We start from the raw sequence: 43280 nt of genomic DNA on the forward strand, positions 1-43280 counted from the left end.
GTCGAGATCGACTCCCTGCCGAACCTCGTGACCAACACGAGCGGCCGGCCCACCGCGACCCCGGCCTGTGACGTCATGAAGGCCAACGGCAACTACGTGAAAGGCGTCGGCTACGCGCTCAACAAGCTCGGCGACGCGGCGAACGTCTACAACTACATCGACGCGGGACACCACGGCTGGCTCGGCTGGGACGACAACTTCGGGGCCACGGCCGACGTCTTCCACCAGGCCGCGACCACCGAGGGCGCGACCGTCGCCGACGTCCACGGCTTCATCACCAACACGGCCAACTACAGCGCCCTGAAGGAGGACAACTTCCGCATCGACGACGCGGTGAACGGGACGTCCGTACGCCAGTCGAAGTGGGTCGACTGGAACCGCTACACGGACGAGCTGTCCTTCGCCCAGGCCTTCCGCAACCAGCTGGTCTCCGTCGGCTTCAACTCCGACATCGGCATGCTGATCGACACCTCGCGCAACGGCTGGGGCGGCACGAAGCGGCCGGCCGGCCCGGGTGCCACCACCAGCGTGGACACCTATGTGGACGGCGGCCGCTACGACCGGCGGATCCACCTGGGCAACTGGTGCAACCAGTCCGGAGCCGGGCTCGGCGAGCGGCCGAAGGCGGCCCCGGAGGCCGGCATCGACGCGTACGTCTGGATGAAGCCCCCGGGGGAGTCGGACGGGTCCAGCAAGGAGATCCCGAACGACGAGGGCAAGGGATTCGACCGGATGTGCGACCCGACCTACACGGGTAACGCCCGCAACAACAACAACATGTCCGGGGCGCTGGGCGACGCCCCGGTGTCGGGAAAGTGGTTCTCCGCCCAGTTCCAGGAGCTCATGAAGAACGCCTACCCGGCGCTCTAGGCTCCCCGTCGGCGGGGTCCGGGCGCCCCCTCGCCCGGGCCCTGCCCACGACTGCGCAACCTGTCGACCAGAGCGCGTCCGCGGGCCACCGGCGCGGACGCGCCCGCGCGTGCGGCGGAGCCGGCCGGAGTCTTCCCCTTGCTACCGCTACGGGTCCCGGTTCCGCTCCTGGGCGCGGCCTTCGTCTTGGTTCCCGCGCCGGCCGCGCCGAGGGACTTCTTCGTCCCCGCGGCCGGGGCCGTCTTCGGCTTCGCCTTGCTTCCGGACGCGGCCGCCGCGTCCGGCTTCGCCGTGCCCTTGTCCTGCGCAGCCTTCTTCCCGGCCCCCGTCTTGTCCGCCTGAGCGGCGGGCGGTGCGGCGAGCGCGTGGTAGTGGTGGCTGACCCGCCGCCCCAGCAGCAGGTATCCGATGAGCGCGCCGCTGGTGTTGAGGATGACGTCGTCGATGTCGAAGGCCCGTCCCGCGACGAGCGAGCCCTGCACGAGCTCGATGACCGCGATGACCAGCACGGTCAGCACCGTCATCCGCAGCATCCGCAGACGGCGCGGTACCAGGATCGGCAGCAGGACACCGAACGGTGCGCCCAGCAGGAGGTTTCCGCCCGCCTGCTTGCAGGCGGCGAGGAAGGTGTAGTCCTCCGCGTACTGCCGGAGGGAACGCCCCGGCCTGAGATTGGACGTCACCAGGTCCTCGGACGCCGGCGACGGCGTGAGCGTCACCTTCGCCAGAACGACGGAGAACGCCACCAGGGACACGAATGCCGCGGCCAGAACGGCCGCACGCAGCACCATTCGTCCCATACTTCTACGTCGTGCACTACCATCCGCCTCTGCTGTCATGGCGGACGGATGCCCCCAACCTCGTCGGCCACACCCAGGAACCGGTGGGACGATGGGCCCATGAGCGCATCGAAGAAGGACGAGCTGCTGGCGGAGGCCGTCGGGCTGCACGAGCAGGGGCACACCGAGCAGGCCAGGGAGCGTCTCCTCCCCCTCACGGCGGCGTTCCCGGAGGCCGCGGACGTCGCCTACCAGACCGCCCGGGTCCACGATGTGCTCGGCCTGGAGGCGGAGGCGGTCCCGTACTACGAGCGGAGTCTCCAGAAGGACGGGCTCGGCGAGGAGGACCGGCGGGGCGCGCTCCTGGGGCTCGGCAGCACCTACCGCGTCCTGGGCAGGTTCGGACAGGCGGTCGAGACGCTCCGGCGCGGGGTGTCGGAGTTCCCGGACGACGGCGCGCTGCGGACCTTCCTGGCCATGGCGCTGTTCAACACCGGGGAGCACCACGAGGCCATGCAGCTCCTGCTCCGGCTGGTCGCGACGACGAGCGACAGTCCGGACGTGCGGCAGTACCGGCCCGCCATCGAGCTCTACGCGGCGGATCTCACGCGGACCATGTGAGAGCGGGCCCGTCGAGCGCCGCGCCACGGGGCCGTGCGGTCGCCCGGACAGAAAAGGAGCCCCGGCCGGATCGGGGGAATCCAGCCGGGGCGGCTTGTGTGCGGAGGCGAAGGCGGGCCGTTCTCCGGCCGCTCCCCCACGTATAGATGAACGATAAACCACCGCTCGCCGTTCCCGGCGACCGCACCCCCGCGCTGTGACCCGCACCACGACGGCGCAGGCCGGGGGTGCCGGCGTGTGTACGGGGCCGCTGGCGGCCGGCCGTCAGCGGGCCTCGCGGAACACCACGTGACGCCCCGCGGCCGGGTCGAACTTCCGCAGCTCCAGCCGGTCGGGGTCGCTGCGCCGGCTCTTGCGGGTCACATAGGTGTGGCCGGTTCCGGCCGTGGACCGGAGCAGGACGACGGGCCTGGTCTCACTGCGCGCCATCGGGGGCCTCCAGACGAGAGTACCGACCTCGCCCCCTGGATGGGAACGGGTGTCGTTTTCATTTCTGTCCGGCTCAACACGCACAGGTGCGCCCCCATTCCCCCGACGGGGTCACACGCTCCGCCTCCCCTGCACCCCGGACCGAACGGCCGAGCGACGCACGCGCGGCCGTCGCGTCGCACGCGCTTTCGCCTGGCAGGAACGGCGCCACGGACGGGAGGCACACCGCGCGTCCGCACCACCCCGTGTACGCCCTGATCCTGGCCGGTACGGGCCGCACGGGGCCGCGTGCGCGGGCGTGCGCCGAGCCGCTCACGCCGGTGGACTTGCGTCAACTCATGGCCAGGAGCAAGGGTGTTCGGCGGACCCCCGCCCAACCCAGCCGATGGCATATGCCAGAAGCAAGAACCTCCCGAGTGTTGCCAAACCCCTTACGGGCCCCTCACGGCTGTGCGACAGTCGTGTTCGGTCCACCCCCACGAACCGGCCGTTCCGCCTGTATCGGAGTACCAGATGCCGTCCCATCTGTTTGCGGACCGCCCCGCCCCACAACCGCCCGAGCGGGACACCGTCGACGCCCTCATCGACCGGACCCGGCTGCTGCGCGGCGACGTGGACGCCGTGCGGCGCGATGCCTCCGTGATCGACGACGACGATCCCCGGCTGCGCTGGCAGCGGGCGCTCTACGAGCTCGCCGTGCATCAGCTGGACGACCTCGGCGACCATCTGGGACAGCTCCGGGACGGCATCTGCGGCGCCCCCCTCGCCGAGCCGGCGGAGGGAGCGACCGTCCGGCCACCGGCCGAGACCCCGGCGGGATCATTCCTGAGCAGGGTGGGCAGCGCGGAGTGGAATCTGCTCACGGACGAGGTCAGCTGGTCGGAGGAGCTCTACCAGATCTTCGGCAGGGCGCCCGGGACCGAGGCACTGTCCCTGGACGAACTGCCGTCGGCCCTGCTCGCGGAGGACCAGCCCCTCCTGACCTCGATGGTGACCGCCTGCCTGGTGGACGGCCGGCCGATAGACGGCGAGTTCCGGATCCTGCTGCCCGACGGCAGGATGCGGACGCTGCACATGAGAGGCGAACCCGTCCTCGACACCGACGGCTGCACCGCGTCGATGTGGGCGGTCCTGCGCGACGTCAGCCGCCTGCGGCGCGGTCAGCACCTGGTGGGCAGGAGCCGGGACTCCCTGCGGCACCGGGAGCAGCTGGCCCGGGCCGAACACCGGATGGCGGTGGAGCTCCAGGAGGCCGTACTGCCGCCGTGGCGGGGCTCGTTGCCGATACCCGGCCGGGGGGTGAGCGGGCTGGACGTCGCAGCCCACTACCTGCCGTCGGGGTCGAGCGAGCTCATCGGCGGCGACTGGTACGACGCGCTGCCGCTCCCGGACGGCAGGACACTGCTCACCGTCGGGGACCTCACCGGCCACGGGATCCCGGCCACCTCGGCCATGGCGATGCTGCTCGGCGCGCTGCGCGGCATGGCCGTCGCCGGGGTCGACCCGGGCCCGCTCATGGGCCACCTCAACCAGCTGATCGAGTGTTCGGCACAGCCCGCTCTGGGCAGCGCCGTGTGCTGCCGCTTCGATCCCGGCAGCGGCACGCTCGTGTGGGCGCAGGCAGGACACCCTCCACCGCTGCTCTTCCGCGGCGGAGTGGGATGTCCTCTGCCCGCACCGGACGGGGTCCTGCTCGGAGCCACCTCCGGAGTCGTCTACGAGCAGGACCGGATGGACCTGCTGCCGGGCGATGTGCTCGTGCTCCACACCGACGGACTCACGCATCGCGACGGCCGGAACACCGGCCCCGACGCGCTCCTCGAACTCGCGCCCCGGTTCGCGCAGGCCCGCACGGCGCAGGAGTGCGTACGCATCGTGGTCGAGGAGCTGGGGACGGACGAACGACCCGACGACGCCTGCGTGTTGGTGGCCCGCGTCGAGGCCTGACCGGCACCGCGGCCCGCACCCGGTCGGACCCGCCCCCACGCGGATGCCGGACGCTCCCAGGTCCCCGGATGCCCGGACAACGGCAGCACGGTCTCCCCGGAACGCACACCCCCCTCGTGCCGGACCCGCCGGCGCTCGCGGATCAGATCGCGGCCCCCTTGGCCTTCTTCCCGGACACCTCCGGCGGGAGTACGCGTTCGATCTCCTGACGCAGGTCCTCGATCGTGCCGAAGCCCGCGAACTGCCCGGTGAGCCGGTACATCTCGCGCAACCGGTCCCAGGTCCGGTGCGAGGAGGTCTCCCCCATCGACATCAGGGCGAGGCGCGCGTAGCGGTCGGCCTGCTCGGGGTCGTTGGCGATGAAGCACGCGGAGGCGAGCGAGATGTAGTCGAACAGCTTGGAGCGCTGGCGGTCGTTCACCCGCAGATCGAGCGCCTGCTTGGCGTGCCGCTGAGCGGTGGAGGCCGCGCCCGGATCGTGTTCGGCCAGCGTGCGGAAGGCCAGGGCCTGCATCCCGTGCAGGTCCGCTTCGTCGAACATCTGCATCCAGCTCGGCGGCGGGACGTCGCCCTTGTCCGACACGAAGAGCTCCTCGGCCTCGCCGAGGGTGCGCTTCATGGCCTGCCCCTGTCCCATCGAGGCCTGTGCCCAGGCCTCGATGGTGTGCAGCATGGCGCGGGTGCGGGGCAGGGTCTCCTCCCCCGAACCGGACCTGGCGAGCTTCATCAGGTCCAGGGCCTCGTCCGGCCGGCCCAGGTGGACCATCTGGCGAGCGGCGCGGGAGAGCGCCTCGCCGGCGCGCGGACGGTCGCCCCCCTCACGTGCCGCGTGTGCGGCGATCACGAAGTACTTCTGGGCGGTGGGTTCCAGGCCGACGTCGTGGGACATCCAGCCGGCGAGGACGGCGAGGTTGGCGGCGACGCCCCAGAGGCGGCGCTGCAGGTGTTCCGGGTGGCGGTAGGCGAGCATGCCGCCCACCTCGTTGAGCTGGCCCACGACGGCCTTGCGCTGGAGTCCGCCGCCCCTGGAGGCGTCCCAGGCCCGGAACACCTCGACCGAGCGTTCGAGGGCCTCGATCTCCTCGGAGCCGATCGGCGCGGCCTCGTACAGGTCGAAGCCGGCGTTGTCGGCGTACAGGGGGTCGGGGGCTCGGGGGGCGCGGGCCGCCGGAGCGGGCCCGGTGTGCAGCCAGTCGTGCAGGGCGCCGGTGAGGGCTGAGCCGGCGGCGAGCGCGGCGCCCGCGCCCACCAAGCCGCGTCGGTTGAGCATGAGGTCCATTCCCGTGAATTCGGTGAGGACCGCTGCCGTCCGTTCGGGCGCCCACGGCAAGCCGTCGGGATTCTCCTGCGTCCCGGCCTTTCGCCGCTTCCCCACACGCCCGCGCCGGCCGAACCCGAGGTCCTCGATGGTCACGACACGGCCGAGTCGCTCGGTGAACAGAGCCGCCAGCACTTCCGGCACGGGATCGCGGGGGGACTCCCCCATGTCGATCCAGCGCCGGACCCGCGAGGTGTCGGTGGCGAGTTGGGGGTGGCCCATGGCCGCCGCCTGCCTGTTCACCATTCTCGCGAGTTCGCCCTTGGACCAGCCGGCCAGGCCGAACAGGTCGGACAGACGGGTGTTGGGTTCTCCGGTCACGTCAAGCCCCCAGGTTCTCGGCTGACTTGACCCTAGCCCCACAGCGGATGCCGGGTGAATATTCGCCAGGGTTCGCCAGGGGTCGCTAGATGTTGTGCCACCCGCAGGCCGGTGTCAGGTAGGAAAGCGCCACCCCGCCCGGCAGCCCCAGGTACTCCCCAGGGTGCCGGACGGCCGCCGGCCGGGGCGGCGCACGCAACTTGTCGGCGCACGAAGGGATCTGTCTCGCCCATGTACACAGCATCGTCCTCCGTGTCCGCCCCGCCCCGGCCGCTTCGTCCCCTCGGGGCGGGCGGCGGGCCGTATCTCGACCCCCGCGCCGCCGCACCGGCGTCCGGCTCGGGTCGGACCCGGCGGGCGGCGGGGCCGGGCTCCCAACCGCTCAGCGGCAGACTGGACCTGTCCGGTGCCCAGGGCGCGCAGCTCCGTATGGTCATCGCCTCGGTGCACCGGATCTGTCCCGAGTTCAATCCGGTGCAGGTGCTGCGCCGCAGCGGACGTTCGGTCCTCATCGTGGGCACCACGGGCCGCGCGACCGCGGTGGCGAAGTGTTTACTCGATCACTCCCCCGCATGGACGGAGCGGTTCCGGCACGAAATAGCTGCCTACCGCGCCTTCGTCAGGCACCGCCCGCCGGTCCGGGTGCCCCGGCTCATCGCCGCCGACCCGGAGAACTGCACCCTGGTCATCGAGCGGATGCCCGGCCGCGTCGCGGCGCTGACGAGGCATCCGGCGGAGGCCCCGCCCCGCGCGGACCTGCGCGCCGTCCTCGGAGCCATCAGCCAGGTCAACGCCTGGCGGCCGCCGGCCGGCCTGTTCGACGCACCGCTGGACTACGCCGCACGGATCGCCCGGTACCACGAGTTGGGGCTCTTCACCGACCGCGATCTGGGCGATCTGCAGAAGCTGGTGCACGGCCTGGCTCACGCGGGCGGGCGTCAGGGCATGGGCCAGTTCTGCCACGGGGACGCCCTGCTCTCGAACATCCTGCTGCCGCCCACCGGGCCGGTGCTGGTCGACTGGGAGCACGCGGGGTGGTATCTGCCCGGGTACGACCTGGCGACGCTCTGGACCGTGCTCGGTGACGCACCGGCGGCACGCCGTCAGATCAGCCAGCTGGCCCAGGCGTCGGGGGCCGCGGCCCGGGACGCCTTCCTGGTCAACCTCATGATCGTGCTGACGCGGGAGATCCGTACGTACGAGACGGCCGTCCAGCGCGCCATGCGGGAGGGCGCTCCGGCCGGCAGCGGTCAGACCCGGCCGGGCGTGCCGTCCTCCGGTGAGGAGCAGCGGCTGCTCCTGCGCAGGCTGCACGACGACTGCGCGATGGCGCGGCGGGCGGTGCGCGCGGCGGTCGGCACACGCTGACCACGCCGGGCGTCCTTCCCGCCGAACGGGGGAGCGCGCTGCGGGACCGGTGCCGACACACGGGTCCCGCAGTGCGCCGTTCACGGCGTCAGCGCCCGCTCAGGAGCCGGAGCGGACCACGTCCACGTCGGAGGCCCGGACGAAACCGATGCGGTGACCGATCTGGACCGTCACGTACTTCTGGCCTCCACGGAAGTAGGTGTGGTCGTACGGCTTCGACGCGTCGATCGTCGGGGCGTAGAAGTAACCGGTGGGTGCCTCTCCGCCGCCCGGGAAGGCCTGTCCCGCCTTGATGGTGTAGAGGAGCGGGGTCCCCACGGTCGGCTTGACGAAGTCCGCGGGGTATTCGGCCTTCTCCGGATAGGCGACGCCGTACACCGGCACCTCGGCCTTGCCCGCCTTGGGCCGTACGACGCGTCCGCTGGTCGGGGTGGTGACCCCGGCTCCCGCCGGGGTGCTGAACCACGCCTTCTGCCCGTACCACCAGATCGCGGTCCAGCCCGGCGCCCGGTCGGCGACGACCGCCTGCTGGGTGGCGCTGATCTTGCTGCCCCAGTCCGCCGCGCAGTTCGTCCCCGGCGAACCGTCCGGGTGCACCCCCGGGTCGGAGAAGAGCGGTGCGTCGGCGGACGGTTCCGTGTGCAGCGGGACGGCGCTGCTGCCCTGCCGGGGCAGGGCGGAGTTCTTCTCGCAGTCGCGGAACTCCTGCTGGTTCTTCGTGAAGTCCGGGCTGACGGTGACCAGTTCGCTGCTCTTCGGGGCGCTGGGCTCGGTGGGCCTGCCGAGGAGCGCCATGAAGCGGTTCCAGTCCCAGTAGGGTCCCGGGTCCCAGTGCATGTTCTTGGTTCCGTCGGCGCTGGTGGGCGGCACACCGTCGTGGCCCAGGATGTGCTGGCGGTCGAGCGGGATGTCGTACTTCGCCGCCAGGTGCCGGACGAGCCGTGCGGTGGAGCGGTACATCTCGGGCGTGTACCAGGTGGCGCCCTCCGTCGCGACGCCCTCCTGCTCGATGCCGATGGAGTGGGTGTTGAGGTACCAGTTGCCGGCCTGCCAGGCGACGTCCTTGTTCTTCACCATCTGCGTGACGTGGCCGTCGGCCGAGCGGACCACGTAGTGGGCGGAGGTCTGCCTGGCCGGGTCCTGGAAGATGTTCAGGGTGGTGGCGTAGTCCTCCTCCGTGTCGTGCAGGACGATGAACTTGATGCCGCTGCTGCCGGGCCGGTCCGCCGTGTCGTAGTTGCCGTACGACTCCTTGTCCTCCGGCTCGCCCGTCTGCTGGTAGGCCGCGGGGACCCAGTCGCAGGCCAGGTTCCGCGGGCACTCCGGCCTTACGGTGTCCGCGCCGGCCGCCGCCGGGGAGAGGAGCGCCACGCTCAGCGCTCCCGTCGTGGTCAGTGCGAGCGCGAGTCTGATCCGCTGCTTCGACGTCATGACAACCTTTCCTGGGCCCGGGGCGGCGGAGCGTTCGCCGGTCGGCGCCCCGGACGTTCTTCGGTCGGCCGACACTCTGTGACGGGAGGTGCTGATGAGTCAAGAGTGAAGTCTGTACCGGACCTGAGCTTGTGTGACTATTTCGCTTCACGCGTGCCCCGGATGGCCGAGGGGTAGTGCTGGCGCCGACAGGACCGGTCCTCCCGGACCGCACGGAGTTCTCGGAAAGGCCCCACGCACATGGCACAGCCCTTCTCGCTGCCGGACTTCTACGTGCCGTACCCGGCGCGCCTCAACCCTCATCTGGATGCGGCCCGGAGCCACACCCGCGAGTGGGCGCGCGGGATGGGGATGCTGGAGGGGTCGGGAATCTGGGAGGAGAAGGATCTCGAGTCCCACGACTACGCGCTGCTCTGCGCGTACACGCATCCCGACTGCTCGGCCGAGGCCCTGTCCCTGGTCACGGACTGGTATGTGTGGGTCTTCTTCTTCGACGACCATTTCCTGGAGCTGTTCAAGCGGAATCCGGACCGGGCCGGCGGGAAGAGCTATCTGGACCGGTTGCCGGCCTTCATGCCGATGGAGCGGGGCGCGGCGATGCCGGAACCCACGAATCCGGTGGAGGCGGGGCTGGCGGATCTGTGGACGCGGACCGTGCCGGCGATGTCGGACGCCTGGCGGGCCCGGTTCGCGGAGTCGACGGAGAACCTCCTCAACGAGTCCCTGTGGGAGCTCTCCAACATCGACGAGGGCCGGATCGCCAATCCCGTCGAGTACATCGAGATGCGGCGCAAGGTGGGCGGCGCCCCCTGGTCGGCGGGCCTGGTGGAGTACGCGGCGGGCGCGGAGGTCCCCGCCCCGCTCGCGGACTCCCGGCCGCTGAGGGTGCTGCGGGACGCGTTCTCCGACGCGGTGCACCTGCGCAACGACCTGTTCTCGTACCAGCGTGAGGTCGAGGAGGAGGGCGAGAACAGCAACGGCGTGCTCGTCCTGGAGCGCTTCCTGCACTGCTCGACCCAGGAGGCGGCGGACGCCGTCAACGACCTGCTGACCTCGCGCCTCCACCAGTTCGAGAACACGGCTCTCAGCGAACTGCCGCCGCTGTGCGCGGAGAAGGGGATCGGCCCCGACGGGACGGCCGCCGTCCTGGCGTACGTGAAGGGGCTGCAGGACTGGCAGTCCGGCGGGCACGAGTGGCACATGCGCTCCAGCCGCTACATGAACGACGGCGGGGCGGCGGCCACCGGGGCGCTGTCCGGCTTCGGGACGGCCGCCGCGTCCGTCCGCTTCACCCCCCGCTCGGAGTCGGCACGTCTGCGCAGCCACACCCACATCCCGTACCGGCACGTCGGCCCTTCGCTGCTGCCCGACTTCGAGATGCCGTTCCCGGCCGCGCTGAGCCCGCATCTGGCGGGCGCGCGGGTGCGTATCGTGGAGTGGTCACGGCGGATGGGGCTGCTGGAGGCGCAGCCCGGGGTGCCGGATTCGCACATCTGGGACGAGGAGCGGCTGATCGCGACGGACCTGCCGCTGTGCGCGGCGGGCCTGCAGCCCGACGCGACTCCGCAGGAGCTGGACCTGTCGTCGGCCTGGCTGACCTGGGGGACGTACGGCGACGACTGGTTCCCGGTGGTGCACGGCAGGACGCGCGATCTGGCGGGGGCGCGGCTGGCCGACGAGCGGCTGTCGCTGTTCATGCCGCTCGACGGGGGGCCGGGGCCGGAGCCGGTGAACGCGCTGGAGCGCGGGCTGGCCGATCTCTGGCGGCGCACGGCGGGGCCGATGGACGAGGCCGCGCGGCGGACGTTCAGGGACGCGGTGGAGTCGATGACGGCGAGCTGGCTGTGGGAGCTGGCGAACCAGGCGCAGAACCGGATCCCCGACCCGGTGGACTACATGGAGATGCGCCGGGCCACCTTCGGTTCGGACCTCACGATGAGCCTGTGCCGGCTGGGTCACGGCAGGAAGGTCCCGGAGGAGGTGTACCGCAGTGGTCCGATGCGGTCCCTGGAGAACGCGGCGGCCGACTACGCCTGTCTGCTCAACGATCTGTTCTCGTACCAGAAGGAGATCGAGTACGAGGGCGAGGTCCACAACGGGGTCCTGGTCGTGCAGAACTTCTTCGGGGTGGACTACCCGACGGGCGTGGCGATCGTGCACGACCTCATGAAGGGCCGGATGGAGCAGTTCCAGCACGTGGCCGAGCACGAACTCCCGGTGCTGTACGACGATTTCGGCCTGGACGCCGAGGCCAGGGAGACCCTGGCGGGCTATGTGACGGAGCTCCGGAACTGGCTGGCGGGGATCCTGGTCTGGCACCGGGGCTGCCGGCGCTACCGCGAGGAGGACCTCAGGCGGGGGACGGGCACCCCGTGGCACCTCGGCGGGCCCACGGGGCTCGGGACGTCGACGGCCCGGGTGACGCGGCTGCTCGTCGAGCAGGGACGTTTCAGCCCTGCTGGAACAGCTCGGCGGGCAGGGGCTTGAGCAGGGCGTACAGGTCGTCGGTGATCGGCCGGTCCCAGCTGGCGATGGTGACCAGCACACCGTCGCTCCGGTCGAACTGGACGCAGGAGATCCGGCTCTCGGAGAGCTTGACGCGACGCACGATCAGCAGGCTGTCGCCCTGCATGACGGGCACGTCCTCCGTGCCCGTCACCTCGACCGGCTCGTCGTTCTCCAGGGCGAGGAGCAGCTGGGCGACCTCGAAGGGGACCTGGCCCTCCTCGTTCTCGCGGGCCGGTGATCCCTCCGGAAGATTCCCGATGATCATCGCGGGGCCGCGTCCGCCGAAGAGGTCGTAGCGCAGGAACACGCCCTGGCAGCTCCCGTCGGGAGCGGGGAGCAGACCGGCGCCGAGGTTGCCGGGCCAGTCCCCCGGGTCCATGGCCAGGACGTCGAAGTCCGGGCCCGCGGGTGTGGCGGCGCTACGGCGGCGGAGGAAGGACATGGGGCCATGTTACGTGTCCCGGCTCACGTGGCGGAGCCGGGCACCGCTCCCCGGACCCCGCGGCCGGCGCTCCCCCGGATCCGCGGCCGGTGCTCCCGGCGCACCGGCCGCCCCGGTCGTACGCGCGTACGGGAGGAAGGGGGCCGCGGGAGTCGCGGCAGCCGCGCGGCTCCCGCACGCCCCGGGGGCGGCACCCGTGCGCGTAAGCCATTCAGGCACGCCATGTGTCCGTACGCGCACCCTGCGTGGCACCGGTGGTTGATCGCCCATAGCTTTCGGCCCATGAGGAAAAAACACATGAGATGCCTGGGGGGTATCACCCTCTCCACGGTCACGGCCCTGGGCCTCGCGGCCGTCCCCTCCGCCGCCGCCGGACCCGGTGACCGCGTGGTGCGCCCGGGCGATTCCATCCAGAGCGCGGTCGACGCCGCCCGCCCGGGTGACACCGTCGTCGTCCTCCCCGGCACCTACCGCGAGAGCGTCCTGATCACCAAGCCGGGCCTGACCCTGCTGGGCACCCGTGGCCGCACGATCCTCGTACCGCCGGCGGCCGACGGCGCGAAGGCCGCCAACGCGTGCGCCGCCGGCGGGAACGGCATCTGCGTCATCGGGACCGAGGGGCACACCGTCGACGACGTCAGCATCCGCTCGCTGACCGTCTCCGGCTTCGACAAGAGCGGCATCTGGGCCTCCTGGACCGACGGACTGAGCGTCCGGAAGGTCACCGCCCGGAACAACGGCACCTGGGGCATCGCGCAGGAGCGTTCGACCCTCGGCGACTTCCGGCGCAACACCGCCACCGGCAACGGGGACGCGGGGATCTTCATCGCCAACTCGGTCAGCGAGGAGGGCGGGGCGACCGACACCGGAGGCACGCTCGTCCTGGACAACACGGTGAGCGGCAACCGCATCGGCGTCACCGCACGCCGGGTGCGCAACCTCGTCATCGACGGAAACCTGCTGACCGGCAACTGCAGCGGGGTCTTCGTCGTGGGCGACGAGTCCAAGCCCGCGGCGGGCGCGATGACGATCAGCGGCAACCGGATCCTGAAGAACAACAAGTTCTGTCCGGCGACCCCGCGGCTGTCGGCGATCCAGGGTTCCGGCATCGTCCTGACCGGCAGCGAGGCCACGGACGTGCGAGCCAACGTCATCCGGAACAACGTCGGCTCGACCCCGCTCTCCGGCGGCGTCCTGCTGTTCAAGAGCTTCGTGGGCGCGCTGAACACCGACAACACGATCAGCCGCAACGTCGTCCAGGGCAACAAGCCGGCCGACCTCGCCGACCGCGACACCTCGGGCACCGGCAACACCTTCGTGAGCAACACCTGCGGGACGTCCGTCCCCGCCGGGATGTGTGCCGGATGACGGCTCACCGCCGCACAAGGAGAAACGAGACGGTATGACCACCGTGAGTCCCACCCCCGACACCACCCCGCTCGGCACGCCCCAGGCCGGCGCCCACCAGGACCCGCCGCCCTCCATGCGGCTGCGCGAGCTCGCGTTCGGAGCGGCCGTCGCCGGGGCCGTGCGCGCGGCGGCCCGGCTGGGCGTGGCCGACGCGCTGGGCGAGACGCCGGCATCGGCCGCGGAGCTGGCCCTGGTCGTGGACGCCGACCCCGCGTCCCTGCGGCGGCTGCTGCGCGCCCTGTGCTGCTACGGGATCTTCAGCGAGACGACGGACGGCGCGTTCGTCCACACGGACATGTCCCGGCTGCTGCGCGAGGACGACCCGCACAGCCTCCGGTACATCTCCCTGTGGTGCACGGAGCCCTGGACCTGGGAGGTCTGGCCGCGGCTCGACGACGCGGTGCGCTCCGGCACGAGCGTCTTCCCCGAGACGTTCGGCAAGGGCTTCTTCGAGTACCTCCACCAGGACGCGGGCGAGTCCGCCCAGGTGTTCAACCGGGCGATGACCACGTCCAGCGTGCAGTCCGCGCAGGACGTGGCCGACCTGCTGGACCTCACCGGGGTGACCTCGGTCGCCGACATCGGCGGCGGCCAGGGGCACGTGCTGGCGAGCCTGCTGGAGAAGCACCCGTCGGTCCGGGGGACGCTGCTGGACCTTCCGGGCGTCGTGGCCCGGGCGGACGCCCGGCTGCGGGACGGCGGACGGCTCGCCGACCGCGTACGGATCGTGCCCGGTGACTGCCGCGAGGACATCCCCTTCGAGGTGGACCTCTACATCATCAAGAACATCCTCGAATGGGACGACGAGAGCACCCGCAGGACCCTGCGCAACGTGGTCGCCGCGGCCCGTCCCGGCGCCCGGGTGGTGATCATCGAGAACCTGGTCGACGACACGCCGTCGATGAGGTTCACCACGGCCATGGACCTGCTGCTCCTGCTGAACGTCGGGGGTGCCAAGCACACCCGGGAGAGCCTGGTCGGCCGGATGTCCGAAGCGGGTCTGCGGGTGGGCGAGATCCACCCCGTCAACGCGTACCTGCACGCCTTCGAGTGCGTCGTGCCGTAACGCACGGTTCCCGCGCACGAGGACCGCCCCGGGCCGGCATCCGTGCCGGACCCGGGGCGGTCCTCGTGCGTCAGGCGGAGCTGTCGCTCTCCCACCGGTAGAACTGCTGGGCCATCGCGTCCTTCGGACCGCGCCAGGTCTGCGGGTCGTACGGGCTCACGAAGGCGGTGAGCCGGTCGCTGATGGCCCGGAACTCCGGGTGCTCCGTCACCTTGACGATCTCCGGGCCAGGGGGCCTGTCCGATTCGATCAGGTGCAGGTACACGTCGCCGAACTGGAACAGGGTGCGCCTGTTCACTCCGACGAGGTGCGGGAGTTCCGTGTTGTCCGAAGCCTCGAACAGCTTCGCGATGTCCGGCGCCGACTCGGGCGCCATCCGGGCGACGATCAGTGCGTGGTGCATCCGGCTGCCTTTCGGGACATCAGCGGGCGGGGACCTCGGCGGAACGGCGCTCCCGGTCCCGCTGCTCGATCTTGGTGCGGATGAGCTCCAGCTGGACGCGCGAGTTGCGGTTGATGTTGTCGGTCATCCACGCGTCGTCGACCGGCGCGTCGGGCCGCATCGCGAAGTCCTGGCGCCAGTGCATGCGGGTGCCGCCCGGGACCTCCGCATACTCCCACCGGATGTCCATGTGCTGGAACGGGCCGGGCTCGACCCGCCGGGCCCGCACGGCGAGCCCCTGGCGGTCCGTGGTGCGCTCGGAGACCCAGCTCCAGACCTTGCCGTTGTCGTCGGGGTGCATGGTGAGGCGGAAGGTCGTCTTCTGGCCCTCGCGCTTCATCACCTCGACGGCCGCGTACTCGCTGAACAGCTGCGGCCAGTGTTCGAGATCGTTCGTCACGTCCCAGACGAGGTCCAGGGGTGCGGCGATGACGATCTCGTTCTCGGTGTGTCCGGACACGTCAGACTCCTGTCACAGGGGTGTTGTTCACGAGGTCGAGGAACTCTCCCGGCGTCCTGCACCGGTCGGCGTCGGCCGGCAGCGGGCGGCCGTAGCGGTTCTCCAGCGCGGCCACGATGCCGAGCAGGCCGAGGGAGTCCAGGCCGTACTCGTCGAAGGCCGAGCCGGGGCGGTCGGCCATCTCCGCCGGGTCCACCGTGAGGCCGGCGCCGTTCTTCATGAGCACGGCCAGCTCTTCGTACGTCAGTCGATCGGTCATGAGGGACTGCTCCTTCTCACGCGGGGGTGTCGGTGGGCCGGCGCAGCACCAGGGCCGCGTTCGATCCCATGAGGCCTCGGCTGAGGACGAGCGCCGTGCGGAGTTCCGCGGGGCGCGCCCGCCCGGTGACCACGTCGAGGTCGTGGCACACCTCGAAGACGTTGGGCGTCGGCGGGACCAGGCCGTGCTCCATGGCCAGGACCGCGGCGGCCGTGTCGAGCACGGGCGCACCGCAGTAGGCGCGGCCGGTGCCGGTCTTGGGCGCCGTCACCGGGACCCGGCGTCCGTGGGAGCCCAGGGCGTCGGCGAGGGCGAGGGCCTCGGCCCGGTCGGCCGCGGGCACGCCCATCGCGTCCGCGAAGACGACGTCGATCTCCTCGGGCGCGCAGTCGGCCTCGCGGAGCGCCCCCTCGATCGCCCGGGCGAGCCCGGCGCGGGACTCCTCCCAGCGGGCCGCACCGGTGAAGGTGGCGGCGTGGCCGGCCAGTTCGGCCCGGATCCTGGCACCGCGGTCGCGGGCCTTCGCCTCCTCCTCGACCACCAGCATGGCGCCCCCTTCCGCCGGCACGAACCCGCAGGCGTCCGCGGTGAACGGCCGGTAGGCGCGGGTGGGTTCGTCGCAGAGGCTGAGGTCGTCGTAACCGAGCTGGCAGACGACGGAGTACGGGGCGAGCGGCGCCTCGGCCGCGCCGACGACGACCGCGTCCGTGCCGCGCCGCACGGACCGCGCGGCGTGCATCAGCGCGTCGAGGCCGCCGGCCTCGTCGCTGGCCACGACCGCGCACGGCCCCTTGAAGCCGCCGCGGATCGAGATCTGGCCGGTGCTGGCGGCGTAGAACCAGGCGATGGACTGGTAGGGGCCGACGAACCGCGAGCCCTCGCCCCACAGGCGTTGCAGTTCCCGCTGGCCGAACTCACCGCCGCCGGAACCCGCGGCGGTGACCACGCCCACCTTGAACGGCGCGTCCTCGTAGTCGGCGCGGCCGAGGCGCGCGTCGTCCAGGGCGAGGTCGGCGGCGGCCATCGCGTAGTGCGTGAAGCGGTCGGTCTGGACCAGGAAGCGCTCCTCGATGAACGCGACCGGATCAAAATCCCTGACCTCTCCCGCGACCTTCAGGGGCAGGTTCTCGCAGCCGTCGCGGGACACCCGGTCGAGGACGCTGACGCCTTCCTGGGTCTGCTTCCAGAAGGCGCCCGCGCCGGTGCCGTTGGGGGCGACGACACCGATCCCGGTGATGACGGAACCGCGCCGTGCCGGGGTTGCCGGGGCGTTCATGGGGTCCTCCCTCCTGATCGGGTCATGGCGACGGCGGACTGGAACCCGCCGAAGCCGCTGCCGACCGAGAGCACGCTCCGCAGCTTGAGGGGCCGTGCGGTGCGCGGTACGTAGTCGAGGTCGCACTCGGGGTCCGCTGTCTCGTAGTTGGCCGTCGGCGGGACCGTCTGGTGTTCGAGGGCGAGCACGCAGGCGGCGATCTCGATCGCTCCGATGGCGCCCAGGGAGTGGCCGACCATCGACTTGATCGAGCTCATCGGCACCGTGTACGCGTGTGCGCCCAGGGCCCGCTTCACGGCCGCCGTCTCGTGCCGGTCGTTCTGCTTGGTGCCCGAACCGTGCGCGTTGACGTAGTCGACCTGCGATCCGTCGAGCCGCGCGTGACCGAGGGCGGTGTTGATGGCCTCGGCCATCTCCAGGCCCTCGCTGGTCAGTCCGGTCATGTGGTAGGCGTTGCCGAAGGTGGCGTAGCCCGATATCTCGCAGTAGACGGTCGCTCCGCGGGCGCGGGCGTGCTCCAGCTCCTCCAGGACGAGGACGGCGCCGCCCTCTCCCATGACGAAGCCGTCCCGGCGGGCGTCGAACGGCCTGGAGGCGTGCTCCGGGTCGTCGTTGTTCGCCGAGGTCGCCTTGATCGCGTCGAAGCAGGCCACCGTGATCGGGGTGATCGGGGTGTCGGAGGCTCCGGCGACGCAGACGTCGACCCGGCCCTCCTCGACGGAGTGGAAGGCGTAGCCGATCGCGTCGAGGCCGGAGGTGCAGCCGGTCGAGACCGTCTGCACCGGGCCGTGCGCCCCGACCTCCTCCGCGACCGCGGAGGCGAGGGTGCTGGGCGCGAAGGCCCGTTCGAGGTGGGCGCCCGCGGGCCGGTGGTCGACGTCCCAGCGTGCGCCGCTGCCGCTGACGGCGACGTAGTCGTGCTCCAGGCGGGTGGTGCCGCCGACCGCGGTCCCGAGGGAGACCCCGATGCGCCAGGGGTCCTCCTTCTCCAGGTCGAGGCCGGCGTCGCCCAGCGCCTCCCTGGCCGCCACCAGGGCGAACTGGATGTAGCGGTCGGAGCGGGCGACGAGGTCCGCGTCCAGACCGTGGGCGACGGGGTCGAAGTCGCACTCCGCGGCGATCCGCGAACGGAACGCGGACGGGTCGAACAGGGTGATGCCGCGGGTAGCGGTCCGGCCGTTGGCGAGCAGGTCCCAGAACGCGGGGACTCCGATGCCGCCGGGGGCGACGACGCCGACCCCGGTCACGGCCACGCGCCGCCGCGTCACGAGGCCGCCCCCGTACGTTCTGGCGGCGCGTGGCCGTCGCTGCGGTCCGCGGTCTCGGTGACCTCGGTGTCCACGTGTCCGAGTTCGGGGCGCGGGGCGAGCGGGCCGAGGTGGAAGACCATGCGCGCCTGCACGTCGCCCACGTTGCGGAAGCGGTGGCGGACGTGCTGCGGGATCAGCAGGCCCTGGTCGCGCCGCACCGCGAGCGTCTCCCCGTCCAGGTCCACTTCGAGGAGCCCGTCCACCACGTACACGAACTCCTCGGAGTACGGGTGGTAGTGCTCGCCGATGCGGTCACCGGGGTCGACGATGGCCAGCCCCATGAAGCCGCTGGTCGCGCCCACCGCCGTGGGGGTGAGCAGGGCGCGCAGATCGCCTCCGCGCCTGCGGTTGGGCTGAGTCTCGCTGAGGTCCACGATGCGAGGCCGGTGGGTGGTCATGGCTGTTCTCCTCCTGGCACGTTGTGCGGGGTGACGGCGGTACGGGGTGGCCCCGGCGCCGGTGACGCGTCAGGACTCGGCGGCCCGGCGGTCGGTGATCAGGTTCATCTCGGCCTGCGCGAGGAAGCGCGCGGCCTCCTGGTCGGTCGTCGGCATGCCGTTCGCGCCGCCCTCCAGCAGCCGGCCCAGCACGGCCGCCTTGCGGTGACCGCCGATGCCGAGTGCCTGCGTGGGCTGGGCGCCGAGCGGACCGCTCACTTCGAGGAGCCGGACCACGACGTCGTCGCGCTGGAAGATCGTGCTGCTCTCGATGGGGCTCGACGCGTCGTTCGCCGCCTCCTCGTCCTGGCCGGCGAGCAGCCGGGCCAGTGCCATGCCGCAGCCTTCCTTGGCCTGGTAGAACAGCGCGTGCCGCCGGACGTCCTCGGGTGCGTGGCGCCCCGCCTTCACGTGGTGGACGGTGGGCAGCGCGGCCCGGGTGAAGAACATCCGGGCGGAGTCGGGGTCGCTGAGGTCGCGGTGCTGCTCCAGGTACGGGTTGATGGCCTCCTCGACGGCCCGCACCTCGGGCTGGCGGGAGACGTGGCGGAGCGCCGCCATGAGGTCCCCTTCGACCTCGACGGCGCGCACGACGCGGTTCCCGTGCATGAAGAGCGAGGTGCGGCGCAGCCGGGTGTTCTCGTCGACGCGGGCCTGCGGGGAGTCGTAGTCGGCGAGGATCTTCGCGACCATCTCCTCCGTGCCCGGCTTGACCGTGAAGGTGAGGGCGTGCCGCACGACGCCGTCGCCGAGGCGCGGGGCGGCCTGGAGGCCTCCCTTGGCCTTCTCCGAGGTCTTCTCGAAGGCGGCGCCGGTCTCCCGGAGGACGCTGAAGCGGAGGGACCGGGTGTCGCGTACGCACTTGTGCAGCGGCTGCACGGTCGCCACGTGCTCCTCGCTGTTCACCCAGGCGAGGAAGGGCGGCGCGCTCTCCCATTCGCTGGTGATGAGCCACTGCGAGGGGTTCTCGATGGACTGGCACAGCTGGTCGCTGATGTGTCCGGGGATCGAGGCCACCTGGTTGCGCATGTGCTCGTATGCCTCGAGGAACTCGTTCTGGGCTCCGTCGTACAGGTCCATCATCAATATGACCCGGAGCCTCGACCCGTCGAAGGCCGACTGGGATATGCGTTCCGAGACGTTTGCCATCGTGCGCTCTCCTTCGGGACAGTGCGGCGGCCACATACTGTGGCCCCTCGTCATCCGTCGGTTTCGGTGGAAGCGGCGCGGGCCCCTGCCCGCCGGCGTGCGATCTCCGCCCCCGCTTCGCGAGCATCGCTCCCGCGACTGATCGTGGAACGCCGGTACGGGCGGCGCGAGATTTATGAACCGTTCAGGTGAGGACTCGTCCGAAGCCCGGCCGGAGGCCCCCGGCGAGGGCATGAACACCACGTCCGTCCACGCGTCCGAGCTGGAGCAGCAGATGAACGAGAACGCCGATCTCCGCGTACCGGTCCTCATCGTGGGCGGGTCCCTGGTGGGCCTGTCCACTTCCCTCTTCCTGAGCCGGCTCGGAGTCCGCCACCTGCTGGTGGAGAAGCACGGGAACACCTCGACACACCCGCGGGGACGCGGGAACAACGTCCGCACGATGGAGGTGTTCCGCACCGCGGGTGCGGAGCCTCTGATCCGCGACGCCGCGTCCGTCCTGGCGGACAACCACGGGATCCTCCAGGCCGGGTCGCTCACCGGGGACGACCAGGAGTGGCTGTTCAAGGAGATCGACCCGGGCGGCGGGCTCGCCCGGTTCAGCCCGAGCGGCTGGTGCCTGTGCAGTCAGAACGACCTGGAGCCGGTGCTGGTGGACCATGCACGGTCCCAGGGAAGCGAGTTGAGGTTCTCGACCGAGCTGCTCTCCTTCGAGCAGGACGCGGACGGGGTCACCGCCGTGGTGAAGGACCGGGAGACCGGGGAGCACACGACGGTGCGCGCCGACTACCTGGTCGCGGCGGACGGCCCCCGCAGCCCGGTGCGGGAACAGTTGGGCATCGGCCGGACGGGACCGGGCGACCTCTTCCACAACGTCAGCATCACCTTCCGCTCCCGCCGGCTCGCCGACGTGGTGGGCGACCGGCGTTTCATCGTCTGCTACCTCACCACCCCGGAGGCGGACGGTGCGCTGCTGCCGGTGGACAACGTGGAGCGGTGGGTGTTCCACGCCCCGTGGCAGCCCGACCGGGGCGAGACGCTGGAGGACTTCACCGACGAGCGGTGCGCGGAGCACATCCGCAGGGCGGTCGGCGCGCCGGACCTGGACGTCGAGATCACGGGCAAGGCGCCCTGGCACGCCGCCGAGCGGGTCGCCGAACGGTACGGCGCGGGCCGGGTCTTCCTGGCGGGCGACTCCGCGCACGAGATGTCCCCCACCGGGGCGTTCGGTTCCAACACCGGGATCCAGGACGGGCACAACCTGGCCTGGAAGCTGGCGGCCGTGCTCGACGGGTCGGCGGGGCCCGGGCTGCTCGGTACGTACGAGGCGGAGCGGCTGCCGGTGGCGCGGGCCACGAGCGCGCGGGCCTCGGCCCGTTCCGGCGAGCACAGTCACCCGGGGTACGCCGGATCGCCGGGGCCGGGCGGCGGGCGCAAGGGCGGGATGCTCACGGTCGCCCTCGGATACCGCTACGTGCGGGGCGCCGTCCTGGGGGTCGATCCGGCCCTCCCGGTGGTTCCCGAGGGCATGGGACTGAACGGCGAACCCGGCACCCGGGCACCCCACATGTGGCTGGACCGGGCGGGCGAGCGCGTGTCGACCCTGGACCTCTACGAGACGTCCTTCGTGCTGCTGTGCGACGCCCGGTTCGACGGATGGGGTGCGGCTGCGGAGCGGGTGGCGAAGCGCCTGTCGGTGACCTTGCCCGCCCTGCGGATCGGTCCCGCGGCGGAGGCGGACCTGGAGCCCGAGGACGGCGCTGACTGGGCCGCCTCCCACGGCACGTCGGCCGAGGGCGCGGTCCTGGTGCGCCCCGACGGATTCGTGGCCTGGCGCTCCGAGGGCGCCGCGGCGGACCCGGAGGAGACGTTGTACGAGGTCATGACGGCCCTGCTGCACCGGGGCTGAACCCCGGGCGGCGCCGGCGGGCCCCGTGGTGGGGCCCGCCGCATCCGTCAGCCGATCCCGAACGATCCGAGTGCCGCGAGGAACGCCGTCGGGTTCTCGGCGTGCACCCGGTGGCCGGCGTCGACGGAGAGGTACCGGCCGCCGGGTATCCGCCCCGCCATTTCGGCGAGTTGCTCCTGGTCGACATGGCTGCGGGAACCGCCGACGACGAGGGCGGGGGCCGTGATCTCCCCCAGCCGCTCCCGGTGTTCCGGGTCCGGGTCGTTCAACTGGGCGTCGATGGACGGTACGACCTCCCGGTCGAATCCGGGCTCCTGCGGGAGTCGTGCGGCCGGCGGCCGGGGCGGGTCGCAGGGGAGCAGGGTGGGGACGTCCTCGAGCACCAGCGCCCCGATCAGCGCCGGGTGCCTCTCGGCGAGCAGCAGTGCCGCCGCGCCGCCCATGGAGTGCCCGATGACCGTCGCGCCGGACAGGTTGCGCGCCTCCAGGAAGGCGTGCAGGTCGTCCCGGAAGAGTTCGAGGGAGTAGCGGCCCGGCCAGTCGCTGAGGCCGTGGCCCCGGAAGTCGAGGGCGTACACCCGGTGGCGGTCCGCGAGCCGTTCGGCGATCGCCGTCCAGTCGAGGCTGCTCCCGCCGCGGCCGTGCGCGAGGACGACGGGCGGGGCGGAGGGGTCGCCCCAGGTGCGGTGGGCGAGCCGGATCCCTCCCGCCTGGACGCTGCTGACGGCGGGATCGAGGAAGGCGGCGACGGCGCGGGCGAAGTCACCGGGGCCGTCCATCCAGGGGAAGTGGCCGGCGCCGCGCTGGACGACGAACTCGGCCCGGGGGAAGAAGGCCGCGAGTTCCGCGGCGCGGTCGGGGGTCGGGCCGCCGTCGTACTCGCCGGCGAGGACGAGCACGGGCACCGGCAGTTCCCGGAGCGCGGCGACCGTGGCGGCGGTGTCCGGGCCGCCGCTCGACGGGTAGTAGTGGGCCGCGCCCACGGCGTTGCGCTGCGCCGGGGACGCGGCGGCGTGCGCCCGCGCCGCGGTGTCCCAGCGTCCGTACATGAACGGCCTGATCCCGGCCCAGGCCTCGGGGGTGGCGCGGCCGGCCTGGATCTCGTCGAGCGCCGCCCTGGCCTCGGGGTACCAGGGCAGGCCGGCGCGCAGCGCTGCGGCGTCGCGCCGGTCCCGGTCGGTGGCGGGGAGGCCCAGCGTGGCGGTGGCGGGGGTGACGAGGACGAGGGAGCGCAGCCGCTGCGGATACCTGGCCGCGTAGAGCGCGGCGAGCTCCCCGGCGGCGGAATGGCCCAGCACGTCGGCCCGTTCGAGGCCGAGGTGCGCGCGGAGCGCCTCGACGTCGTCGACGAGCCGGTCGATCCGGTAGGCCGACGGGTCCTCGGGGACGGCGGATTCCCCGGTGCCGCGCAGGTCGAGCAGGACCAGCCGGCGGAACCGGGACAGGCCGCCCAGGTCGCCGAGGTAGCGGGCGGCCCGCAGGGGGCCGCCGGGCAGGCAGATCAACGGTTCCCCCTCGCCCACCAGGTGGTAGGCGAGTTCCGTTCCGTCGTACGTGCGGAAGATCGGCATGGCTGTCATCCAAACAGGCCGGACGGCCCGCCGCGGCTGCGTACGCCCACAGCGAATCGGGGGACCGCGGTGTCCTCCCGGGCCCGCGCTCCGGGTGGCACGCGGGCCCGGGCGCCCGAAGTTGTCCACAGGCAGCACCACCCCCCTTGCCAGAACCCCTCACCTCCTGAATTACTGCTCCCAGGAGGCGACCGAATGGTCGGTCGCCGGTCGTCGAGGGGATGATCCGTATGACCGTGCTGCTGGACGCCGGCGAGCGGCTCGGCCGCGACGAGCTCGAATCCCTGCAGCTGGAGCGGCTGCGGGCGACCCTGCGGCACGCCTACGACAATGTCGGCTTCTACCGTGCGGCCTTCGACACGGCGGGGCTGCGGCCCGAGGACTGCCGGACGCTCGCCGACCTCGCGCGCTTCCCGTTCACCGTCAAGGCGGATCTGCGGGACAACTACCCGTTCGGGATGTTCGCCGTTCCCGAGGACCGGGTGCGGCGGATCCACGCCTCCAGCGGCACGACCGGCCGGCCCACGGTGGTCGGGTACACCGCGCGGGATCTGGACACCTGGGCGGACGTGGTCGCCCGGTCGATCAGGGCGGCGGGCGGACGCCCGGGCCACAAGGCCCATGTGGCCTACGGATACGGCCTGTTCACCGGCGGTCTGGGGGCGCATTACGGGGCGGAGCGCCTCGGCTGCACCGTCGTTCCGGCCTCCGGGGGCATGACGGCGCGCCAGGTCCAGCTGATCCAGGACTTCCGTCCCGAGATCATCATGATCACGCCTTCGTACATGCTGACCCTGCTCGACGAGTTCGAGCGCCAGGGCGTCGATCCGCGTACGACCTCCCTGAAGGTGGGCATCTTCGGCGCCGAGCCGTGGACCGAGCGGATGCGCGGCGAGATCGAGGAGCGGTTCGCCATCGACGCGGTCGACATATACGGGCTCTCGGAGGTGATGGGCCCGGGTGTCGCGCAGGAGTGCGTGGAGACCAAGGACGGCCTGCACATCTGGGAGGACCACTTCTACCCGGAGGTCGTCGACCCGTTCACCGGCGAGGTCCTGCCCGACGGCGAGGAGGGCGAGCTGGTCTTCACCTCCCTCACCAAGGAGGCCATGCCGGTGATCCGCTACCGCACCCGGGACCTGACGCGGCTCCTCCCGGGCACGGCCCGCGTCTTCCGCCGGATGGAGAAGGTCACGGGGCGCAGCGACGATCTGGTGATCCTGCGCGGGGTGAACCTCTTCCCCACCCAGATCGAGGAGATCGTGCTGCGGACCCCGGGCGTGGCCCCGCACTTCCAGCTGCGGCTGACCCGGGAGGGGCGGCTGGACGCACTGACCGTGCGGGCCGAGGCACGGACCGGTGCGACGACGGCCGAGCGGGAGGCGGCCGCCCTGTCGATCGCGGCGGCGGTGAAGGACGGGGTCGGTGTGAGCGTCGGGGTCGAGATCGTCGATCCGGAGACGCTGGAGCGGTCGGTGGGGAAGATCAAGCGGATCGTCGATCTGAGGGAGGGCCGCTGAGGGACGGCCGGAGGGACCCGAGCGGGGGCGAGGGACGGGGACGGGGACGGGGGGCGAGGGACGAGGACGGGGCGGACGGCGTGGGGCGGCGCGGGCGCCGCGATGCGGTCAGGGCGTGGGACGTGGTCAGACGTTCAGGGCGTGGCGGGCGTAATGAGGGAGCCAGGTTGTGGGGGGGGCGACGAGGCGGACAGCGCGTGAGGGCGTGATGAGACGTTCAAAGCGTGGGGGCATGATGAGGCGCACGGCGCAGGACGGACGGCCTGAGTGACGCGGTCGGCGCGCGCGGGGGCGCCCCGTGGCGGGCAAGGCGTGGGGCGGACTGCTCGGGGCGCCGGGACCGGGCGGGCGGGGCGCCGGGACCGGGCGGGCGGGGCGCCGGGACCGGGGCGGAGCGGCGCGGGGCGCCGGGGCTGGTGACGCGGTCAGCGCGTGGCGGTCAGGGTGGCGAAGACCACCACGTTGCCCCGGTAGCCCGACTTCTTGTCGTAGTCGCCACCGCAGGTGATCACCCTCAGTTCGGGCCGGTTGGAGGGGCCGTAGACCTTGCGGTCCGGGAAGGACTTCTTGTCGTAGGTCTCGACGGCATAGACCGTGAACACGGCGGTGCGACCGTCGGCGCGGACGATCTCGACGACGGCTCCCCGGCGGAGTGATCCGAGCCGGTGGAACACACCGGGCCCGAGACGGGTGTCCACGTGTCCGGCCGCGACGGCTGTGCCCACGGCGCCGGGGACCGTTCCCCCGGCGTACCAGCCGGCGAGCACGGGGTTGTTGTCGGGTGGCGGTTCCAGGGCCCCGGTGGCGTTCAGCGCGAGCTTCATCATGGGTGCGTCCACGGTGAGCGCCGGGATCCGCAGCCGGAGCGGGGTGGAGGGCGCGAGGGGGGATACGGCCGGCCGGGGCGAGGCAGCGGCGCGGCCGGGCTCCGGGCCGGCCGGAGCGGGACCGGACGTGCGGTGCTCCCCGGAGGACGGCTGCACGGGGCTCGCCGACACGGGACCGGCCGGCAGCGGGCGCAGCGGGGCCGGGCGGACCGGCGGCAGGGACAGCGGCGCCGGGCGGACCGCGGGTCGGCCGACGTAGACGGGCCCCTCGGGCACGGGGCGCTCCGGGGCCAGGTAGGCGAGCGCCCGGGCGGGTCCCGCGGGGCGCGACCCGGTGGCGACGGCCGGTGCGGGGTCCGTGGTCCCGGCGGGCGCGACGGCCGGTGCGGGGGCCGCGGTCCCGGCGGTCGGCGGCGGGGGCGGCCGGTCGTCGCGTGTTCCGCTGATCACCAGTGCCGTGCCGGCGACCAGCGCCCAGACGAGGTGCTTGACCGCGGGGAACGGCTGGCCCGGTGTGCTGGTCGTCTGCCCGGTTTCCATCGCATGTGCCTCTACTTCGCGGCGTGTGGGGACGGTGCGTCCGCGGGCCCGGGCCGGTGGATCTCCTCCGGGCCCGCGGACCGGACTCGTACGTTCAGGAACGGGCGCCTGCGGTCCTGCGGCGCACCCTCACCACTCCCCCGGCCGCCGCAGCCGCGAGGAGGGCGCCACCCGCGGCGAGCTGGGTGCTCTGGCCGGTGGGAGCCCCGAAGCCGGCGTCGACGCCGCCGGTGGGGGCGCGGTCGACGATCCGGTAGGTGTCCGTCATCTTGATCCGTGGCGGGCACTTCACGGTGACCGTGTCGGTGCCCGGACGGGTCCCGGCCGGGATGTCGAACACGCCGACGAGAACCCCGGCCCGGTCCCCCGCGAAGAGGTGGAAGGCCCCACCCGCCTCGGACGTGCCCTTCCCGTAGCTCTCCTTGCCGCAGGCTCTGGTGCTGACGGTGACCTGTGAGCCCGGTGGCGCCTTCTTCGGGCTGATGTGAACGGTCTGTTCGGCCGAGGGATCGGCCGCGTCCGCGGCCGGTGTCGCCAGGGCGAGCATGCCCACGGCCAGACAGATACCCGCACCGATGCGTGTGTTCCGCATGTGGTTCCTCCCACGGGAGCAGGGTCCGGCCCGTCTGCGCGGCACCTCTGCTGTGCTCCGTCACCGAGGCAACCGACAGTCCGTCACCTGCGCAACACGGGATCCCGACCCCCGCGTCACCCGCCCGGGTCCGGCCCTCGGGGGACGGAGGACCGTTTGCCCAGGTCATTCGAGGCGGGCGTCGCGGGTGCCGAACTGAGGAACACTCATGCCCACGGCGGCGAACGGGCTAAGGCTCCCGCGGTGCCGGTTGCCGCGGTGGGCCGATGTCCGCCATGCCGCGGTCCGGTTGCCGCAATTCTCCGTCGCCGGAGGGCCGTTGCGCGCGGCGGTTCCACTGGGGGGCGCGGTCACCGAGGGTGCCACCGCCCACCTGAAGCACACGGCCGAGCGGGAAGACCTGACCGCCGACGAGGCCACCCAGCAGATCGCGGACCGCACCGCCACCCGCGCCGGCGCCGTCCGGCTGCGGCCCGCCGGCGATGTCACCGGGAGGACCGGCAGCCGCGTCCATGCCGGTCCCGCCGGACACCCGTTCGACCTGCGCGCCACCTGGTCCCGACACGGCCCACCGGGTCCGGGGCCGGCGGGCCGTCCGTGGGTCTGCGCTCGTGCCGCCGCCCGGCGCGGAGGGATCGCACCGGCTCCTGCCTCCAGGAGGTACGCCCGCGTGGACCCGGCCGCCGCTGTGGATACGACACCGCCCGGACGCGGGCTCCCGGCCGTCCCCGCGCGGACCGGTCTGCGAGGCAGCGCCTCCCCGGGCGTGGGACGGGGCCCGGCACGGGCCGTCACGGCGGCTCGTCCCACCCCGGGGACGGTGGGTGCGGCGTGGGCGGGGATGGTTGCCGGTCAGGCTCCGCACCGGATCAGGAGAAGCGGTCGCGCAGCTCCCGCTTGAGGATCTTTCCACTGGCGTTGCGTGGGAGCTCCTCGACGAAGAGGACCTTCTTGGGTGCCTTGAAGGGGGCGAGTTCCCCTCGGGCGTGCTCGATCAGCTCCGGCTCCGTGGCCTCGCCCCGCAGGACGACGACGGCGGTGACGGCCTCGATCCAGCGTGGGTCGGGCAGCCCCACCACGGCGGCCTCGGCCACCGCGGGGTGTGTGTAGAGGGCGTCCTCCACCTGGCGGGAGGCGACGAGCACACCGCCCGAGTTGATGACGTCCTTCACCCGGTCGACGACCGTGAAGTACCCCTCGGAGTCGCGCACGGCGAGGTCGCCGGAGTGGAACCATCCGTCGCGGAAGGCTTCGGCGCTCTCCTCCGGCTTGTCCCAGTAGCCCCGGCACAGCTGGGGCGAACGGTAGACGACTTCGCCGGCCGTGCCGTCCGGCACCTCCGCGCCCCGCTCGTCGACCACCCTGGCCTCGACGAAGAGCACCGGACGCCCGCAGGAATCCATCCGCCCCTCGTGCTCGTCGGGGCCGAGCACCGTGGCGAGCGGCCCGATCTCGCTCTGCCCGAAGCAGTTGTAGAACGCCAGATCCGGCAGCCGTTCACGCAGGCGCTCCAGGACGGGGACCGGCATGACCGAAGCGCCGTAGTACGCCTTGCGCAGGGCTCCGAGCTCACGGGTCGCGAACTCGGGGTGATGGGCGAGACCGATCCAGACGGTCGGCGGTGCGAAGATGCTGTCCGCCCGCCCGGCCTCGACGAGGTCGAAGATCCGGCCGGCGTCCGGGGCGTCGAGGAGCGTGTTCTCGGCGCCGACCGCGAGGTACGGCATCAGGAAGACGTGCATCTGCGCGGAGTGGTACAGCGGCAGCGCGTGGACGGGCAGGTCTCCGGCACGCAGGTCGAGGGCCGTGACGGCGCTCACGTACTCGTGGACCAGCGCTCCGTGCGTCATCATCGCGCCCTTGGGCCGGGCGGTGGTTCCGGAGGTGTAGAGCAGCTGGACCAGGTCCTCGGCGCCGGGTTCGCGTTCGGGGGTGAAGGGCCGCGGGGTGCCGAGGTCCGCGAGCAGGGAGTCCGGTGCGTCGCGCAGCGGCCGGACGGCGTGGCCGGCCGGGACGCGCGGTGCGAGATCCGGGTCGGTGAGGACGAGAGCGCTGCCGGACTGGCCGAGGATGTAGGCCAGGTCCTCGCCGGTGAGGTTCTGGTTGACCGGCACATGGATCAGCCCGGCCCGGGCGCAGGCCAGGTAGGCGATGAGGTACACGTCCGAGTTGTGCGCGTAGGAGGCCACCCGGTCACCGGGGCGGAGGCCGTGAGCGGCGGTCAGCACGGCGGCCGCGGTGCTGACCGCCTCGTCCAGGGCCGCGTAGGTCCAGGACCGCTCGGCGTACCGCAGGGCGGTGCGTCCGGGCGTGCGCCGTGCGCTGCGCGTCACGACTCCGTCGACTGTGCTGCTCCGTACACCTGTCATGGCGTGATCCTGGGTGTCGGGTGGCCGGGGGTCAAGGGTGGGGGATGCCTGTGTCGTCCCGTCCCGGAGGGCCCGGGGGACGCCGCCGGGCGCGCCGTGCCGGCCCTGCGGGACGGGTTCCGGCCGGGGGCACGGCGCGGGAGCCGACGGCACGGTACCGGAGGGGCGGAACGGTTCCGGGGCCGGCGGCACGGTACCGGGCGGTTCCGTGGCTGCACGGTTCCGGTCGGCGGACGGAACCGGCGGACTGATCCGGCGCACTGAGCAGTCCCGCCGGATCGCGTGCTGACGTTCCGTCATTTCTTTGTTCCGTCAGGGGCCCCCACGAGCGGCCCCGGTGACAGTAATCTCTGCTTCGGCAGGAAGTTTCATCACCGTACGAGATTTCGAAAGTTACTTTCGCGCAGGTGCTTTCGGCGTGAGGGGAAGGGGTTCCGGATGGCCGGTGACGTGTCGGGACGGGGAATGAGCCGTCGGAGGGCGGGCGGCGGGATACTGGCGCTGGGCGGAGCACTCGCTCTCGCTCCGATCCCGTTCGCGGGTGCCGCGGGAGCGGCGTCCGGTGCCGAGCGGGGTGCGCGGTCGCCGGGCGGCGGAGCCCCCGGCACGGCATCGGGAACCGGGACGGACATGGGATCAGGGCAGGGCCGGCCGACGCTGCGTCGCGGGTCGGCCCGGCGTGCGGGTCTGCTGCCGGACCAGCTCGACCTGCTCGTCGGCGATGCGGAGACGTACCTCGCCGACTCCCCCGCCCACCCCTGGTACGCGGGTGCGGTCCTCCTCGCCGGCCGGGGCGGGACCGTCGCCCTGCACCGTCCGATCGGGCATGCGGTGCGCTACGCGGCGTACGACGAGACGACCGACACGGGGGTGGAGTTCCCGCCGGACCAGCAGATCGCGATGGCCGAGGACACCGTCTTCGACCTGGCCTCCGTGTCCAAGCTGTTCACCTCGATCCTCGCCGTTCAGCAGATCGAGCGCGGCGCACTGGAACTGGAGGCCCGCGTCACCTCCTACCTCCCCGAGTTCGGAGGGGGCGGGAAACAGGACGTCACGGTGCGTCAGCTGCTCACCCACACGTCCGGCTTCCGGGCCTGGATCCCGCTCTACAAGGAGCCGACACGGGAGGGGATGCTGCGTCTGATCTGGAAGGAGGCACCGGCCTCGGCTCCCGGCACGGCGTACCTCTACTCCGATCTCAACCTGATCTCCTTGCAGCTGATCCTGGAGAAGATCACCGGCCGTACCCAGGACGTCCTGCTCCGCGAGGAGATCACCGCTCCGCTCGGGATGCACCGCACCCGGTACAACCCGCCCGCCTCGTGGAAGCCGAAGATCGCGGCGACCGAGGACTGCCGGCTGCCCTGGTCGGGGCTGGAACGCGGACTGGTCTGGGGCGAGGTCCACGACGAGAACGCGTACGGTCTGGGCGGGGTGGCGGGGCACGCGGGGGTGTTCTCCTGCGCCTGGGACCTGGCCGTGCTGGCGCGCACCCTGCTCAACGGGGGCGTCTACGGCAGGTCCCGGATCCTGTCCGAGGAGTCCGTGGAGCTCCTGTTCACCGACTTCAACACCGCCTTCCCCGGCGATGCGCACGGACTGGGCTTCGAGCTCTACCAGCACTGGTACATGGGGGCGATGGCTACCCCGCGCACCGCGGGGCACACGGGTTTCACCGGTACGAGCCTGGTCCTCGACCCGACGACCGACTCCTTCCTGATCGTGCTGGGCAACTCCGTCCATCCGGTGCGCACATGGCGTTCGGGCAGTGCCCCGCGCCTCGCCACGGCCGACCGGATGGCACGCGCGGTGCCCGTCCGCCCGGCACGGGGCCGTACCGCCTGGTTCTCCGGCATGGCGAGCGCCACCACCGCGACGCTCACCCTGCCCGCACTGCGCCCGGTCTCCTCGCGCACCTCGCTGAGCTGCGCCCTCTGGTGGGACACGGAGCCGGAATCGGACGTACTGCGTCTGGAGGCCTCGTCGGACTCCGGAGCGACCTGGCGGCCGGTGCCCTTCACCACCGCGCCGGAGCGGGGCAGCGGGTCCGGAGAGCCGGTGCCCCGTCCGGACGGAACGGTGTCCGGCTGGTCGGGCCGCGTCTGGCACCGGGCCGAGGCCGACCTGAAGTCCTGGCGGGGCACGGAGGTGCGTCTGCGTTGGCGGTACGTCACCGATCAGCGGTACGTCGGACGCGGCGCCTACCTGGACGAGGTCCGGGTGGAGGACGGCGGCCGGACGCTCTTCGACGGCGACCGGCCCCGCGACGCGGGGCGCATCGAGGCGACGGGCTGGACCGTTTCCGCGGATTGAGCCGATCCCGGCTGGTTGGATGACCGGTATGAACGGAACCCAGTCCATAGACAGCCCGTGGGGCGTGTCGGTGTTCGGAGCGGCGAGCGTGGACGCCGCTCCGGACCTGGCGCGTCTGCGCCTGGCGATCACGCAGACCGAGAACAAGCCGGGCGAGGCGTTCGCCGCCACCCGGACCGGAGTGAACCGGATCCGTGAGGCCCTGCGCCGGCACGGGGTGCCGGACACGGCCGTCTCCACCTCACGGCTGAACCTGTCGTCGCAGTGGAGCTACGGCAGCGAGCGCACGTTCGTGGGTTACGAGTGCACGGCCTCCTTCGTGATCGAACTGCGGGATCTGGACGCCCTGGAGACGGTGCTCGTCGACGTGGTGGACGCCGGGGCCAACGAGGTCAGGGGTGTCGAGTTCGATGTCCACGCGAAGGCGGAACTGCGCGCCCGGGCCCGCACGGCGGCCGTGACCGCGGCCCGGGAGAAGGCGGCCCTGTACGCGGAGGCGGCCGGAGCGCGCCTCGGGCCCGTGATCCACATCGCGGACGTCGACGCCGAACAGGTGCAGAACTACCGCGGCCACAGCGGTCGCCATGACGGTGACGGCGAGGGCGACCTCACCCCCGGCAGGGTGACGGTCTCCGCCGGGGTCGTCCTCGGCCTCTCCCTCATCGGCGGCTGAGACCGCACCCCCGAGGGCGTGCACGGGCCCGGGGAGCGGGTCCCCGCACGCCCTCGTGCCGGGAGCGAGCGACCGGGGCGGTCGCGGGCGGATCGTACGTTCCGGAGCGCGGCCCCGGAAGCCGGTGGCACGGGCCGTACGGATCACATCGATCGCACGGATCACGCGGATCACATCGATCTCACGGGTCGCACCCCACAGGCGGAGGGCGTAAGGCCGTAGGGGCTCAGCCCGCGGGCCTCCCGCCGGGAGGGGCGGACGGAAGGGACGGCGGTCAGCGGCCCAGCGCCGCCATGGCGGCGTTGTGGCCGGGCACCCCGCTGACCCCGCCCCCGCGGACCGCGCCGGCTCCGCAGAGCAGGACGTTGGTGTGTGCGGTCTCCACGCCCCAGCGGCCCGTCTCCTCGGTGGCGTACGGGAAGGACAGGTCCCGGTGGAAGATGTGGCCGCCGGGCAGCCTCAGGTCACGCTCCAGGTCCAGTGGGGTCTTCGCCTCGATGCACGGCCTGCCGTCGGCGTCGAGCGCGAGGCAGTCGAGGATCGGCTCCTCCAGGTGCGCGTCGAGTTCGGCCAGCGTCGCCGTGAGCAGCGCGTCGCGCGTCGTCGCGTTGTCGGCGGTGAACAGCCGGGCGGGGGTGTGCAGACCGAACAGGGTGAGGGTCTGGTAGCCGCGGGCGGCGAGGTCGGGACCGAGGATCGAGGGGTCGGTCAGCGAGTGGCAGTAGATCTCCGACGGCGGGGCGGTGGGCGGACGTCCGGCGGCGGCCTCACGGTAGGCGGTGGCCAGTTGTCCGTACCCCTCGGCGATGTGGAAGGTGCCGGCGAACGCCCGGTGCGGGTCGACGGACCGGTCGCGGAGCTGCGGCAGCCGCGTGAGCAGCATGTTCACCTTCAGCTGGGCGCCTTCCGCGGGCGGCGGCGGCTCCTCGCCGAGGAGGGCTGCCAGGGCCTGCGGCGAGGCGTTGACCAGGACCCGGCGTGCGCCGATCACCTGCTCTCCGTCGGGTGTGCGGACGGTGACCTCGGCGTGGGTGCCGTCGGTCTCGACGCGGGTCGCCTCGTGCCGGACGCGGATCTCGGCGCCCGCCGCGCGGGCCGCTCCGGCCAGGGCGTCGGTGAGCGCGCCCATGCCGCCGACCGGGACGTCCCAGTCGCCCGTGGAATTGCCGATCACGTGGTAGAGGAAGCAGCGGTTCTGGAGCAGGGACGGGTCGTGGGCGTCGGCGAAGGTGCCGATCAGGGCGTCGGTGAGGACGACGCCGCGGACGAGGTCGTCGGCGAAGTTCTCCTCGACGGCGACGCCGATCGGCTCCTCGAACAGGGTGCGCCAGGCGTCCGTGTCGTCGAGGCGCGTCCGCAGGTCCGCGCGGGACGGTAGGGGTTCGGTGAGGGTCGGGAACACCCGCTCGGCGACCCGCTGGGTCATCCCGTAGAAGCGCTGCCACGCTTCGTACTCCCGGTCGTCGCCGGTGAGCGCGGTGAAGGAGTCCCGGGTGCCCGCGCCGCCGACGAGCAGCCCGGTGGGCCGGCCGCCGCGCACCGCCGGGGTGTACGAGGAGACGGTGCGCTTGCGGACCGCGAAGTCCAGGCCGAGCTCGCGGACGATCTTCTGCGGCAGCAGCGAGACGAGGTAGGAGTAGCGGGAGAGCCGCGCGTCGACCCCGTCGAAGGGCCGGGTCGACACGGCCGCGCCTCCGGTGGTGCCCAGACGCTCCAGGACCAGGACGCTCTGTCCGGCGCGGGCGAGGTAGGCGGCGGCGACCAGGCCGTTGTGACCGCCGCCGACGACGACCGCGTCGTAGGAGGTGCGTGCGGGGGTGCCGGCGGGGGGTGTCTCGTGTGCGGACATGCTCCTTCGTAACACGCGCCGGCCGTCCCCCGACAGGGGCGCGGACCGTCGCGGGCCGTCCGCGGGCAAGGGGCGCGGACCGCTGAGAGCCGTGCCCGGGGCGCGGGGCGGCCCGGTCTGACGCCCCGTGCCGCCCTCGCGTGCGGCAGGGCGTTCAGGGCGCCGATCCCTCGCGCAGCCGGCGGAGGTCGGCGGCCCTGCGGTAGACGTCGGCGGCCTCGGCGCCGCGGCCGAGCTGCTCCAGGCAGTGCGCCTGGTCGTTGCGGCTCGCGAGGGTGTCCGGGTGGCCGGCGCCCAGGGTGCGCTCGCGGATCTCGGCGACGGTGCGGTAGTCGGTGAGCGCGTCGGCCCAGCGGCCCAGCCAGCCCAGGCCGACGGCCACCTCGCGGCGGCTGACGAGCGTGTCCGGGTGCTCGGGGCCCAGGGTGCGTTCCCGGAGCGCGCAGACCTCGCGCGCCTCGGCGAGCGCCTCGTCCCAGCGCGCCAGCCGGCCCAGGCTGACGCCCAGGCCGTGCCGGGCGCGGAGCGTCTCCGGGCCGGTGGGGCCGTCGGCCCTGGTGCGGTCCTCGACCAGCTCGCGGTAGAGGTCGAGGGCCTCGGCGCCGCGGTCCAGGCGTCCGAGGCTGATGCCCACCTCGTAGCGCGCGGAGAGTGTGTCGGGGTGGTCGGCGCCGAGGGTGGCGGCGCGGGCCTCCACGACCTCGCGGTAGGTCTCCAGGGCTTCGGCCCAGCGGTCCAGCCGCCCCAGGGTGCAGGCCACTTCGTACAGCGTGGCGAGGGTGTCCCGGTGCGTCGGCCCGAGCAGGCGGGCGCGGTCGTCCGCGACCTCCCGGGCCATGCGGTACGAGTCCTCCGGGCGGCCCAGCCGGCTGAGGTTGAAGGCCAGGTTGTGGCGGCAGCGCAGGGTGTCGGGGTGGTCCGGCCCCATGGAGCGTTCGCGTGCGGCGAGCACCTCGGCGTAGATCTGGTGGGCCTCGAAGTGCCGGTCGAGCTGGCCGAGGACGTACGCGGTCTCCTGCCGGGCCGCGAGGGTCTCGGGGTGGTCGGCTCCCAGGGTGCGTGCGCGGCCCTCGGCGACCCGGCCGAACGCGCGGAGCGCGTCGGCGGGATGTCCGGTGCGGCTGAGGCTGAATCCGGCCTCGTACCTGCTGGCGAGGGTGTCGGGGTGGTCGGGGCCTAGCAGGTGTTCGCGTTCGGTGGCGACCGCCCGGTGCACCTCGACGGCTTCCTCCCAGTGGCCCAGCCGCCCCAGGTTGAGGCCCGCGCTGTGCCGGCCGGCGAGGGCGGCGAGCACGGCGGGGGTCGGCGCGGGGCGTTCCGGTCCTGGGCACGGGGCACCGCCGGTACCGGTCCGACCGGTCCCCGTGGTCCAGGTGGCGGTCAGCACGGTGGCCTGTTCGACGGCGGCCCCGTCGGCGTCCTCGGTGGCGGTGACCGGGTGACCGGCGGTCATGTCGCGGGCCCAGGAGGGAAGTCCGGGGGTCCCTTCCTCGGGGCGGGGCTCCGGGACGTGCGGGGCGGGGTGGGCCCGCACGTCCTGCGGCTGTCCGGCGGCGCGTCCGTGGGCGATGCGCCGGCGCAGGTCGCCCGCGTCGGCCGGCCGCTCCTCGGGGGTCTTGGCCAGCAGGTCCAGGACGACCTCGTCGAGGAAGCCGGGGAGGCCCTCGCGGTGGGTGCGCGGCGGCCGGGGCGCGGTGTCGCGGTGTCCGACGAGTACCGACCAGGCGTCCTCCATGTCGAACGGCGGTACGCCCGTGGCGATCTCGTAGAGCACACAGCCCAGGGAGTAGAGGTCGCTGCGGTGGTCGACCTCCTCGCCGCTGATCTGCTCGGGCGACATGTAGTGCGGGGTGCCCATGGCGACGCCGTTCCCGGTGAGGCGGGAGCTGACGCCGATGTCGTGGCCGAGCCGCGCGATGCCGAAGTCGCAGATCTTCACCGTGCCGTCGTCGAGCCGCATGATGTTGGCGGGCTTGAGGTCCCGGTGCACGATGCCCTGCCGGTGGGTGTAGCCGAGGGCGTCGGCGACCTGGTCCGCGATGTCGACGACGTCGGCCACCGGCAGCGGGTGCTGTTCGTTGTCCTCCAGGAGCTGGCTGAGGTTGCGCCCTTCCAGGAGCTCCATGACGAGGTAGAGGACGCCGTCCGACTCACCGAAGTCGTGGACGACGGTGACCCCGCGGTGCTGGAGCGCCGCCGCCACCCGGGCCTCGCGGCGGAAGCGTTCCCGCAGTACGCGGGTGAAGGCCTCGTCGTGCTGGGGCCCCATCGGTTTCAGGCACTTGACCGCCACCTGCCGGCCCAGGGACTCGTCGCGCGCACGCCACACCTCGCCCATGCCTCCGCGCCCGATCAGATCGAGCAGCCGGTACCGGCTCTGGATCAGCCTGGTGTCCGCCATCGCCTGGTGTCGCCCCCGTTGTTCCGCTGTTCCGCCGTCCGTGCCGTCGCATCCGCCCCGGACCGTCCAGTATGGCTGCCCGTCCGCGGAGTGGGTACGGGGCCGGGCCGGGGACCGCGTCCCCGTCCGCGCGGAGTGCCGGAACGGCGGACGCCTCCGCCGCCGTGCCGCGGTGCGGCCGCGGCCCCGGCGGGTCGTGGTGCCGGGCACCGCCGTGCCGTGAGGATCACGGCTCGTAGGATGGCGTCCCGCACGGTCACCCGCACACCGCGGCCGCGCGTGTTCCGGGGAGGGGTGGGGCTGTGCCCCGTTGGGGAATGGTCGTCGAACAGAACCTCGGGTACGGCCGGCAGGGGCGGATGTGGTCGGTCGGCGTATTGGGCCACGTGGAGGGGACGCGCGAGGAGGCGCTCGCGGCCCTCCGGGTGCGGGCCGAGCGCTTCGAGCCGGTCCACCCGGCGAACCCGAAGCGCCGGACGCTGTACCGGGAGGCGGACGGCTTCCTGCTGGTCCTGGAGGGGGTCTGGCAGCCCTGGCACTGCCGGTTCTCGGTGGCCGAGCAGGTGTACGACAGCGCGGCCCCCGAGCCGGCCGCCGCGGAGCCGGAGGTGCCGGCGCAGCGGACGGAGATGGCGGACGCGCCGCAGCGGGCGGAACCCGCGCCGGAGCCCGGTCCCCCGCCCGCCTGGGACGCCGGGGTGCCCGAGGTGCCGTCCTGGCTGGGCCGGGACGACCTCCCCTGACCCGGATCAGCGCTTGACGGCCCGCAGGACGACGAACTTCGGGTCCCCGGCGACGGTCACGCAGTTGCCGAAGATCCGGCGGAGCTGGGTGTGGTAGCCGAGGTGGCGGTTGCCGACGACCCACAGTTCGCCGCCCTGGCGCAGCGAGGTGCGCGCCCCGTGGAACATGGTGCGGGCGGTGGCGTCGGTGACCGCCTGGTGCGAGTGGAACGGCGGGTTGCACAGGACCAGGTCCACGCTCGCCGGGGCGATGCCGGTCATCCCGTCACCGACGAGGAACCGGGCCTCGGCCTCCGGTCCGGTGTTGTCGCGGAAGGTCGCCTCGGCGGAGGCGACGGCCTGGTACGACTCGTCGACGAAGGTGACGGCCGCGCCCGGGTTGGCGAGTGCGGCGGCCAGGCCCACCACTCCGTTCCCGCAGCCGAGGTCGACGACCCGGTCGGGCCCCGTCCGGGCCGGGAGGTGTTTGAGGAAGAAGCGGGTGCCGATGTCCAGACGCTCGGCGCAGAAGATCCCGGCGTGGTTGGTGACGGTACGGCCCGCGACCGTCCCGGTGTCGTCCGGCAGGTCGTAGCGGTACGGCCAGGGGCTGGGGGTCCGGGGCAGCGCGGGGTCCGGGGTGCAGTGGATGAGCCGCGCCTTCTTCACCGCGAGGGAGGTGCGGGTGGGCCCGATGATCCGCTCGAACAGCTTGAGGGTGGAGGTGTGGATCTCCTTGACCATGCCGGTGCCGACGACGACGGTCCCGGCGTGCACGGCGGGTGCGAGCCGGTGGAGCTGGTCCTCCAGGAGGGCGAGGCTCTTGGGCACCCGTACGAGCAGCAGGTCGACCCGCTCCGGCGGCGCGTCGCGCACCGACAGCAGGCGCACGGAGCCGGGGTCGGCGCCGTTGCGCAGGAGGTTGGACCGGGTGGCCTCCCGCGCGAGGTACGAGTCGGTGATCTGGACCGGGTGGTGGGCGGCCAGCGCTGTGGTGAGGGCGCCCCAGCGGTCCCCGAGCACGGCGACGGTGCCGGACGGACGGATCGGCTCGCTCCCCTCCGCCCCCTCCAGCCGCCGCAGCAGGTACTCGTCGGCGGCGTCCCACGCACGGAGGGGATCGCGCGGGTTCGCGGGATGGCGGGCGAGATCGAATTCGCCCTGTGACGTCGTCAAACGGTTCATATGGCGTTCAGGCTAGCCGAGGGGCGGGGAGCGCCTCGCGCACTCCCCGCCCGTGGGGCCGGCCCGGTGCTACGGGAGCCGCTTGTCCATGGCGGAGCGGCCCTCCTCCGAGAGCCTGCGCTGCGCCCATTCCAGGCTCTCGGGGGTCAGGTCCCGCCCGGAGGCGAGCACCAGGTCCTCCGGCGTGGGCTGGTCGTTGCCGCCGGTGTGCAGCAGCCGGTCGGGGGTGACGCCCCGCACGTCCTGCGCGGACACGAATGGGGATTCGGGCTCTTCGCTCATACCGCCTCCTCGTCCTTGCGGCAATTCTCGCGCCGGGCCCGCGTGCGCGCATCCGATGCCCGGGGAGGGGCGGACGGACCGGTCACTTGACTTGCACATGATGAATACGCATCGTTCACACGACCGGCACCCTGCGTGTGGAAGGCTCCCGACGGAACAGCCAACGCCCGGCCCTCACGACACCGTTCCGTCACCCGGAGAGGACACCCCCATGTCCAGTCGTCGCCGTTTCTACGCGCGTCCACTGCTCGCCACCGCCGCCTCGATCGCCGTGCTCACCGCCGTCGCGTCCGCCGCACCGGCCGCCACCCCGACGGCGGGCGCGGCGGACACCGCCCTCGACGACACCTACTACCAGGACGCCCTCGGCAAGACCGGCACCGCGCTCAAGAGCTCCCTGCACACGATCATCAGCGATCAGACCAAGCTCTCCTACAGCCAGGTCTGGGACGCCCTCAAGGCGACCGACGAGGACCCGGCGAACTCGTCCAACGTGATCCTCCTGTACAGCGGCCGCTCCCAGTCCAAGAACGAGAACGGGGGCAACACCGGCGACTGGAACCGGGAGCACGTGTGGGCCAAGTCCCACGGCGACTTCGGCACCTCGACCGGCCCCGGCACCGACATCCACCACCTGCGCCCCGAGGACGTGCAGGTGAACTCCGTCCGCGGCAACAAGGACTTCGACAACGGGGGCAGCGCCGTCTCCGGAGCGCCCGGCAACTACACCGACAGCGACTCCTTCGAACCGCGCGACGCGGTCAAGGGGGACGTGGCCCGCATGATCCTCTACATGGCGGTGCGGTACGAGGGCGACGACGCCTTCGCCGACCTGGAGCCGAACGACCGCGTGAGCAACGGGTCGGCCCCGAACATCGGACGGCTCTCCGTGCTGAAGCAGTGGAGCCAGGAGGACCCGCCGGACAGCTTCGAGAAGAACCGCAACGACGTCATATTCGACCGGTTCCAGCACAACCGGAACCCGTTCGTCGACCACCCCGAGTGGGTCGAGGCCATCTGGTAGGCCGGCGGCTCAGTCCGGACCGGCCACGGCCCACGCGCAGTGCTCGGCGGCTTCCTCTCGGGAGCCGAAGCGCGGCAGGTCCTGGCCGGTCCGCTCGCGGATCCGGGCGGGATCACCGAGCCGGCCGTCCGGATCGACGACGGCGGCGCGCCGCCCCTCCCGGACGAGCCGGGCGAGGCCCGCGTGCAGCAGGGCGAGGGCGTCGGAGTCGGCGCCGGTGACCTCCCGCAGGTCGAGCACCACCGGGCCGGCGTCCGGCGAGCCCGACTCGTCGAGCGCGTACAGCACGCGCTCGGCGGCCGTGGAGTCGAGGGCGCCCTGGGCGGCGACGACACCCACCCGTCCGTGCAGCGCGCGCTCGCGCCGGCCGGACGGCGCCGAGGGCAGCACATCGGCGGTGGTGACCAGGGTGACGGTGGAGCCCGGCAGTGCGGGGTTCCGCATGAGGTGGAGCCCGAGGTGCTCCGAGAGCGCGCCGAGCGCGGCGCGGCCGCGCACCGAGGTTCCCGTCGCGTCCAGGAGCGGGCTGTAGGCGGCCAGGCCGAAGCGGGCCGGGCCGGCGGCGAGCAGCCCGCCGGAGACACCGCTCTTGGCGGGCAGGCCGACGCGGAGCAGCCAGTCGCCGGAGGCGTCGTACATCCCGCAGGTGGCCATGACGGCGAGGACCTGGGCCGCCACCCCGGGGGAGACCACCCGCTCCCCGGTGACGGGGTTGACCCCGCCGTGGGCGAGGGTCGCGGCCATCACCGCGAGGTCGACGGCCGTGGCCCGCACGGCGCACTGCCTGAAGTAGGTGTCCACCGCCGCGACCGGGTCGACGGGCAGGGTCCCCGCGCTGCGGATCAGATAGGCGAGCGCGCGGTTGCGGTCCCCGGTCGCGGCCTCGGAGCCGTAGACGTCCTCGTCCACCTCCAGTCTCCGTCCGGCGAACCGGCTCAGGCAGGTCAGGATGCGCCGGAACGCGGGCTCCGCGGGGCTGTCGGGGATCAGGGCGGTGGTGACGATGGCGCCGGCGTTGACCATCGCGTTGGCCGGCCGGCCGGTGCCGGGCTCCAGGCTGATGGCGTTGAACGCCTCGCCGCTCGGTTCGGCGCCCACCCAGCGGCTCACCTCGTCGAGGCCGAGCGAGGCGAGCGCGAGGGCGTGGACGAAGGGCTTGGACACCGACTGCAGGGTGAAGGGGGTGTCCGCGGCGCCCGCACCGTAGGCGTGCCCGTCCATGCTCACCAGGGCGATCCCGAAGTCGTCCGGATCGGACCTGGTCAGCTCCGGGATGTAGTCGGCCCGCCGGCCCTCGCGCACACCGGCGAAGCGTGCGTGAAGGTCGTGCAGCGCGTCGGTGACGGCGTCCGACGCGCTCACGCGGCGCCCGCCGGACGCCGCGCGGCCCCCGCGGGGAACCGCCCCCGCCCCGTCATCCGGCCTCGTCGCCGGAGATCTCGCGCAGCGCGGCCTCGCGCTCGGGGCCGAGGTCGCCGTGCGGGAGCTCGACGCCGCCGGCCGGCAGCACCTCGCCGACGCGGCCGGGCACCTCGTCCGGCGTGAGCGGGAACAGCGCCGGCGGCCCGGACGTCACCCGGCGTCCGGCCCCGGTGTCGACGGCATCGTCGACGATCTCGAGGGCTCCCTCCCTCAGGAGGGACTTCAGGGCCGTCCCGACGTTCTCCGCGCCGTCGGCCGTCCGGCACTTCCCCACGGTGAGCGTGGACATCGCGTACACCTCCGGAACGGTACGAACAACTCGCCCATATTAGGATCAAAAGGTATGAATTGACTCGTCGAGCGACCCGCTCCGCACCAGGGGGCGGCCCCGGCACCGCGGACCCCGAACCCCCGGAGGGAACGATGGACACGGACGCGCTGACGCCCGCCCTGTTGCAGGAACTTCGCGCGACCCGGCCCTATCCGGCCCTGTCCCTGACGATGCCGACCCACCGCCGCGCACCGGACAACGCCCAGGACGCCGTGCGGCTGCGGAACCTCGTCGCCGAGGCCGGCAGCCGGCTGGACGCCGACCCCCGGGTGACCCGCGAGGCCCGCGACGCGGTGAAGGCACAGCTCGACCGGGCGGTGGCCGAGGTGGACCAGCGCCGCGCCCTGGAGTCACTGGTCGTCCTCGCCGACGCCGGGGAGTACCGGATCTGGCAGCTCCCGCGCACCACACCGGAGCGGGTGGTCCTGAGCGACAGCTACCTCACCCGCAATCTGGTCGCGGCGAAGGCGGGGGCGCGTGCGTTCTGGGTCCTGAGCCTGTCCGCCGAGCACGCCGCCCTGTTCTCCGGCACGGGCGAGGGGCTGCGCCCCGAGCGGAGGGACGGCTTCCCGCTCACCGCCCCGCACGAGGCGCCGAACCCGCAGCGCGAGGAGCGGATCGGGGACACCCCGAGCACGTACAGCAGCGAGGACGCCCGCACCTTCCTGCGCACCGTCGACGACGGGCTGCGCGCGGTCCTGGCGGCCGATCCGCGCCCGCTGTTCCTGGTGGGCCCGGCACCCGCGCTCTCGCTGCTCGACGAGGTCGGCGAGAGCGCGAAGCGGGCCGTGGGCAGGACCGCGAAGGGCACGACGGCGGCCACCACCGCGCCCGAACTGCTCAGGGAGCTGGGCCCCGCCCTGGCCGACTGGCGGGAGCAGACCGCCTCCCGGATCCGGCGCCGGCTGGACGACGCCCACGGCAGCCGCTCCTTCGCCGGCGGGCTCGACGAGGTGTGGCTGGCCGTCCGGGAGGGCCGGGCCGGACTGGTCGCGGTCGAGGAGCACTTCGACGAGACGGTCAGGGTGACCGACGGCCACCTGGAGCCCGTGGGCCCGGAGTCCGCCACGGGCGGGGACGGGCACGTCCGCGAGGACATCGTCGACGAACTCGTCGAAGCGGCACTGGACAAGGGCTGCGAGGTCGCCTTCGTGGCGGACGGCTCGCTGGCGCACCACGGGCGGCTGGCGGCGGTCCTGCGTTTCTGACCGCGTGTCCCTGCGTGAGGATTATGTGAACACTGTCTAGGTTTGGCACTCCGAAGCCGATCCCACCACGTCGATCTCACCGGTCGCGTCGGGCACGAAGGAGAGCCAGTCATGGACCGATTCAGGCGCGCGTCGGCGGCAGCCCTGCTCACGGCGGTGGTGCTCGCCGGAGCGGCGGGCGGGGCCGCGGCGTCGTCCGGCGTCCCCGCACCGCCGTCCGGGGAGCGCGCCCAGGACCTGGCCACGCGTCCGGCCCTCTCCGCCCACGCGACCGCGCGCACGGTGGCGGCCTGGGAGGAGTTCCGTGTCCACGGCTCCGCCAGGAACATCGCCTCCGGCACCCCGGTCACCCTCCAGCAGCGGCAGGGCGACCGCTGGGTGGCGCTGCCCGCCACCATCAGGACGGCGCCGAGCGGCGCGTACAGCATGCGGGTGAAGCTCGGTATGACCGGCGAGAACACCCTGCGGGTCGTCGGCGGCGGGGCCGTGTCCCCCGTCGTCCGGACCGTCGTGGCCCCGGCGGCAGCCCCGGCGGCGCCCACCGCCGAGCCCGCCGGTCCGCTCGCCGAGGCACCCTCCGGCCCGGTCGCCGACACCCCCGCAGCGGTGAACTGAGCACCCGCTCCCCCGTGTTCCGGCCGGGGGGGGGGGGCCCGGCCCGGCCCGGCGGGGGGCTGGAGCCGGCCGCCCCCCCCGCCC

At 72.8% G+C, this 43280-nt stretch carries 37 protein-coding genes (1 of these 37 running past the window's edge); 15 read left to right on the top strand and 22 right to left on the bottom strand.

All coding sequences use genetic code 11. The features are described from left to right. A protein-coding gene (locus ABZ172_RS11115; protein WP_356882551.1) for a glycoside hydrolase family 6 protein crosses the window boundary here: on the top strand, nucleotides 1-870 show its end. It extends 876 nt beyond the left edge of the window; the window shows 870 of its 1746 coding nt (coding positions 877-1746); its start codon lies off the left edge, out of view; the stop codon is at nucleotides 868-870. Here the strand turns inward: ABZ172_RS11115 and ABZ172_RS11120 are convergent. After that, on the bottom strand, nucleotides 867-1670 hold the full coding sequence (locus ABZ172_RS11120; RefSeq protein ID WP_356882553.1) for a VanZ family protein: 804 nt from the start codon (nucleotides 1668-1670) through the stop codon (nucleotides 867-869). The two genes, ABZ172_RS11115 and ABZ172_RS11120, sit on opposite strands and share 4 nt — an antisense overlap. A 99-nt stretch (nucleotides 1671-1769) precedes the next feature. Here ABZ172_RS11120 and ABZ172_RS11125 point away from each other — a divergent pair, with 99 nt between their 5' ends. Beyond that, nucleotides 1770-2270, top strand: a complete 501-nt coding sequence (locus tag ABZ172_RS11125; RefSeq protein WP_356882555.1) for a tetratricopeptide repeat protein — start codon at nucleotides 1770-1772, stop codon at nucleotides 2268-2270. A gap of 264 nt (nucleotides 2271-2534) precedes the next feature. Here ABZ172_RS11125 and rpmG read toward each other — a convergent pair whose 3' ends face one another. Continuing rightward, entirely contained in the window at nucleotides 2535-2699 is a 165-nt protein-coding gene (gene rpmG, locus ABZ172_RS11130; protein ID WP_356882557.1) for a 50S ribosomal protein L33, read from the bottom strand. 513 nt (nucleotides 2700-3212) lie between these two features. Here rpmG and ABZ172_RS11135 point away from each other — a divergent pair. Then, nucleotides 3213-4646, top strand: a complete 1434-nt coding sequence (locus ABZ172_RS11135; protein WP_356882559.1) for a SpoIIE family protein phosphatase — start codon at nucleotides 3213-3215, stop codon at nucleotides 4644-4646. Between the two features lie 142 nt (nucleotides 4647-4788). On the opposite strand, the gene ABZ172_RS11140 is transcribed toward ABZ172_RS11135, so the two are convergent. Next, nucleotides 4789-6285 carry a hypothetical protein gene (locus tag ABZ172_RS11140; protein WP_356882561.1) on the bottom strand — a complete coding sequence of 499 codons (1497 nt, stop codon included), beginning with the start codon at nucleotides 6283-6285 and terminating at the stop codon, nucleotides 4789-4791. A gap of 231 nt (nucleotides 6286-6516) precedes the next feature. Here ABZ172_RS11140 and ABZ172_RS11145 point away from each other — a divergent pair, with 231 nt between their 5' ends. Beyond that, nucleotides 6517-7653, top strand: a complete 1137-nt coding sequence (locus tag ABZ172_RS11145) for an aminoglycoside phosphotransferase family protein (RefSeq protein WP_356882563.1) — start codon at nucleotides 6517-6519, stop codon at nucleotides 7651-7653. Between the two features lie 99 nt (nucleotides 7654-7752). Here the strand turns inward: ABZ172_RS11145 and ABZ172_RS11150 are convergent, their stop codons facing one another. Continuing rightward, a complete protein-coding gene (locus ABZ172_RS11150; RefSeq protein ID WP_356882565.1) occupies nucleotides 7753-9084 on the bottom strand; it encodes a peptidoglycan recognition family protein in 1332 nt (443 codons plus the stop codon). A gap of 240 nt (nucleotides 9085-9324) precedes the next feature. On the opposite strand from ABZ172_RS11150, the gene ABZ172_RS11155 reads away from it, so the two are divergent. Next, complete coding sequence (locus tag ABZ172_RS11155; protein ID WP_356882567.1) at nucleotides 9325-11571, top strand: terpene synthase family protein; 2247 nt, start codon at nucleotides 9325-9327, stop codon at nucleotides 11569-11571. On the opposite strand, the gene ABZ172_RS11160 is transcribed toward ABZ172_RS11155, so the two are convergent. Continuing rightward, nucleotides 11534-12034 carry a hypothetical protein gene (locus ABZ172_RS11160; RefSeq protein ID WP_356882569.1) on the bottom strand — a complete coding sequence of 167 codons (501 nt, stop codon included), beginning with the start codon at nucleotides 12032-12034 and terminating at the stop codon, nucleotides 11534-11536. The genes ABZ172_RS11155 and ABZ172_RS11160 overlap by 38 nt on opposite strands. A gap of 297 nt (nucleotides 12035-12331) precedes the next feature. Here ABZ172_RS11160 and ABZ172_RS11165 point away from each other — a divergent pair, with 297 nt between their 5' ends. Beyond that, entirely contained in the window at nucleotides 12332-13402 is a 1071-nt protein-coding gene (locus tag ABZ172_RS11165) for a right-handed parallel beta-helix repeat-containing protein (protein ID WP_356882571.1), read from the top strand. Nucleotides 13403-13436: 34 nt separating this feature from the next. After that, nucleotides 13437-14510 carry a methyltransferase gene (locus ABZ172_RS11170; RefSeq protein ID WP_356882573.1) on the top strand — a complete coding sequence of 358 codons (1074 nt, stop codon included), beginning with the start codon at nucleotides 13437-13439 and terminating at the stop codon, nucleotides 14508-14510. Between the two features lie 70 nt (nucleotides 14511-14580). Here the strand turns inward: ABZ172_RS11170 and ABZ172_RS11175 are convergent, their stop codons facing one another. The 7 genes from ABZ172_RS11175 to ABZ172_RS11205 form a co-directional block, all read right to left on the bottom strand. Further along, nucleotides 14581-14913, bottom strand: coding sequence for a TcmI family type II polyketide cyclase (locus ABZ172_RS11175; protein WP_356882575.1), 333 nt, complete (start codon nucleotides 14911-14913; stop codon nucleotides 14581-14583). 19 nt (nucleotides 14914-14932) lie between these two features. Next, on the bottom strand, nucleotides 14933-15412 hold the full coding sequence (locus ABZ172_RS11180; RefSeq protein WP_356882577.1) for an SRPBCC family protein: 480 nt from the start codon (nucleotides 15410-15412) through the stop codon (nucleotides 14933-14935). Nucleotide 15413: 1 nt separating this feature from the next. Next, on the bottom strand, nucleotides 15414-15671 hold the full coding sequence (locus ABZ172_RS11185; protein WP_356882579.1) for an acyl carrier protein: 258 nt from the start codon (nucleotides 15669-15671) through the stop codon (nucleotides 15414-15416). 16 nt (nucleotides 15672-15687) lie between these two features. After that, nucleotides 15688-16947, bottom strand: a complete 1260-nt coding sequence (locus ABZ172_RS11190; protein ID WP_356882581.1) for a beta-ketoacyl synthase N-terminal-like domain-containing protein — start codon at nucleotides 16945-16947, stop codon at nucleotides 15688-15690. Beyond that, entirely contained in the window at nucleotides 16944-18215 is a 1272-nt protein-coding gene (locus ABZ172_RS11195) for a beta-ketoacyl-[acyl-carrier-protein] synthase family protein (RefSeq protein ID WP_356882583.1), read from the bottom strand. The genes ABZ172_RS11190 and ABZ172_RS11195 overlap by 4 nt, the downstream gene beginning before the upstream one ends. Continuing rightward, entirely contained in the window at nucleotides 18212-18655 is a 444-nt protein-coding gene (locus ABZ172_RS11200; protein ID WP_356882585.1) for a cupin domain-containing protein, read from the bottom strand. The genes ABZ172_RS11195 and ABZ172_RS11200 overlap by 4 nt, the downstream gene beginning before the upstream one ends. 69 nt (nucleotides 18656-18724) lie before the next feature. Continuing rightward, nucleotides 18725-19843, bottom strand: coding sequence for a TcmI family type II polyketide cyclase (locus tag ABZ172_RS11205; RefSeq protein ID WP_356882587.1), 1119 nt, complete (start codon nucleotides 19841-19843; stop codon nucleotides 18725-18727). 274 nt (nucleotides 19844-20117) lie between these two features. Here ABZ172_RS11205 and ABZ172_RS11210 point away from each other — a divergent pair, with 274 nt between their 5' ends. Beyond that, nucleotides 20118-21752 (top strand): FAD-dependent monooxygenase, encoded by a 1635-nt coding sequence (locus tag ABZ172_RS11210; protein ID WP_356882751.1) that lies wholly within the window; start codon nucleotides 20118-20120, stop codon nucleotides 21750-21752. Nucleotides 21753-21799: 47 nt separating this feature from the next. Here the strand turns inward: ABZ172_RS11210 and ABZ172_RS11215 are convergent, their stop codons facing one another. Continuing rightward, on the bottom strand, nucleotides 21800-23323 hold the full coding sequence (locus ABZ172_RS11215; RefSeq protein ID WP_356882589.1) for an alpha/beta hydrolase: 1524 nt from the start codon (nucleotides 23321-23323) through the stop codon (nucleotides 21800-21802). Nucleotides 23324-23553: 230 nt separating this feature from the next. Here ABZ172_RS11215 and paaK point away from each other — a divergent pair, with 230 nt between their 5' ends. After that, nucleotides 23554-24843 (top strand): phenylacetate--CoA ligase PaaK, encoded by a 1290-nt coding sequence (gene paaK, locus ABZ172_RS11220; protein WP_356882591.1) that lies wholly within the window; start codon nucleotides 23554-23556, stop codon nucleotides 24841-24843. A 425-nt stretch (nucleotides 24844-25268) separates the two neighbouring features. On the opposite strand, the gene ABZ172_RS11225 is transcribed toward paaK, so the two are convergent. The 3 genes from ABZ172_RS11225 to ABZ172_RS11235 all read right to left on the bottom strand — a co-directional run bounded on the left by ABZ172_RS11225 (nucleotide 25269) and on the right by ABZ172_RS11235 (nucleotide 29171). Further along, nucleotides 25269-26210 (bottom strand): class F sortase, encoded by a 942-nt coding sequence (locus ABZ172_RS11225; protein WP_356882593.1) that lies wholly within the window; start codon nucleotides 26208-26210, stop codon nucleotides 25269-25271. Nucleotides 26211-26304: 94 nt separating this feature from the next. Further along, nucleotides 26305-26802 (bottom strand): sortase, encoded by a 498-nt coding sequence (locus ABZ172_RS11230; protein WP_356882595.1) that lies wholly within the window; start codon nucleotides 26800-26802, stop codon nucleotides 26305-26307. 869 nt (nucleotides 26803-27671) lie between these two features. Beyond that, on the bottom strand, nucleotides 27672-29171 hold the full coding sequence (locus tag ABZ172_RS11235; RefSeq protein ID WP_356882597.1) for an acyl-CoA synthetase: 1500 nt from the start codon (nucleotides 29169-29171) through the stop codon (nucleotides 27672-27674). Nucleotides 29172-29609: 438 nt separating this feature from the next. Between ABZ172_RS11235 and ABZ172_RS11240 the strand changes: the two genes are divergently transcribed. Beyond that, a complete protein-coding gene (locus ABZ172_RS11240) occupies nucleotides 29610-31484 on the top strand; it encodes a serine hydrolase (RefSeq protein ID WP_356882599.1) in 1875 nt (624 codons plus the stop codon). 28 nt (nucleotides 31485-31512) lie between these two features. Next, nucleotides 31513-32157: an SIMPL domain-containing protein gene (locus tag ABZ172_RS11245; RefSeq protein ID WP_356882601.1), complete on the top strand. Its 645-nt coding sequence runs from the start codon at nucleotides 31513-31515 to the stop codon at nucleotides 32155-32157. Nucleotides 32158-32431: 274 nt separating this feature from the next. On the opposite strand, the gene ABZ172_RS11250 is transcribed toward ABZ172_RS11245, so the two are convergent. Beyond that, complete coding sequence (locus ABZ172_RS11250) at nucleotides 32432-34006, bottom strand: NAD(P)/FAD-dependent oxidoreductase (protein ID WP_356882603.1); 1575 nt, start codon at nucleotides 34004-34006, stop codon at nucleotides 32432-32434. Between the two features lie 154 nt (nucleotides 34007-34160). After that, complete coding sequence (locus ABZ172_RS11255; protein ID WP_356882605.1) at nucleotides 34161-36407, bottom strand: serine/threonine-protein kinase; 2247 nt, start codon at nucleotides 36405-36407, stop codon at nucleotides 34161-34163. A 302-nt stretch (nucleotides 36408-36709) separates the two neighbouring features. Here ABZ172_RS11255 and ABZ172_RS11260 point away from each other — a divergent pair, with 302 nt between their 5' ends. Further along, nucleotides 36710-37150: a hypothetical protein gene (locus ABZ172_RS11260; protein WP_356882607.1), complete on the top strand. Its 441-nt coding sequence runs from the start codon at nucleotides 36710-36712 to the stop codon at nucleotides 37148-37150. Nucleotides 37151-37156: 6 nt separating this feature from the next. Here the strand turns inward: ABZ172_RS11260 and ABZ172_RS11265 are convergent, their stop codons facing one another. Next, on the bottom strand, nucleotides 37157-38314 hold the full coding sequence (locus ABZ172_RS11265; protein ID WP_356882609.1) for a methyltransferase: 1158 nt from the start codon (nucleotides 38312-38314) through the stop codon (nucleotides 37157-37159). 69 nt (nucleotides 38315-38383) lie between these two features. Then, complete coding sequence (locus tag ABZ172_RS11270; protein ID WP_356882611.1) at nucleotides 38384-38596, bottom strand: hypothetical protein; 213 nt, start codon at nucleotides 38594-38596, stop codon at nucleotides 38384-38386. A 211-nt stretch (nucleotides 38597-38807) separates the two neighbouring features. Between ABZ172_RS11270 and ABZ172_RS11275 the strand changes: the two genes are divergently transcribed. Further along, the gene (locus ABZ172_RS11275; RefSeq protein WP_356882613.1) at nucleotides 38808-39620 is read left to right on the top strand and encodes an endonuclease; all 813 of its coding nucleotides are present in this window, start codon (nucleotides 38808-38810) and stop codon (nucleotides 39618-39620) included. A 9-nt stretch (nucleotides 39621-39629) separates the two neighbouring features. Here ABZ172_RS11275 and glsA read toward each other — a convergent pair whose 3' ends face one another. Beyond that, nucleotides 39630-40982: a glutaminase A gene (gene glsA / locus ABZ172_RS11280; protein ID WP_356882615.1), complete on the bottom strand. Its 1353-nt coding sequence runs from the start codon at nucleotides 40980-40982 to the stop codon at nucleotides 39630-39632. 52 nt (nucleotides 40983-41034) lie between these two features. Further along, nucleotides 41035-41331: a hypothetical protein gene (locus ABZ172_RS11285; protein WP_356882617.1), complete on the bottom strand. Its 297-nt coding sequence runs from the start codon at nucleotides 41329-41331 to the stop codon at nucleotides 41035-41037. A 134-nt stretch (nucleotides 41332-41465) separates the two neighbouring features. Here ABZ172_RS11285 and ABZ172_RS11290 point away from each other — a divergent pair, with 134 nt between their 5' ends. Together ABZ172_RS11290 and ABZ172_RS11295 are read left to right on the top strand one after the other, a co-directional pair. Then, nucleotides 41466-42581 (top strand): chemotaxis protein, encoded by a 1116-nt coding sequence (locus tag ABZ172_RS11290; protein ID WP_356882619.1) that lies wholly within the window; start codon nucleotides 41466-41468, stop codon nucleotides 42579-42581. Nucleotides 42582-42692: 111 nt separating this feature from the next. Beyond that, nucleotides 42693-43196, top strand: a complete 504-nt coding sequence (locus tag ABZ172_RS11295) for a hypothetical protein (RefSeq protein ID WP_356882621.1) — start codon at nucleotides 42693-42695, stop codon at nucleotides 43194-43196. Nucleotides 43197-43280 lie beyond the last annotated feature (84 nt).

This window comes from Streptomyces sp. NPDC006296, assembly GCF_040613235.1.
Lineage (GTDB): Bacteria > Actinomycetota > Actinomycetes > Streptomycetales > Streptomycetaceae > Streptomyces.

Excerpts from the sequence above, each read along its gene's own strand:
- ABZ172_RS11150 (WP_356882565.1), bottom strand. The coding sequence starts at position 9,084 with ATGACGTCGAAGCAGCGGATCAGACTCGCGCTCGCACTGACCACGACG.
- ABZ172_RS11135 (WP_356882559.1), top strand. The coding sequence starts at position 3,213 with ATGCCGTCCCATCTGTTTGCGGACCGCCCCGCCCCACAACCGCCCGAG.
- ABZ172_RS11205 (WP_356882587.1), bottom strand. The coding sequence starts at position 19,843 with ATGGCAAACGTCTCGGAACGCATATCCCAGTCGGCCTTCGACGGGTCG.
- ABZ172_RS11265 (WP_356882609.1), bottom strand. The coding sequence starts at position 38,314 with ATGAACCGTTTGACGACGTCACAGGGCGAATTCGATCTCGCCCGCCAT.
- ABZ172_RS11160 (WP_356882569.1), bottom strand. The coding sequence starts at position 12,034 with ATGTCCTTCCTCCGCCGCCGTAGCGCCGCCACACCCGCGGGCCCGGAC.
- ABZ172_RS11125 (WP_356882555.1), top strand. The coding sequence starts at position 1,770 with ATGAGCGCATCGAAGAAGGACGAGCTGCTGGCGGAGGCCGTCGGGCTG.
- ABZ172_RS11175 (WP_356882575.1), bottom strand. The coding sequence starts at position 14,913 with ATGCACCACGCACTGATCGTCGCCCGGATGGCGCCCGAGTCGGCGCCG.
- ABZ172_RS11225 (WP_356882593.1), bottom strand. The coding sequence starts at position 26,210 with ATGGAAACCGGGCAGACGACCAGCACACCGGGCCAGCCGTTCCCCGCG.
- ABZ172_RS11200 (WP_356882585.1), bottom strand. The coding sequence starts at position 18,655 with ATGACCACCCACCGGCCTCGCATCGTGGACCTCAGCGAGACTCAGCCC.
- ABZ172_RS11295 (WP_356882621.1), top strand. The coding sequence starts at position 42,693 with ATGGACCGATTCAGGCGCGCGTCGGCGGCAGCCCTGCTCACGGCGGTG.
- ABZ172_RS11145 (WP_356882563.1), top strand. The coding sequence starts at position 6,517 with ATGTACACAGCATCGTCCTCCGTGTCCGCCCCGCCCCGGCCGCTTCGT.
- ABZ172_RS11165 (WP_356882571.1), top strand. The coding sequence starts at position 12,332 with ATGAGATGCCTGGGGGGTATCACCCTCTCCACGGTCACGGCCCTGGGC.
- ABZ172_RS11255 (WP_356882605.1), bottom strand. The coding sequence starts at position 36,407 with ATGGCGGACACCAGGCTGATCCAGAGCCGGTACCGGCTGCTCGATCTG.
- ABZ172_RS11170 (WP_356882573.1), top strand. The coding sequence starts at position 13,437 with ATGACCACCGTGAGTCCCACCCCCGACACCACCCCGCTCGGCACGCCC.
- ABZ172_RS11275 (WP_356882613.1), top strand. The coding sequence starts at position 38,808 with ATGTCCAGTCGTCGCCGTTTCTACGCGCGTCCACTGCTCGCCACCGCC.
- ABZ172_RS11240 (WP_356882599.1), top strand. The coding sequence starts at position 29,610 with ATGGCCGGTGACGTGTCGGGACGGGGAATGAGCCGTCGGAGGGCGGGC.
- rpmG (WP_356882557.1), bottom strand. The coding sequence starts at position 2,699 with ATGGCGCGCAGTGAGACCAGGCCCGTCGTCCTGCTCCGGTCCACGGCC.
- ABZ172_RS11285 (WP_356882617.1), bottom strand. The coding sequence starts at position 41,331 with ATGTCCACGCTCACCGTGGGGAAGTGCCGGACGGCCGACGGCGCGGAG.
- ABZ172_RS11120 (WP_356882553.1), bottom strand. The coding sequence starts at position 1,670 with ATGGGACGAATGGTGCTGCGTGCGGCCGTTCTGGCCGCGGCATTCGTG.
- ABZ172_RS11155 (WP_356882567.1), top strand. The coding sequence starts at position 9,325 with ATGGCACAGCCCTTCTCGCTGCCGGACTTCTACGTGCCGTACCCGGCG.
- ABZ172_RS11230 (WP_356882595.1), bottom strand. The coding sequence starts at position 26,802 with ATGCGGAACACACGCATCGGTGCGGGTATCTGTCTGGCCGTGGGCATG.
- ABZ172_RS11185 (WP_356882579.1), bottom strand. The coding sequence starts at position 15,671 with ATGACCGATCGACTGACGTACGAAGAGCTGGCCGTGCTCATGAAGAAC.
- ABZ172_RS11245 (WP_356882601.1), top strand. The coding sequence starts at position 31,513 with ATGAACGGAACCCAGTCCATAGACAGCCCGTGGGGCGTGTCGGTGTTC.
- ABZ172_RS11235 (WP_356882597.1), bottom strand. The coding sequence starts at position 29,171 with ATGACAGGTGTACGGAGCAGCACAGTCGACGGAGTCGTGACGCGCAGC.
- paaK (WP_356882591.1), top strand. The coding sequence starts at position 23,554 with ATGACCGTGCTGCTGGACGCCGGCGAGCGGCTCGGCCGCGACGAGCTC.
- ABZ172_RS11250 (WP_356882603.1), bottom strand. The coding sequence starts at position 34,006 with ATGTCCGCACACGAGACACCCCCCGCCGGCACCCCCGCACGCACCTCC.
- ABZ172_RS11270 (WP_356882611.1), bottom strand. The coding sequence starts at position 38,596 with ATGAGCGAAGAGCCCGAATCCCCATTCGTGTCCGCGCAGGACGTGCGG.
- ABZ172_RS11190 (WP_356882581.1), bottom strand. The coding sequence starts at position 16,947 with ATGAACGCCCCGGCAACCCCGGCACGGCGCGGTTCCGTCATCACCGGG.
- ABZ172_RS11290 (WP_356882619.1), top strand. The coding sequence starts at position 41,466 with ATGGACACGGACGCGCTGACGCCCGCCCTGTTGCAGGAACTTCGCGCG.
- ABZ172_RS11210 (WP_356882751.1), top strand. The coding sequence starts at position 20,118 with ATGAACGAGAACGCCGATCTCCGCGTACCGGTCCTCATCGTGGGCGGG.
- ABZ172_RS11215 (WP_356882589.1), bottom strand. The coding sequence starts at position 23,323 with ATGCCGATCTTCCGCACGTACGACGGAACGGAACTCGCCTACCACCTG.